This is a genomic window from Actinomadura sp. NPDC048021 (genome assembly GCF_040653135.1).
In the GTDB taxonomy this organism is placed as follows: domain Bacteria; phylum Actinomycetota; class Actinomycetes; order Streptosporangiales; family Streptosporangiaceae; genus Spirillospora; species Spirillospora verrucosospora.
In genome coordinates, this window is sequence record NZ_JBEZJQ010000044.1 from 1 (window position 1) to 52,959 (window position 52,959).

At 75.2% G+C, this 52,959-nt stretch carries 40 protein-coding genes; 27 read left to right on the plus strand and 13 right to left on the minus strand.

The window, feature by feature from the left end:
* From AB0C87_RS41090 to AB0C87_RS41135, 10 genes are all read left to right on the plus strand, one after another.
* Positions 1–376 (plus strand): alpha-glucosidase C-terminal domain-containing protein (locus AB0C87_RS41090; protein WP_353835594.1); only part of this gene is annotated, 376 nt, incomplete at its 5' end.
* Between the two features lie 2 nt (positions 377–378).
* A complete protein-coding gene (locus tag AB0C87_RS41095) occupies positions 379–1,815 on the plus strand; it encodes a phosphotransferase (RefSeq protein WP_345182541.1) in 1,437 nt (478 codons plus the stop codon).
* Between the two features lie 246 nt (positions 1,816–2,061).
* Positions 2,062–2,964, plus strand: a complete 903-nt coding sequence (locus tag AB0C87_RS41100) for a C40 family peptidase (protein ID WP_360581951.1) — start codon at positions 2,062–2,064, stop codon at positions 2,962–2,964.
* A 61-nt stretch (positions 2,965–3,025) separates the two neighbouring features.
* The gene (locus AB0C87_RS41105) at positions 3,026–3,271 is read left to right on the plus strand and encodes an aldo/keto reductase (protein ID WP_360581953.1); all 246 of its coding nucleotides are present in this window, start codon (positions 3,026–3,028) and stop codon (positions 3,269–3,271) included.
* 66 nt (positions 3,272–3,337) lie between these two features.
* Entirely contained in the window at positions 3,338–4,189 is an 852-nt protein-coding gene (locus tag AB0C87_RS41110; RefSeq protein ID WP_360581955.1) for an SAM-dependent methyltransferase, read from the plus strand.
* A 147-nt stretch (positions 4,190–4,336) separates the two neighbouring features.
* On the plus strand, positions 4,337–5,248 hold the full coding sequence (locus AB0C87_RS41115) for a zinc ABC transporter substrate-binding protein (protein ID WP_345182532.1): 912 nt from the start codon (positions 4,337–4,339) through the stop codon (positions 5,246–5,248).
* Positions 5,245–5,913 carry an ATP-binding cassette domain-containing protein gene (locus AB0C87_RS41120; RefSeq protein WP_360581957.1) on the plus strand — a complete coding sequence of 223 codons (669 nt, stop codon included), beginning with the start codon at positions 5,245–5,247 and terminating at the stop codon, positions 5,911–5,913. The genes AB0C87_RS41115 and AB0C87_RS41120 overlap by 4 nt, the downstream gene beginning before the upstream one ends.
* Positions 5,910–6,797: a metal ABC transporter permease gene (locus tag AB0C87_RS41125; protein WP_360581959.1), complete on the plus strand. Its 888-nt coding sequence runs from the start codon at positions 5,910–5,912 to the stop codon at positions 6,795–6,797. Before AB0C87_RS41120 ends, AB0C87_RS41125 begins: the two co-directional genes overlap by 4 nt.
* 188 nt (positions 6,798–6,985) lie before the next feature.
* Positions 6,986–8,044, plus strand: a complete 1,059-nt coding sequence (locus AB0C87_RS41130; RefSeq protein WP_345182525.1) for a rod shape-determining protein — start codon at positions 6,986–6,988, stop codon at positions 8,042–8,044.
* A gap of 51 nt (positions 8,045–8,095) precedes the next feature.
* Positions 8,096–9,034 carry an MBL fold metallo-hydrolase gene (locus AB0C87_RS41135; protein WP_360581961.1) on the plus strand — a complete coding sequence of 313 codons (939 nt, stop codon included), beginning with the start codon at positions 8,096–8,098 and terminating at the stop codon, positions 9,032–9,034.
* A gap of 7 nt (positions 9,035–9,041) precedes the next feature.
* Here the strand turns inward: AB0C87_RS41135 and AB0C87_RS41140 are convergent, their stop codons facing one another.
* The 4 genes from AB0C87_RS41140 to AB0C87_RS41155 are packed head-to-tail and all read right to left on the minus strand — an operon-like array spanning position 9,042 to position 15,623.
* Positions 9,042–10,991 (minus strand): hypothetical protein, encoded by a 1,950-nt coding sequence (locus tag AB0C87_RS41140; RefSeq protein ID WP_360581963.1) that lies wholly within the window; start codon positions 10,989–10,991, stop codon positions 9,042–9,044.
* Positions 10,988–12,151, minus strand: coding sequence for a VWA domain-containing protein (locus AB0C87_RS41145; RefSeq protein WP_360581965.1), 1,164 nt, complete (start codon positions 12,149–12,151; stop codon positions 10,988–10,990). The genes AB0C87_RS41140 and AB0C87_RS41145 overlap by 4 nt, the downstream gene beginning before the upstream one ends.
* Positions 12,148–14,457 (minus strand): DUF5682 family protein, encoded by a 2,310-nt coding sequence (locus AB0C87_RS41150; RefSeq protein ID WP_360581967.1) that lies wholly within the window; start codon positions 14,455–14,457, stop codon positions 12,148–12,150. Before AB0C87_RS41150 ends, AB0C87_RS41145 begins: the two co-directional genes overlap by 4 nt.
* Positions 14,457–15,623, minus strand: a complete 1,167-nt coding sequence (locus AB0C87_RS41155; protein WP_353835611.1) for an AAA family ATPase — start codon at positions 15,621–15,623, stop codon at positions 14,457–14,459. Before AB0C87_RS41155 ends, AB0C87_RS41150 begins: the two co-directional genes overlap by 1 nt.
* Positions 15,624–15,705: 82 nt before the next feature.
* Here AB0C87_RS41155 and AB0C87_RS41160 point away from each other — a divergent pair, with 82 nt between their 5' ends.
* From AB0C87_RS41160 to AB0C87_RS41170, 3 genes are all read left to right on the plus strand, one after another.
* A complete protein-coding gene (locus AB0C87_RS41160; RefSeq protein WP_360581970.1) occupies positions 15,706–16,560 on the plus strand; it encodes an SDR family oxidoreductase in 855 nt (284 codons plus the stop codon).
* A 91-nt stretch (positions 16,561–16,651) separates the two neighbouring features.
* Positions 16,652–17,227, plus strand: coding sequence for a TetR/AcrR family transcriptional regulator (locus tag AB0C87_RS41165; protein WP_345182511.1), 576 nt, complete (start codon positions 16,652–16,654; stop codon positions 17,225–17,227).
* Between the two features lie 85 nt (positions 17,228–17,312).
* Entirely contained in the window at positions 17,313–18,101 is a 789-nt protein-coding gene (locus tag AB0C87_RS41170) for an SDR family oxidoreductase (RefSeq protein WP_360581972.1), read from the plus strand.
* On the opposite strand, the gene AB0C87_RS41175 is transcribed toward AB0C87_RS41170, so the two are convergent.
* Positions 18,088–19,494, minus strand: a complete 1,407-nt coding sequence (locus AB0C87_RS41175) for a pyridoxal-dependent decarboxylase (RefSeq protein WP_360581974.1) — start codon at positions 19,492–19,494, stop codon at positions 18,088–18,090. The two genes, AB0C87_RS41170 and AB0C87_RS41175, sit on opposite strands and share 14 nt — an antisense overlap.
* A 61-nt stretch (positions 19,495–19,555) precedes the next feature.
* Here AB0C87_RS41175 and AB0C87_RS41180 point away from each other — a divergent pair, with 61 nt between their 5' ends.
* Positions 19,556–20,968: an aminotransferase class I/II-fold pyridoxal phosphate-dependent enzyme gene (locus tag AB0C87_RS41180; protein WP_353835616.1), complete on the plus strand. Its 1,413-nt coding sequence runs from the start codon at positions 19,556–19,558 to the stop codon at positions 20,966–20,968.
* A gap of 25 nt (positions 20,969–20,993) precedes the next feature.
* Here the strand turns inward: AB0C87_RS41180 and AB0C87_RS41185 are convergent, their stop codons facing one another.
* Positions 20,994–24,299 carry a DUF4132 domain-containing protein gene (locus AB0C87_RS41185; RefSeq protein WP_360581976.1) on the minus strand — a complete coding sequence of 1,102 codons (3,306 nt, stop codon included), beginning with the start codon at positions 24,297–24,299 and terminating at the stop codon, positions 20,994–20,996.
* Between the two features lie 196 nt (positions 24,300–24,495).
* On the opposite strand from AB0C87_RS41185, the gene AB0C87_RS41190 reads away from it, so the two are divergent.
* Together AB0C87_RS41190 and AB0C87_RS41195 are read left to right on the plus strand one after the other, a co-directional pair.
* On the plus strand, positions 24,496–25,605 hold the full coding sequence (locus AB0C87_RS41190) for a cystathionine gamma-lyase (RefSeq protein ID WP_345182500.1): 1,110 nt from the start codon (positions 24,496–24,498) through the stop codon (positions 25,603–25,605).
* Positions 25,606–25,655: 50 nt separating this feature from the next.
* Positions 25,656–26,903 carry a hypothetical protein gene (locus AB0C87_RS41195; RefSeq protein WP_360581979.1) on the plus strand — a complete coding sequence of 416 codons (1,248 nt, stop codon included), beginning with the start codon at positions 25,656–25,658 and terminating at the stop codon, positions 26,901–26,903.
* Here AB0C87_RS41195 and AB0C87_RS41200 read toward each other — a convergent pair.
* The 4 genes from AB0C87_RS41200 to AB0C87_RS41215 are packed head-to-tail and all read right to left on the minus strand — an operon-like array spanning position 26,900 to position 35,016.
* Positions 26,900–29,056, minus strand: a complete 2,157-nt coding sequence (locus AB0C87_RS41200; protein ID WP_360581980.1) for a DUF4132 domain-containing protein — start codon at positions 29,054–29,056, stop codon at positions 26,900–26,902. The genes AB0C87_RS41195 and AB0C87_RS41200 overlap by 4 nt on opposite strands.
* 14 nt (positions 29,057–29,070) lie before the next feature.
* Entirely contained in the window at positions 29,071–32,424 is a 3,354-nt protein-coding gene (locus AB0C87_RS41205) for a DUF4132 domain-containing protein (RefSeq protein WP_360581982.1), read from the minus strand.
* A gap of 37 nt (positions 32,425–32,461) precedes the next feature.
* Positions 32,462–33,850: an FAD-dependent oxidoreductase gene (locus AB0C87_RS41210; protein ID WP_345182491.1), complete on the minus strand. Its 1,389-nt coding sequence runs from the start codon at positions 33,848–33,850 to the stop codon at positions 32,462–32,464.
* Positions 33,851–33,891: 41 nt separating this feature from the next.
* A complete protein-coding gene (locus tag AB0C87_RS41215) occupies positions 33,892–35,016 on the minus strand; it encodes an amidohydrolase family protein (RefSeq protein WP_360581984.1) in 1,125 nt (374 codons plus the stop codon).
* 98 nt (positions 35,017–35,114) lie between these two features.
* Here AB0C87_RS41215 and AB0C87_RS41220 point away from each other — a divergent pair, with 98 nt between their 5' ends.
* The 3 genes from AB0C87_RS41220 to AB0C87_RS41230 all read left to right on the plus strand — a co-directional run bounded on the left by AB0C87_RS41220 (position 35,115) and on the right by AB0C87_RS41230 (position 38,629).
* The gene (locus tag AB0C87_RS41220) at positions 35,115–36,572 is read left to right on the plus strand and encodes a glutamine synthetase family protein (RefSeq protein ID WP_360581986.1); all 1,458 of its coding nucleotides are present in this window, start codon (positions 35,115–35,117) and stop codon (positions 36,570–36,572) included.
* Positions 36,573–36,652: 80 nt separating this feature from the next.
* Positions 36,653–37,186 (plus strand): CGNR zinc finger domain-containing protein, encoded by a 534-nt coding sequence (locus AB0C87_RS41225; protein ID WP_345182485.1) that lies wholly within the window; start codon positions 36,653–36,655, stop codon positions 37,184–37,186.
* Positions 37,187–37,273: 87 nt separating this feature from the next.
* Positions 37,274–38,629: an aromatic acid exporter family protein gene (locus AB0C87_RS41230; protein ID WP_360581988.1), complete on the plus strand. Its 1,356-nt coding sequence runs from the start codon at positions 37,274–37,276 to the stop codon at positions 38,627–38,629.
* 41 nt (positions 38,630–38,670) lie between these two features.
* On the opposite strand, the gene AB0C87_RS41235 is transcribed toward AB0C87_RS41230, so the two are convergent.
* Positions 38,671–40,113, minus strand: a complete 1,443-nt coding sequence (locus tag AB0C87_RS41235; RefSeq protein ID WP_345182480.1) for a hypothetical protein — start codon at positions 40,111–40,113, stop codon at positions 38,671–38,673.
* 165 nt (positions 40,114–40,278) lie between these two features.
* On the opposite strand from AB0C87_RS41235, the gene AB0C87_RS41240 reads away from it, so the two are divergent.
* From AB0C87_RS41240 to AB0C87_RS41255, 4 genes are read left to right on the plus strand one after another with little or no spacing between them, the layout of a single operon-like run.
* On the plus strand, positions 40,279–41,808 hold the full coding sequence (locus AB0C87_RS41240) for an ABC transporter substrate-binding protein (RefSeq protein ID WP_353834762.1): 1,530 nt from the start codon (positions 40,279–40,281) through the stop codon (positions 41,806–41,808).
* 17 nt (positions 41,809–41,825) lie between these two features.
* Complete coding sequence (locus tag AB0C87_RS41245; protein ID WP_360581991.1) at positions 41,826–42,368, plus strand: NAD(P)H-dependent oxidoreductase; 543 nt, start codon at positions 41,826–41,828, stop codon at positions 42,366–42,368.
* 31 nt (positions 42,369–42,399) lie between these two features.
* Positions 42,400–42,963, plus strand: a complete 564-nt coding sequence (locus AB0C87_RS41250; protein ID WP_353834764.1) for a TetR family transcriptional regulator — start codon at positions 42,400–42,402, stop codon at positions 42,961–42,963.
* Positions 42,964–42,974: 11 nt separating this feature from the next.
* Positions 42,975–43,760 (plus strand): MBL fold metallo-hydrolase, encoded by a 786-nt coding sequence (locus AB0C87_RS41255; protein ID WP_345182472.1) that lies wholly within the window; start codon positions 42,975–42,977, stop codon positions 43,758–43,760.
* Here AB0C87_RS41255 and AB0C87_RS41260 read toward each other — a convergent pair.
* Positions 43,751–45,991, minus strand: a complete 2,241-nt coding sequence (locus AB0C87_RS41260) for an ATP-dependent RecD-like DNA helicase (RefSeq protein ID WP_360581993.1) — start codon at positions 45,989–45,991, stop codon at positions 43,751–43,753. The genes AB0C87_RS41255 and AB0C87_RS41260 overlap by 10 nt on opposite strands.
* A gap of 128 nt (positions 45,992–46,119) precedes the next feature.
* Between AB0C87_RS41260 and AB0C87_RS41265 the strand changes: the two genes are divergently transcribed.
* Both AB0C87_RS41265 and AB0C87_RS41270 read left to right on the plus strand, forming a co-directional pair.
* Positions 46,120–48,249 (plus strand): M28 family peptidase, encoded by a 2,130-nt coding sequence (locus AB0C87_RS41265; protein ID WP_360581995.1) that lies wholly within the window; start codon positions 46,120–46,122, stop codon positions 48,247–48,249.
* 109 nt (positions 48,250–48,358) lie between these two features.
* On the plus strand, positions 48,359–49,657 hold the full coding sequence (locus AB0C87_RS41270) for a serine hydrolase domain-containing protein (RefSeq protein WP_345182466.1): 1,299 nt from the start codon (positions 48,359–48,361) through the stop codon (positions 49,655–49,657).
* 13 nt (positions 49,658–49,670) lie between these two features.
* Here AB0C87_RS41270 and mtnA read toward each other — a convergent pair whose 3' ends face one another.
* Positions 49,671–50,708 (minus strand): S-methyl-5-thioribose-1-phosphate isomerase, encoded by a 1,038-nt coding sequence (gene mtnA, locus AB0C87_RS41275; RefSeq protein WP_360581998.1) that lies wholly within the window; start codon positions 50,706–50,708, stop codon positions 49,671–49,673.
* A 145-nt stretch (positions 50,709–50,853) separates the two neighbouring features.
* Between mtnA and AB0C87_RS41280 the strand changes: the two genes are divergently transcribed.
* Positions 50,854–51,648 (plus strand): hypothetical protein, encoded by a 795-nt coding sequence (locus AB0C87_RS41280; protein ID WP_353835956.1) that lies wholly within the window; start codon positions 50,854–50,856, stop codon positions 51,646–51,648.
* On the plus strand, positions 51,645–52,959 hold a 1,315-nt coding region (locus AB0C87_RS41285), incomplete at its 3' end, for a DNA polymerase Y family protein (protein WP_360582000.1). The genes AB0C87_RS41280 and AB0C87_RS41285, both read left to right, overlap by 4 nt.

Here is a 52,959-nt window from a genome sequence, read left to right on the forward strand (position 1 = left end):
CGAGATCCGCCAGCGCCACCCCGTCTTCGGCGTCGGCTCCTACGTCGAACTGTCCGCCTCCAACCCCTCCGTCCTGGCCTTCACCCGCGAGATCACCGAGGACGAGAGCCCCTGGGGCGAGATGGACACCGTCCTGTGCGTCAGCAACCTGTCCCGGTTCCCCCAGCCGGTCGAGCTGGACCTGCGGCGCTTCGAGGGCTACGCGCCCGTCGAGTGCATGGGCGGCGTCCAGTTCCCCGCCATCGGCGAACTCCCGTACCTGCTCACCCTGCCCGGGCACGGCTTCTACTGGTTCCAGCTGGTCCCTCCTGAGGACGGCGATCCCGTGGCGGGCGCGGACGCGGGGCCGGGCACCCGCGCGGGAAGGACCGTCTGACCGTGCTTCCTCCAGAGCGGGACCTCGTCCGGGACCTCGCCGAGTGGCTGCCGCGGCAGCGGTGGTTCGGCGGCAAGGACGGCCCCATCCACGACCTCGCCATCGGCACCGCCACCGAACTTCGATCCGGCGACCCCTCCCTGCACCACCTCGTCCTCCACGTCCGCCGGGACGACACCACCGACCACTACCAGCTCCTCCTCGGCGCCCGCCGCGACCTTCCCGACCGGCTCCGGCACGTCGAGATCGGCGGGCCCTGCGGCGACCGGTCCGCGAAGGCCCGGCTGTACGACGCCGCGCACGACCCGGACCTGACCCGGGTGCTGCTGGAGGCCATGGCGAGCGGGGCGTCCGCGGGCCCGCTGCGGTTCCACCACGCGGGCGGCGCCCGCATCCGGACGGACCTGGCGAGCCTGCCGATGACCGCCGAGCAGAGCAACACCTCGTTACTGTTCGGCGACGAGTACATCTGCAAGCTGTTCCGCCGCCTGTCCCCCGGCGTCAACCTCGACCTGGAGGTCAACCTCGCGCTGAGCCGCCGCGGCTGCGCGCACGTCCCGGCCGTCCTCGGCTGGATCGAGCTGGAACCGGGGCACGGGGCGCGGGCGGGCGAGGGCGCGGAGCCGGTGACGCTCGCCCTCCTGTCGGACTACCTGCACACCGGCGTGGACGGGTGGAGCCTCGCGATCGCCAGCGTCCGGGACTGGTTCGCGCACACGCCGCCGCCCGGCGGCGACGAGTGGGCGGAGCTCGACGCGAGCGCCGCCGGCGGCGACTTCGCCGCCGAGGCCGAACGGCTCGGCGCGGCCACCGCCGAGGTGCACCGGGCGCTCGCCGACGCGTTCGGCGTCACGGTCGTCCCGGCCGGGGAGGTCCGCGCGACGGCCGCGCGGATGAACGCCGAGCTGACCGGCACCTGCCGCGCGGTACCCGCGCTCGCGCCGCACGCCAAGGCGCTCACCGAGGCGTTCCTTGACCTGGCCGCGCGGGCCGAGCCGCTGCCCGTCCAGCGCGTGCACGGCGACTACCACCTCGGCCAGGTCCTGCGCACCGAGTCCGGGTGGACGGTGCTGGACTTCGAGGGCGAGCCGGCGCGGACGCAGAGCGAGCGCCGGGCCCTCGCGCACCCGCTGCGCGACGTCGCCGGGATGCTCCGCTCGTTCGAGTACGCGGCGCGGTTCCTCATCACCAAGGCGGGCACGGTGCCGAGCGAGTCGGGGCCGCGGCTGGAGACCCGGGCGCACGCCTGGGCGGCGCGCAACCGCGCCGCGTTCTGCCGCGGCTACGCGGGGGCCGGCGGACCGGATCCGGCCGCGCATTCGGTCCTCATCCGCGCGTTCGAATTCGAGAAGGCCGTCTACGAGGTGCGTTACGAGGCGCAGAACAGACCGGCCTGGCTCCCCGTTCCGCTGAAATCGCTGGCGCATCTGACCGCCTGACAAAAGACACTGAAGGCCGCCTCCAATTCCGCGCCATGATCAAGTAAAATCGGCCGTCCTCGACAATTCCGTGCCGATCAACGGGTACCCGATCCCTCGGCGGGATGATGATCACCTGCCGATACCCGAACGGAAACGGAGACCAGAGGAATGTCCACCCCACGCCACTCGCAGGAGCCCGGAAGCGCAAGCGCAGCGATCGCGGGCCATCCCGGCCGCGGCCGGGCGGCCGGCCGAAAACGGGGCATGCTCCGCACGGCCGTCACGGCCACGGTGACCGGGCTCGCGCTGACGGTCCCGCTGGGTTCCACGGCCTTCGCCGCGCTCAACCCGACGGTGCTGAGAAGCCTGCACCTCGACGCGGCCACCCTGGAGAAGGTCCAGGCGTACGACAGGTACCGGACGCGGGAGACCCTCCAGCGCAAGCGCGCCAAGAAGGCGCTGCGGTTCGCCCGCAAACAGATCGGCAAGCCCTACCAGTGGGGCGGGACGGGCGCGGGCGGCTACGACTGCTCCGGGCTGATGATGGCCGCGTGGCGGCGGGCGGGCGTCAAGATCCCCCGTGTCACCTACGCCCAGTACCGCAGGGTGGACCGGAAGGTGGGGATCGGGAGCCTCAAGCCCGGTGACCTCATCTTCTTCCACGGCCGCAGCCACGTCGGCATGTACGTGGGGCACGGCCGTTTCCTGCACGCGCCCAATTCGGGGGCCAGGGTCCGCATCGACAGGTTCGGCGCGGCGCGCAAGCGACAGTTCGCGGGCGCGGTACGGCCCGGCGCGCCCGCCTACCGGGAGTGGTCGCCGTCCGTGCGGGAGCTCGTCGAGAAGATCGACCGGATGAGCGCCGAGAAGCGCGCCGACCAGCCCCCTGATAGCGAGCGGACCCCCCAGATTCCGCCATCACACCATACAAATAACAAGAAATCCGACAATCCCCCAATCACCGCCCCCGGACACATCCCGGCGGAAAAGGCCGCGCCACCCGGCGGCCACTCCACGAGGCCGGACGATTCCGCGGCACAGGCTCCGCGAAGCGACAGACCGTCGAACGAGTCAAAGCCTGAGCCCCGGCCGAGAGCCGTGGCGCATCCGAGATCGTTCTGGAACGGCCCCGGCACCGAGCCGTGGGCGGAGTACGCCACTCCCTAGCCCCTTTCCGCCCGCCCCGGCGCCGCCCGCGCGGCGCGCGGCGCCGGGGGGCGCGTCGCACTTGACCCGGAGGGGACTAGCCTACGAGGACCTGTGCGGCGAGCACGGTCTGGAGCCGGGCGACGTCGGCCTCGCCTGGCTCCTCACCCGCCCGGGCGTGACGGGCCCGATCGTCGGCCCGCGCGTCCGCGAGCAGCTCGACTCCGCCGTCCGCGCCGCCGCGCTGGAGCTTCCGGAGGAGTTCCTGTCCGCCCTGGACGAGATCTTCCCCGGCCCGGGCCCCGTGCCGGAGGCGTTCGCCTGGTGACCCGCGGCCGCGGTCCGGAACGCGGAGAACCCCCGCCCCGGGCCGCGGCGGGGTAGCGTTCCCCCTGTGAACGATCAAGACAGGCCGTCCCTGGCGGACATCCCCCACGACGTCCCGACGTCCGCCCGCGCCTACGGCTGGCTTCTCGGCGGCAAGGACAACTACGAGGTCGACCGGCAGTTCATCCGGGCGCAGCTGGAGCACCACCCCGCCGGGCTCGACATCACCCGGCAGAACCGCCTGTTCCTGTACCGCGCCGTCCGGTACCTGGCCGCCGAGGCGGGGATCCGCCAGTTCATCGACATGGGCTGCGGCCTGCCGACCGACGCGAACGTGCACCAGGTCGCCCGCGACTTCGCGCCGGACGCGCGCGTCGTCTACGTGGACATCGACCCGATCGTCCTCGCCCACGGCAGGGCGCTGCTGGCCGGCGACTCCTCGACCACGGTCATCCAGGGCGACATGCGCGACCAGGACACCATCCTGGAGGACCCCGAGGTCAAGCGGCTGATCGACTTCGACGAGCCGGTCGCGACCCTGTTCCTGTCGGTCGGCCACCACCTGCCCGACGCCGACGACCCCCGCCGCGTGCTGCACACGATCATGGACCGGGCCGCGCCGGGCAGCCACCTGACCTTCTCCCAGGTCGCCTGCGACGACCCGGTGCGCAGCGCCGAGATGACCGCGCAGGTCACCGGGGCGGGCATCCCGTGGCAGACGCGGACGCCCGCCGAGATCGACGCGCTGCTGTCGGACTTCGACCCCGTCGAGCCGGGCCTGTGCAACCTGGTCGACTGGCGCCCGCTGGACGTGCAGCCGCCGCTCGCCCCCGTGCCGCCCGAGCTGGAGCGGTACGAGGGCGCCTCCAAGCTGGACCGCGGCATCTACGAGTACGGCGGGGTACTGCGCAAGCGCTAGAACGACCGCCTCGAAGGCCGCCGTCCCGGAACCGGGACGGCGGCCTTCTGCGTGCGGGGACGTTGCCGAGGCGGCAAGGAAACGGGACCAAAGGGGCGAGTCATGTTAAGTTGCCACTGAAAATCGTTTTCATTTTCAGGAGCTTCCATGATGTCTGCTCAGCGCGCCCGCGTCCTCGGGGCCGGCGCCGCCCTCACCCTCGCGTCGCTCGGGGCCGCCGCCTGCGGGTCGTCCTCCGGCGCCGGGGCCGCGGAGGCGGTCTCGGTCGTGGCCTCGACCAACGTGTACGGGGACATCGCCCGCCAGATCGGCGGGGACCGGGTGAAGGTGACCTCGTTCATCAGCGACCCCGCGCAGGACCCGCACTCCTTCGAGGCGGGGACGCGCACCAGGCTCGCGCTGTCCAGGGCCGGTGTGGTCATCGAGAACGGCGGCGGCTACGACGACTTCATGGAGACGCTGCTGAAGGGGTCGGGTTCCAAGGCCCGGGTGCTCAACGCCGTCCAGATCTCCGGGAAGACCGCTCCGGCCGGCGAGGAGCTGAACGAGCACGTCTGGTACGACCTTCCCTCCGTCGCGCTGCTGGCCGACCGGATCTCCGCCGCGCTCGCCGAGGCCGACCCCGAGGACGCGCGGACGTTCGCGGCGAACGCCGCCGCCTTCAAGGCGAGGCTGAAGACGCTGGAGGGGAAGGCGGCGGCGGTCAGGGCCGCGCATTCCGGCGACGGCGTGGCGGTCACCGAGCCCGTCCCGGGCCACCTGCTGGACGCGGCCGGGCTGGTCGACCGGACGCCGGAGGAGTTCGCCGAGGCGGTCGAGGAGGGGGACGACGTCCCGCCGCGGGCGCTGCGCGACACGCTGGCGCTGCTCACCGGCCGGAAGGTGCGGGCGCTCGTCGTGAACGTGCAGACGAGCGGCCCGGAGACCGCCAAGGTGCGCGAGGCGGCCCGCGAGGCGGGCGTGCCGGTGGTGCCGGTCACCGAGACCCTGCCGGCCGGCCGGGACTACGTCGCCTGGATGGACGGCACCATCGCCGCGCTCGCGAAGGCGCTCTCGTGATCGCCCTGCGCGGCGCGACCCTGGCCTACGGCGAGCGGACCCTGTGGCGCGGGCTGGACCTCGACGTGCGGCCCGGCGAGTTCCTCGCCGTCGTCGGCTCCAACGGGTCGGGGAAGACCAGCCTGCTCAGGGTGCTGCTCGGACTCCAGCGGCTGTCGTCCGGAACGGTCGTGGTGGACGGGCGCCGCCCCCGGCGGGGCAGCGACGCCGTCGGCTACGTCCCGCAGCACCGGGCCGTCCCGCCGCACACTCCGCTGCGCGCCCGCGACCTCGTGCGGCTCGGCGTCGACGGCCACCGCTGGGGGCCCTGGCGACCGCGCCGGGACGCGCGCCGCCGGGTCGAGGCCGTCCTCGCCGACGTGGGCGCCGCCGCGTTCGCCGACGTCCCGGTCGAACTCCTGTCGGGCGGGGAGCTGCAGCGCGTGCGCATCGCGCAGGCCCTGGTCACCGGTCCGCGCGTCCTGCTGTGCGACGAGCCGCTGGCCTCGCTGGACGCCGAGCACCAGCGCGTCGTCGCCGGACTCGTGGACCGGCTCCGCCGCGACCACGGCACCGCCGTCGTGTTCGTCACGCACGAGATCGACCCGATCCTCCCCTTCGCCGACCGGTACCTCGACCTGGGCGCCGCCCGCGAAGCCCGAAGTTCCCGCCAGGAGACGGCATGAGCTGGCAAGAGGCCTGGCACGAGATCTTCAACTTCCGGGACTACGGGGCGCTGCTCGGGCTCGTGCGCAACTCGCTCGTCGCGGGGGCCGTGCTCGGACTGGTCGGCGGGCTCGCCGGGACGTTCGTCGTGATGCGCGACCTGGCGTTCGCCGTGCACGGCATCAGCGAGCTGTCGTTCGCCGGCGCGGCCGCCGCCCTGCTGGCCGGGGCGAGCGTGGCGGGCGGTTCGATCGCGGGGGCCCTGGTGGCCGCCGGCCTGATCGGGGTGCTCGGCGCGAAGGCGCGCGACCGCGGCTCGGCCATCGGCGTGCTGATGCCGTTCGGGCTGGGGCTCGGCGTGCTGTTCCTGTCGCTCTACCAGGGCCGGTCGGCCAACAAGTTCGGGCTTCTCACCGGGCAGATCGTCGCGATCGACACGCCGCGGCTGTCGTGGCTGCTCGCGACGTCGGCGGTGGTGCTGGCGTGCCTCGCGGTCATGTGGCGCCCGCTGGCCTTCGCGAGCCTGGACCCGGACATGGCGGCGGCGCGGGGCGTGCCGGTGCGGGCGCTGTCGCCGGCCTTCCTGCTGGTGCTCGGCCTCGCGGTGGCCGTGTCCGTGCAGGTCGTGGGCGCGCTGCTGGTGCTCGCGCTGCTCTGCACTCCGGCCGCGGCGGCGGTGCGGGTCACCGCGTCGCCGGTGCTGGCGCCGCTGCTGAGCGCGGCGCTGGCGACGGTGTCGGTGCTGGGCGGCATCCTGCTGTCGATCGGGTCCAGCATTCCGATCAGCCCGTACGTCACCACGATCTCGTTCCTGCTGTACGGGGCGTGCCGGGCGGCGGGCGCCGTCCGGGCCCGGCGCGGGTGGGGGGCGCGGGGCGCGCGCCCCGGCACCGTCCCTACATGATCTTTTGGCGCCCGCCCGGGATTGCGTCCCGGGCGGGCGCCGCACCGCGCATCGCGTTCCGGACATGTCGGATCCCAGATCACCAGGTCGTTGCGATTCGCTTACCCGGGCGTGGGCATCGCCGCAGGCCGCACGGGAATCGAATCATCTGGACTCTTGCGGCGAACAGGGCGATTGGGAGGGACGCGATGTGGGATTTCGCGGGCCGGGACACCGCTATCGACCTGGGCAGCGCGACCGTGCGGATGCATGTGAAGGGCCGCGGCGTCGTCTGCCGCGAACCGTCGCTGCTCGCACGCTCCCGCGATACCGGGCGCATCCTCGCCCTCGGCGTCCCGGCACGGGAGATGGCCGGGCGCAACCCCGACGTCACGCTCGTACGGCCCATCCGCGAAGGCGCGCCGACCGAGACCGACGAGGCCGAGTACCTCATGCGGCACCTGGTGCGCCGCCACCACCGGCGGCACTACACCGCGCGACCGCGCCTGGTCGTCACGGTCCCGAGCGGGCTGACCTCCGTCCACTACCGGGCGCTGCAGTTCTCCGCCTACCAGGCGGGCGCGCGCCGGCTCACGCTCGTGCCGACGCCCATCGCCGCCGCCATCGGCATGGGCATGACCTCCTGCGGGCGGCCCGACATCACGGTGATCGCCGACATCGGCGCGGAGGTCACCGACGTGGGCGTCATCGCTTTCGGCGGCCTGGTCACCTCGCACACCGCGCACATCGGCGGGTCGACGCTGGACCGCGCCATCGCCGCGCTCGTCCGCCAGGAGCACGGCATCGCGCTGTCGCAGGCGGCGGCGGAGGCGGCCAAGCTGGAGGTCGGCGCGGTGCCGCCGCTCGGCCGCCGCCCGGTGCGGCAGACCGTCGTGCACGGGCGCGACATCGCGACGGGCATGCCGCGCGGCGTCGTCCTCACCACCGCGGACGTCGCCCGCGCGATCACCGGCCCGGTGGCGCGGATCGTGGACGCGATCGGCGCCGGGCTCGCCGGCTGCTCGCCCGAGATCTCCGGCGACCTGCTCGGCGTCGGCATCACGCTCACCGGCGGCAGCGCCCGGCTGCCCGGCCTGGAGAGGCTGATCCGGGACCGGACGGGGCTCGGCGCGCGGGTCGGGGACGACACCGGCGACGCGGCCGTGCTCGGCGCCGGGGAGGTGCTGCGGTCCGCCGGGTCGCGGGAGCCGTCGGCCCGCGAGTCCTCACCGCGCCCGCACCTGCTGACGACCCTGGCGGAGTACTGACCGCGTCCCGCCGCGACCGGCGGCCGCGCCCGGCGCCGGTTACACTTCCCCATGAGCGACGCACCCGACCGCGAGGGACCGGGGAGCCCGCGGCTGCAGGAGGTCTCCGACGGGATCTTCGCCTACCTCCAGCCGGACGGCACCTGGTGGATCAACAACGCCGGCTTCCTCGCGGGCGCGCGGGGGGTGACGAGCGTCGACTCCTGCTCGACCGAGCGCCGCACCCGCGCCTACCTGGAGTCGATCCGGTCGGTCACGGACCGTCCCGTCCGGACGCTGGTCAACACCCACCACCACGGCGACCACACCTTCGGCAACTACCTGTTCTCCGGGGCGACCGTCGTCGGCCACGAGGGCACGCGGGAGGGCGCGCTCAGCTGGGGCCTGCCGTTCGACGAGCCGTTCTGGACGAAGGTCGACTGGGGCGCCGTCGAGATCGAGCCGCCGTTCCTCACCTACACCGACGGCCTGACCCTGTGGGTGGACGACCTGCGCTGCGAGGTCCGGCACGTCGGGACGCCCGCGCACACCACCAACGACTCCATCGTCTGGATCCCCGAGCGGCGGGTGCTGTTCTGCGGCGACCTGCTGTTCAACGGCGGCACCCCGTTCCTGATGCAGGGCTCGGTCGCGGGCGCGGTCGAGGTCCTGGAGGAGGTCGTCGCGCCGCTGGGCGCGGAGACGATCGTCCCCGGGCACGGGCCCGTCGCCGGTCCCGAGCTCATCGACCGGGTGCTCGGCTACGCGCGGTTCGTCCAGGCGACCGCCGCCGAGGCCCGGCAGGCCGGGCTGGCGCCGCTGGAGGCCGCCCGCGAGACCGACCTCGGCCCGTACGCGGAGCTGACCGACCCCGAGCGCCTCGTGGGCAACCTGCACCGCGCCTACGCCGAACTGGACGGGCAGCCGCCCGGGGCGCCGATCGACCTGGTCGCCGCCCTCGGCGACATGGTCGCCCTCAACGGGGGCCGCCCGCTCACCTGCCGCGCGTAGCGGCGCGTCAGCGCAGCTCGGCCGCGGTGACCAGGCGGATGTGGGCGGTGGCCCAGGCGCGGGTCATGCCCTCCGGGTCGTCGGCCGCGAGCGCCGCGGTGAGGGCGCCGAGCGTCCCGGCGCAGGTGCGCAGGCCGACGCGATCCAGCGCCGCGCCCGCGCGGACGAGGCGTTCCCGCACGCCGGACGGCAGGCGCAGGAGGCCGCGGTGGGCCGCCTGAGCGCAGGCGGCGAGCGCCTCCTCCAGGGCGTCGCCGAGCGGGTCCGGCACGGCCTGGGGCGGGGACCCGAGGGCGGCGGTGCCTTCGCCGGGAGCCAGGTCGGGGACGACGGGACCGCCGGCGGTCAGCACGGCCAACGGGTCGATGACGAGGCCCCCGCGGTCCCTGCGGACGGCGCCCGACACGAACCGGGGCTCGGTCGCGAGCGCGTCGGCCAGGGCGTCCAGGGCGGCGGGCCGGTGGGGGCTGTAGTCGGCGGAGACGACGGCCGGGACGCCCGCCGCGTCGGCGACCACGGCCTCCAGCCGCTGCGCCCCGGGGCGGTAGCCGATGTGGCGGACCTCGGCGATCTCGACGACGCGGACGAGCTCCGCCTCCACGCGGGGCCGCACGAGCCGGGGCGGGAGCGCGTCCAGGGCCCGCTCCTCGGCGGCCAGGTCGCGCACCAGCAGCCCGGCGGGCAGGCCCTCCCAGGCGTCGCCGAGCGGGGTGACCGTCGTCTTCGCGATCCGCCCGGAGGTGACCCGGACGACCCGTCCCGCGCTGCGCGAGGCGCTCTCGGACACGACGTTCGCGGCGGCGAGGGACCGCAGCGGCGCCCCGAGGACGCGGCGCCCGGCCAGGTCGGCGCCGGTGAGCCGGTCGCCGTCCGGGACGTCCCAGCGCCGCTTCAGCACCAGGACGACGCCGGTGGCGGTGTGCGCGAGGTAGACGTCGGCGGTGCGGGCCGCGGACGTGCCGCCGACGCGGCAGCCGAGGGCGGCGAGGCGGACGCGGCGCAGCGGCGTGTCCGCCGCCTCCTGCGTGCCGAGCACCTGGGAGCGGGCGGCGCCGCCGTGCGCGGCGCGGTGCCGGGCGTGGACCTCGGCGAGGAGCTCCGCGACGCGCGCCGGGTCGTGGTCGGCGCGGCGGTCGTGGTGGGCGGCGAGCTGCCCGGCCAGGTCGCCGAGCGCGGCGGCGGGCCAGTGCTGGCCGGACGCCGCCAGGTCGGCGGCGGTGCGTTCCAGCGCGGTCGCGAGGACGGGCCCGGTGTGCGCCGCGCCCTCCAGCAGGACCTGGTCGGCGAGGTCGAGCGCGGCGTCGAGGCCGTCGCCGCCGGCCCCGGCCGAGCCGCCGACCTCCAGCCGGATCTCCTCGCCCTCCAGGCCGCGCTCGTCGGCGGCGCGGAACGCCCAGACGGCCAGCACCGTGACCTCGCCGCGCACCGCCGCCACCGCGTCGGTGTGGACGTAGCCGAGCTCCCCCGGCACCAGGAACCGGACCGTGCAGGTCTGCAGCTCCACCTGCGCCACCGGCTCCCGCGCGGTGGGGCGGCAGATCTTCGCCGAGTACCCGGTGCGGAGGGCGCGGCGCGCGGCGGTGAGGGCGCGCCGCCCGAGGACGCGGGCGAGCGCGTCGTCGTCGAAGGCCCCCGGCGACCAGCCGGGCCCCGGCTCCTGAGCCTCGGGCGCCTCCGGTGCGGCGGCGGTCCGCTGGTAGGCCAGGACGAGGCAGATCCGGTGGCGGCACGTGCCGGTCGCCGCGCACGAGCACCGCGCGGCCTCCAGCCCCGCCCCGGCGGGCAGGGACGCCGTGGTGCCGTCGGGGAAGGCGCCGTCGACCCCGCCGTCCGGGGAGACGGTGATCTCGGGGCCGGCGCCGGCGTCCAGATCCTTGGCGGCGCGCTTGACCAGGCCGCGGTTGGCGAGGGCGGCGAGCGCGTCCGGGGTCAGCGCGAGCAGGTCGGCGCGGGTCACCGGCCGATCCGTTCCGCGACGAACTCGGCGAGCTGCCCCGGCGTCATCGCGCCGACGTGGGCGCCCTCGTCGGCGAGGCGCTGCGCCGTCCTCCGGTCGTAGGAGGGGTTGGCCGCCTCGTCGAGCGCCGCCAGCCCGAGCACGTGCGTGCCCTGCTGGACGAGCCGCCGCACCTCCTCGACGAGCCGGTGCTCGCTCCCGCCCTCGTAGAAGTCGGTGATGACCGCGACGATCGCGCGGCGGGGGTTCTCCACCAGGCCGGCCCCGTAGGCCACGGCCCGGCCGATGTCGGTCCCGCCGCCCAGCTGCACCTTCATCAGCAGCTCGGCCGGGTCCGTCACGTCGGAGCTGAGGTCGACGACGGAGGTGTCGAACGCGACGAGGTGCGTCTTGAGGCCGGGCAGCCCCCACAGGCACGCGGCGGTGACGGCGGCGTGCACCACGGACCCGACCATGGACCCCGACTGGTCGACGAGCAGGATCATCTGCCACTGCTCGACGTGCCGCCTGGTCCGGGACACGAACCTCGGGTTCTCGATGTAGAGGCGGCGCTCGTCCGGGCGGTAGTGGGCGAGGTTGGCGCGGACGGTGCCGTGGAAGTCGAAGTTGCGGGAGTTCTTCACGCGGCTGGGCCGCCGCGAACGGGTGCCGTGGAACGCCTGCCGGACCTCGGTGGCCAGCCGCTCCATCAGCTGCCGGACGACGGCCTCCACGATCCGGCGGGCCAGCGCGAGGACCTCGGGGTTCATCAGGTGCTTGGTCCGCAGGACGGCGCGCAGCAGCGCCTCGTCCGGCTCGATGCGCTCCAGGACGGCCGGGTCGGTGACGATCTCGTGGATCTCGTACCGCTCGACGGCGTCGCGTTCGAGCCGCTCGATCGTCTCCTTGGGGAACAGCCGGTGCACGGCGTCGAGCCAGTCGACGGTGGTGAGCTGGGACGGCCCGGTCCCGCCGGTGCGGTCGTCGGACCGGCCGGCCGCGGCGTCGCCGTCCCCGCCGGAGCCGCGCCGCACGCCGCGCCTGGCGAGCTCGGGGTCGCGCCCGTACAGCCAGCCGAGCGCCGCGGCCCGTTCGGCGGCCCCGCCCTCCAGCGCGCCCGTGCACGGCTCGGCGGGCGCGCCGAGGACGAGCCGCCAGCGTTCCAGGTCAGGCGGGATCACGATGTCCCCTCCCCGCTCTCGGTCGAAGGCCGGCTTCCCGCGTCCGCCGCGAGGCCCGCCGCCGCGAGGGCCTTGTCCACGCGGGCGTCCAGCGCGAGGGCCTCGGCGGTGAGCAGCGGCGCTTCCGGCGCGCGCAGCAGCGCGCGGGCGGAGCCGCGAAGGTCGCGCCGGTCCAGCAGCCCCTGGGCGATGGCGGCGCGCTCGCGGGGCGGGAAGAACTCGAACGCCTGCCGCAGCGCGGGCAGCGCGATGAGGAAGTCCTCCTCGCTCAGCCCGCCGACCAGCTCGTCCAGGACGCCGAGAAGGGCGGCGCCCGGGTCGAGCACCTCCTGCCTGGCCAGCGCGAACAGCCCGGCGAGCCAGTCGCCGAACGTCGCCGGGACCGCCGCTCCGCGCATCGCCCGGGCCGGGTCGGAGGCGTCGCCGAGGACGCGGGCGAGCCCGAAGGCGGCGCCGCGCAGGTCGGGCGGGGCGCCGGATCCGGCGGCGACGCGGCGGGCGACGCCGAGCGCCGCGGCCCGGTCGAGGCGCAGCGTGCCGGAGGCGTGCAGGAGCGCGTCGCGGACGGCGGCGAGGGCGCGCAGCCGGCGCAGGTCGGCGGGCGCGGGACCGCCGCGCACGCCCTCGGCCAGCCACAGGATCCGGTCGGCGCACTCCTCGACGACCGTGCCGAACAGCGGGCTGCCGGCCGTGCCGAGGACGCGGTCGTGCCGCCACAGCCCGAGGACGGATTCGAGCGCGGCCCCGAGCGCGGCGATGTCGGAGGCGCCCGCGATCCCGGCGGAGATCGACTCGGCGATCCGGCCGGACTGGTCGGCGCAGCCGCACAGCGCCGCGTCGAACAGCACGGCGGCGAGGCCCTCCATGTCGGCGCCCGCGGCGTCCATCCGCTCGTCCAGGGCGGCCGCCGCGGCGTCGGCCAGCGTGGGCCCGTAGGCGCCCGCCTCGATGAGCGCGGCGTGGCGGCGCCCGTCGCGGTCGGCGGCGTCCAGGGTCCAGCGCTCCTCCAGCTCCGGGTCGGCGCCCGTGGCGGGGCCGGACTCGCGCTCGGCGAAGGGGATCCGCAGGACGCGCAGGCGGTGCAGCGCCCGGCTCCGCTCCAGCCCGCGCGGGGTCGTCAGCTTCAGCACGACCGGGCCGCCGCGGTCGAGCCCGAGGCGCGCCAGCTCGGCCGTCGCGTTCCCCACGAGCGGCGGGGCGGGCGTGTCGGCGTGCAGGCGCCCGGTCCGGTCGCCGCTCAGCGCGTCCACCATCTCGGCGACGGCCGGGTGCGCCCCCGGCGCGAGCGCGCCGCGGGAGGTCCACGGGAGCCGCTGGTCGAGGTCGTCGTTGACCAGCGCGGACACCAGGCCGTCGAGCAGGTCGGTGCGGGCCGGCGCGGGGTGGCCGCGCAGGCGGGTGAGGCCGGCGGTGAGGGTCCGCGCGGCGATCAGGTCGGAGGTCGACACGACCTGCCCCCGCCCGCGCAGCCGGGCCACGACCGTCTCCACCAGCGCCCCGGCCGCCGCGTCGGGGCCGTCCTCCCAGAGCCGCTGGTAGTACTCGGGCGACGGCATGCCCGACTGGTAGCCGGTGAACGCGTCGAGGCGCCGGAACGAGTACGGGACGAGGAAGCTGCCGCCGGTGGAGTCGCCGGGCGGCTCGGGCACGTGAGGCCACGCCGTGCCGCCGGACGCGGCGAGCGCTTCGAGGGCCGGCTTGTGGAATCCGCCGGTCACCACGACGACGGGGCGGTCTCCGGCGTCGGCCTCGGCGGCCCGCACCCACTCCGCCATGTAGGACTCGCGGGCGGCGTCGTCCTCCCCGGCCTCCGCCTCGCCCCGCACGAGCCCGAAGTAGGCGTCGAGCCGCTCCGCCGTGTTCTCCGCGTCGATCTCGAACAGGTGGTCCCAGAGGATGTCGGTGTTGTCGACGGCGAACTCCCGGCACAGCCGCCCGGTCACCTCGGCGTAGCGGCGCTCGGCGTCGGCGTAGCGGTTGCTCCGCCCGGCGAACGCCGGGTGCCAGGCGGGCAGGTCGATGAACCGCAGCTCCGCACCGGCGGCCCGGCCCTCGTTCAGCGCGACCCACTCCGGGGAGTAGGCGCAGAACGGCGACCAGGACGCGTGCACGCGCTCGTCGTCGCGGTAGTAGCTGAAGACCGCGACGGGCGGCTCGTGGCCGAGGAGCAGCTCGCCGATCCGGTCGCCGAAGTCGGCGGGCCCCTCCACCAGCACGTACGCGGGCCGCAGCCGCCGGATCGTCTCCCGGACGAGGCGGGCGCAGGCGGGGCTGTGGTGCCGGACGCCGACGAACGTGGCGGCCATCAGCCGGGCAGCAGGTGCCGGGCGGCGTGCAGCGCCTTCCACTGCTCCCCGTCGCGGCGGGGAGCCTGCTGCTCCAGGTAGCGGCGCAGCCGGGCCAGGTCCTCGGGGTTGTCCTTGGCGGCGGTGCCGGCGAGGCACTCGACGATGTCGGCGGCCCCGCCCTCCTCGCCGCGCAGGAACCAGCCGCGCACCCCGACCTGGTGGGCGACCGAGACCGCCTCGGCGGTGCTCATCACCGCCGACAGCCGGTCCATCGACCGGCCCTCCTCGGTGGTGGCGTCGCGCAGTTCCCGGAACACGGTGACGAGCACTTCGAGGACGTCCCGGCGCGGCGCGACCTCCACCCCGCTGTGCTCCAGCAGCCGCCCCGCCTCCTGCTCGACCAGGTCCAGCTCGGTCGCGAAGTCGGCGATCGGGAACACGGTCTCGAAGTTGAACCGCCGCTTGAGCGCGGCGCTCATCTCGTTGACGCCGCGGTCGCGGGTGTTGGCGGTCGCGATGATGTTGAAGCCGTCGCGGGCGAACACCATCGCGTCCGCGCTCTGCCCCCCGTGGGACGAGGGCGCCCCGCTCCCGCCGGAGGCCGCGCGGGACAGCTCCGGGATCGCCAGGACGCGGTCGGACAGCGGCGACAGCAGCGAGTCCTGCACCTCCAGCGGGCAGCGGGTGATCTCCTCGAACCGGACGACCTTGCCCTCGGCCATCCCGGTGAGCAGCGGCGCCGGGACGAGGGAGCGCGTGGAGGGCCCCTCCGAGACCAGCAGCGCGTAGTTCCACGAGTACTTGATCTGGTCCTCGGTGGTGGCCGCGCCGCCCTGGATGGTCAGCGTGGAGGTGCCGCTGACCGCCGCCGCGATCAGCTCCGACAGCAGCGACTTCGCCGTCCCGGGCTCGCCGACGAGCATCAGCCCCCGGCTGGTGGCGAGGGTGACCAGGGCCCGGTCGATGAGGGCGGTGTCGCCGACGAACTTGCGGCGGACGCCGAGCGCCTCGTCCCCGACGATGAACCGCCGCGCGGCCGTCAGGCCGAGCGCCCAGCCGGGCGGCCTCGGCCCGGTGTCGCTCTCGCGGAGCCTCTCCAGCTCGCCGGCGAACCGCACCTCCGCCGGCGGCCGCTGGTACCCCGTGTCCACGTCCTCCGGCCCCTCCGAGGGGTGATCTTCCATGCCCCAACGCTAGGGGACCCCTCGGACACTCCGCCCAAAGATAGAGATCTTCCCCGCCGGCACGGCGGATAGCATGCGCGGCATGATCTTGGTGACGGGAGCGGGCGGGGCCGTGGGTTCGGCGCTCCTCGAGATACTGCACACCGCCGGGCAGCCGGTCCGCGCCGCGTACCACGCGCAGCGCGACGTCGACCAGGCGGCCGCCGCCGGCCTGGACGCCGTCCGGATCGACCTCGGCCGGCCCGCGACGCTTCCGCCGGCGCTGCGCGACGCCGACGCGGTGTTCCTGGTCGGCGCGATGGGGCCCGACCAGACCCGCCAGGAGCTCAACCTCGTCGAGGCGGCGACCGCGGCGGGCGTTTCCCGGGTCGTCAAGTTGTCGGTCTGGCGGGCCGACGAGGAGCTGACGCCCATCGCCCGCCTCCACCGGCCCGCGGAGGCGGCGCTCCAGGAGTCCGGCCTGCGGTGGACGTTCCTGCGGCCGAACTTCTACATGCAGAACTTCTCCCGCCAGTTCGCCGCGTCGATCAGGTCGGCCGGCCGGTTCGCCCAGCCCCGCGCCGACGCCCCCATCAGCTTCGTCGACGTCCGCGACATCGCCCGGGTCGCCGCCCACGTGCTCACCACCGACGGTCATGACGGCCGCGTCCACGCCATCACGGGCCCCGAGGCGCTGACCTACGACGACGCCGCCGGGGTGCTCTCCCAGGTCCTGGACACGCCGGTCCGCTTCGTCGGGCTCTCGGACGCCGACGCCCGAGCCGCCATGCTGGAACGCGGCCTGCCCGCGTTCCACGCCGACGCCCTGATCGAGGTGAGCCGCGCGTACCGGGACGGCGGCGCGGAGACCGTCACCACGACGGTCCGCGACCTCACCGGCCGCGAGCCGACGACCTTCGAACAGTTCGTCCGCGACCACCGCTCCGCCTTCGTCTGAGCGGCCGCGGCAAGCGGCGGGCCTGAGTGGCGCCCGGCTCGCGCCGCACGAGTATTTGACCTCTAGGTCAAATACTCGCTACGGTCGCGGCATGGGGAGACCGAAGGGCTTCGAACCGGACGTGGTCGTCGCGCGGGCGATGGAGACGTTCTGGACCAAGGGCTACGCCGACACGTCCCCCGCCGACCTGGCCGAGGCGACCGGAGTGGCCAAGGGCAGCCTGTACCACTCCTTCGGCTCCAAGCGCGAGCTGTTCGCCAAGGCGTTGGACCTCTACAGCCGGAGCGGCGTGGAGCTGACCGAGGAGTTCCTCTGGCGGCCGGGCACCACCAGGGAGCGCTTCCGCGCGTACTTCGCGATGCTCGTGGACATGGACCTGGACGGGCCGGTGCGCCGCGGCTGCCTGGCCCAGAACACGGTCGGCGAGCTCGGCGGGCGCGACGAGGAGGCCACCCGCGCGGTGCACCGGATGGAGGAGCGCATGATCGGGCTGTTCGCCGCCCGCATCGAGCAAGGGCAGCGGGACGGCGACGTCGACCGGGGCGTCGACGCCAAGGCGCAGGCGCTGCTCTTCCAGACCACCCTCGCCGGGCTGCGGGTCATGGCCAAGACGTTCGGCCGACCGGAGCTGTACCGGATCATCGACACCGCCCTGGCCGGCCTCTGAGGCGCGACACTTCGGACTTACGCCCTTTTTACGCTCTCATTTTTGACCTCTAGTTCAAGAATTCACTGGTTCAGAAAGGAAGATCATGGATCTCGGCATCAGCGGAAGGACCGCTCTGGTCACCGGCGCGAGTCGCGGCATCGGCCTCGCGATCGCACAGGCCCTGGCCGCGGAGGGCGTCCGGGTGGTGGGCGCCGCCCGCACCGTCACCCCCGACCTGGAGAAGGTCGCCGCCGCGGCCGTGCCCGTCGACCTGAGCACCCGCGACGGGGCGACGGCGGTCGTCGACGAGGCGCTCGCCGCGGTCGGCGGGATCGACTTCCTCGTCAACAACGTCGGCGCGGGCGACCCGGACGGGCTGACCGTCGGCGGGTTCCTCGACGTCGGCGACGAGCAGTGGCAGAGGATGTTCGATCTCAACCTGTTCAGCGCGGTGTGGACCACCAAGGCGGCGCTGCCGAGCATCCTGGAGCGCAAGGGCGCGATCGTGAACATCTCCTCGATCAACGCCCGGACGCCCACCGGCTCGCCGGTCGGCTACGCGGAGGCGAAGGCGGCGCTGGCCCTGTTCGGAAAGCGGCTCAGCGAGGAACTGGCGCCGCGCGGCGTCCGCGTGAACACCGTCTCCCCCGGCGTCGTCGCCAGCCCGCTGTGGACCGACCCGGACGGTTTCGGCGGCAAGGTGGCGGCCGCGTTCGGGATCGGCCACGACGACCTGCTCGCGGGCCTGCCCGGACAGGCCGGCATCGCCTCCGGGCGCATCACCGAACCCGAGGAGGTGGCGGACCTGGTCGCCTTCCTGCTGTCCGACCGTGCCGCCAACATCCACGGCGCCGACCACGTCATCGACGGCGGCACCCTCAAGACCGCCTGACAGAGCTCCGGGCCGCCCCTGGGGGCGTGTTCCTCAGGGCCTCGGTGAGGCGGTGGACGTCGGCCTCGGTGGTGCGCCAGTTGCTGAAGGCGGCGCGGAGCGCGGGCACCCCGGCATAGGTGGTCGGGGTGAGGAACGCCTCGTCCTTCAGGTCGGCGGCGAGGTCGGCGAGCCGCTCGGCGGTGGGGTCCCCGGCCAGCGTGAAGCACACGACGTTCAGGCGGACCGGTGCGAGCAGGCGCAGGCCGGGGATCGTCTCGACGGCCCGCCCGAGGGCGCGGGCGCAGGCGATGTTCCGCTGGACGATCTCGCGGTGCCCGTCCCGCCCGTAGGCCCGCAGCGTGAACCAGGCGGCGAGGGCGCGCAGGCGGCGGGAGTTCTCCGGGGTGAGGTGGACGGGGTCGGGCGTCTCGCCGAGCGGACCGAGGTAGGCGGCGGCGTTCTGGAACACCCGGGTCTGGAGGCGCCGGTGGCGGGTGAACTGCACGGCGCTGTCGTAGGGGACGTTCAGCCATTTGTGCAGGTCGACGCAGATGGAGTCGGCGGCGTCGAGTCCGGCGACCAGGTCCGCGTGGTCCGGCGACAGCGCCGCGAAGGCGCCGAAGGCGGCGTCGACGTGGAGCCAGAACTCGTGGCGTTCCCGCAGCGCGGCGATGGCGCGGAGGTCGTCGAAGTCGACGGTGTTGACCGTGCCGGCGTTGGCGACCACGATCGCCGGGCCGCCGGCCTGGGCCAACGCCCGCTCCAGCGCCTCGGGGTCGACGGCCTCCCGGCCGTGCAGAACCGGCACCTGAACCAGCGAGGCACGGCCGAGACCGAGGATGGACAGGCCCTTCCCGATGCTCGAATGCGGACTTCCGGACAGGACGCGCACCCGTCCCAGTGCCGCCGTGCCCTCCTCCGCCACGGTGACGCCCATGCGCTCGCCGAGCCATTCGCGGGCGACCGCCAGGCCCACCGTGTTGGACATGGTCGCACCGCTGACGAACGCCCCCTGGTGCGCGGCGCCGAGACCGAACAGCTCGCGCAGCCAGCCGACCGTCCGGCGTTCGAGCTCCGGGCCCGCGCCGTCGAGCGCCGACGTGGGGTTCTGGTCGGCGGCCGCGGTCAGCCAGTCGCCCGCCAGCGCGGCCGGCGTGGCGCCGCCCGTGACGAAGCCGAGGTAGCGGGGCCCGGCGCTGGCGGACAGCAGCGGAGCCCACTCGCGGGTGAACTCCGTGAGCGCCGCCGCCAGCCCGGCCCCCTCCTCGGGGAGCGGCACCGGGTCGGGCAGGCGCAAGGGCGGAACGACCGGCTGCTCGTCCAGGCGACCGAGGATGTCGTTCGCGCTCAGGCCGACCGTCCGCAGGAGATCCGGAAGCCGGGCGAGATCTGCGGCGAGGCGTGGATGCATGAGCGCGAGGGTATCCAGGGCGGCGTCACAGATCCTGGGCCAATCTTGGCAAACTGGACCAATGCGTACCACCGACCTCCAGTTGGCCGCAGCGCTGGGCGTGTGGCGAAGGCCGGGCGTCGCCCTGGCACGGGCGCTGGCCGACGCGGTCGGCGACGCCGCCCTGGACGGCCGGTTGCGGGTCGGTTCCCCGCTTCCCGCCGAACGCCGTGCCGCCGCCGCGCTCGGCGTGAGCCGGGGGACGGTGGCCGCGGCGCTGGACATCCTCCGCGACGAGGGATGGGTCGACACGCGCCGCGGCAGCGCGAGCACCCTGCGGCTTCCGCCGGAGGCGGCGATGCGCGTCGCCCCGGTCTCGGCCGTCGGCGAGGACGGTGCCATCGACCTGCGAAGGGCGGTTCCGGCAGCGCCCCACACGGCGTATCAGCGGGCACTGCTGAGAGCGGCCGAGCGTTCCGGCCCGGTCCTGGCCGAAAGCGGAGAGACCGGCGCGGGGCTGCCGGAGCTGCGCTCACTGATCGCGGACCGCTACACAGGCGAAGGACTCCTCACGCGGCCCGAGCAGATACTGATCACCTCGGGGGCGCGCGCGGCCCTCGCGCTGCTGACGGCGCACCTGCGCCCCCGGGCCGCGGCCGTGGAGATCCCCACCTATCCCGCCGTGCTGGCCGGCTTCCGTGCGGCCGGAACCCGCCTGGCCGGCTGCCGGGTCGCCACGGACGGCTGGGACCTGGACCAGCTCGACGACGCGTTCCGGGCCGCGGCGGGCGGGCTGGCCTACCTGGTCCCCGACTTCCAGAACCCGACCGGCGCGCTCATGCCGGGCGCCGCCCGGCGGACCGTGGCCCGGCTCGCCGAACGGCACCGGGTGACCGTGGTGGCGGACGAGACCATGCGCGACCTCGATCTGCGGGCGGCGCCGGCGCCGCTTGCCCGGATACCCCGCGCCGTCCTCGTCGGCTCCGCGGCCAAGACGGTCTGGGCCGGCCTGCGGGTCGGCTGGATCCGCGGGACGGCCGCGCTGGTCGGCGAACTGGCCCGCCATCCGCTGTGCGAGCCGCTGTCCGCGGCGCCGACGCAGCAGATGGTCGCCGCCGAGCTCCTCCGCGACCCGGCACCGGTCCTGGACCACCGGCGGACGGCCCTGCGGCGGCAGCGCGACCACCTGAGCGGGCTGCTGGCCGGAGACGACCGCTGGCGGTTCACCGTCCCGCCGGGTGGGCTCGCGCTCTGGTTGCGCCTGACCGCCGTGCGATCCGACCTCGTGACGGCCCGGGCCCGCGCGCACGGGCTCGAACTCTCACCCGGGCCGTCCTTCGCGGCCGACGCGACCTGCTCCCACCATCTGCGCCTCCCCTACACCTCGCCGATCACCACGCTGGACCGCGTCGCCGCCGTCCTGGACGGCGCGTGCGGCGGCCGGGGCCCGCGGGTCCCGAGCCCGGGCCGCCGGGGGACGCGTCCCGGCCGGTGAGCCGTCGCCCGGGCGGTCGCGCCGCTCACTTCTCGGCCCTGTCGGCGAGGGCGGTCAGGTCGGACAGGATCTCGGACGCCATGACGGGGTGCAGCTCGCCGAACGTCAGCGGCGTCCCCTTGCTGGGCCAGAAGTCGGCGGGTTCCACGGCGAGCCACACGTACTCGAGGACCTGGTGGTCGCCGGTGGCGTCGAGCGCGCCGACCGCGAAGCCGGGATCGAGGTCGATGACGACGTACCGCCGGTCGGCGACGCGCCGGGAGATCCACCGCTCGACCCCGGCGTCCAGCGGCGCGCCGCGCTCCCAGCCCAGCTTCACCAGGCCGAGGACGTCGCCGAAGGGCAGCTTGAGGCCCTCGAACCGCTCCAGCCGCCCGCTGCCGCGCTCCTGCTCGGTCAGCGTGTGGACGGGGCGGGTGAGCTGCGGGAACGGTTGCGATATCTCGTAGTCGGCGAAGACCTCCGACCACGCCTTCACCGTGTCGCCGAGGTCCAGCGGGTGCGCGACGCCGACGCGGGCCGACGCGGGGAGGGCGAACGCCTCGTCGTCGGCGTCGGCGAAGGTCCGGTCCTCGGCGATGCGGAACGCGGCGGTCGTGCCGCCGTCCTCCGCCAGCCAGACCAGGCGGCGGGCGATGTGCCAGACGAGCGGGTGCCGGACGATGTACTCGCCGAACTCGGCGGGCGTCCAGCGGCGCCGCGTCACCATCGCCTGCTCCAGCCTGCGGAGCTGGTCGGCGGCGACGGTGCGGACGTCCTTCTTGAGCGCGGCGAACGCCTGGTAGGCGGCGGGCGCGAGTTCGGGGTCGTCCTTGGCGGCGGGCTTGGGGAGCGTCTTGCGCCGCTTGCCGTCCTCGTCGGCGACGAACGGCTTGAGCTGCTCGTCGAACCGGACGAGGAAGCGGCGCGGGCCGTAGTCGAGGGTCATGCCCCCTTCGGCGTCGAGGCCGAAGTCCGGGACGAGCCGGTCCGCGAGCTGGTCGGTGCTCAGGTCGAGCCGCTTCGCGACCTGCCGGATCCGCTCCTGCGCCTCCGCCTGCAGCCCCTTGAACTTCACCTTCTGGGCGATGCCGTGCAGGTGCATCAGCGCCACGTCGGTGCCGATCTCGGCGAGCACGTCCAGGCCGTGGACGGCGTTCTTGTGCCCGCCCTCCCCCGGCCACGCCCGGATGACCGGCGTGAGGCGCCGGACGGTGTCGTCGTCGCCGGTGCGGCCGAGCTGCCGCAGGGCCCAGGCGTCCTTGGACGGCTTGCCGGCGTCGAGCCACTGCTGGAAGAGCGCCCACCCGAATTCGGACAGCGTGCCGGGTGCGCACGCCTCCGCCAGCTCGTCCATCGCGTACGGGGTCGGGAGCGCGAGCACCTCGACCAGACGGCCGACCGCCTCCCGGGGAAGGGCGCGTTCACCGCCCCGCAGCAGCACCTGCGGGAGCGGCGTCGGATCCAGCCATGCGCCGATGGCGGGGGGCCTGTCGAGGCCCGTCTCCACCGGCGGAGTGGACAGCAGCGTCCGGACCGCCTCGGCGGCCTCGTCGCCGTGCGCGTCGCGGGCCGCCGCGACCACGCCGTCGAGGCCGCGCAGGTCCCGCACGTACCGCAGGGCGGTCTCAGCGGGCCGCCGCTCCTTGGCCTTGTCGCCGAGCGCCGCCGGGACGAGCAGGGGCACCGCGTCGACCCCGTGGCGGCCGAACCACCGGCGGGCCGGGCCGAGGAGCGCCCCGCGCTTGACGAGCCCCTCCGCCATGAACCTCGCCACGCCGCCGTCCAGGTACGGCATCAGCGGCTCGCAGCAGGTGTCGGGGAACGCCTTGGCCGTCCGGACGGCCGGGGGCAGGGCGTCGAGTTCGTAGCGGGCCGCGAGAGGCCGCATCCACACGTGAGCCCACCGGACGCCGTAGCCCTTCCATCGGGGCATGAGGGGACGGATCAGCTCCTCCGGCCCGTAGACCATCAGCTGCACGTTGCCCGAGTCGTGGCCGGCGGACGTGTAGGCCCCGACCAGCGCCTCCCAGTCGGGGTCGTCGGGCTTCTCGGTCTTCGGGTCCCACTTGAGCCACTCCTCCCGCTCGCCCTCCCGCCACACGAGCCGCGCCTCCGGGACGGTGAGGCCCTTGAGGACGGGGCGCCGCGGGTTCAGCCACGGCGGGTCGGCGAGCACGGCGGGCAGCTCGCCGGGCGCCGCCTCCGGAACGCGGGCGGACGCGGCGGCGACGCGCCGGACGGCGGCGGCGACGTCCTCCGGCAGGCCGGGCAGCTCCGCGCCGGCCAGGTCGGGGTGGGCCTCGACGTGGGAGGCGAGCAGGTCGTCGGCGCCCGCGCGGGCCAGCAGCCGCAGCGCCCGCACCGGGAACCTGCGGGCGGCCTCCCCGACGGCGGCCCGGACGTGCTTGCGGTCGAGCCGGTCGAGCAGCGCCTGGAACGCCTCGCCCGTCGGCAGGATCGCGATCGTCTCGAAGATGCGCTTGCGGTCCTCGGACTCCAGGGAGAGGCCGTCCACCTCGGTGAGGAGGAAGGGCAGGACGCCCGGCCCGATGCCGTCGGCCATGCTGGCCAGCAGGGCGCGGCTCGCCTGGCCCCAGTACAGGCCGCGCGCCGGGAACGCCGCCGCGAGCTGCTCCGGCTTGCCCAGCGCCGGCATCACCATCCCCAGCAGGTCGTGGCGGCGCGTCTGCGGGGGCGGGGCCGCGCAGCACTCGTCGACCCAGTCCTCCCGCGTCGGGACGAGGTACGACACCAGCCAGCTCGCGCACCAGCCGGACCTGTGCGCCGCGAGCCGCTCGACCGCGTCGGCGTAGTCGGCGTCGGACGCGACGGCCAGCAGCCCGCGGACGCGCTTCGCCTCCTGCTCCGGGATCTGGAGCGCGTACTCGTCCGTGACGCGCTGCGCGCCGACGGAGGTGCCGAGCCAGGTGCCGCCGCCCTTGCGGACGGCCTTCGTCCGGCTCAGCTCGACCAGCGCGCACGCCGCGAACCCGAGCCCGTGCTCGCCGACCCACGCGTCGACGTAGGCCCGGCACACCTTGTCCCCCTGGTGGCCGCCCACGCCCATCGAGGTGACGGCCGCGACCACCGCGGCCCCGGCCGGATCGGGCCGCCCGTCCAGGTGCCGCCGCGCCGCCTCGGCCAGCTCGGGTTCGCCGGCGCCGCCCTTCAGCAGCGCCTCGACCACCCCGCGGCCCTGCTCCACGAAGCCCTGGACGGCGCGCGCCGCCGCCGCAGGACCGGGCACTTTGATCTTGGAACCGGGGGCGCCGCCGCGCCGCGCGTGCAGCGAACGCCGCCAGGCGTCCGGGATCACCAGGTCGTTCTCGCCGGGGAGCTGATCTTCCATGCCGCCCCACCGTAGAGGAGCATGCCGACAAATCCCGGGGATCCGGTGAATGACCGACCCCTGGAACGCCCGGCCGCGTCGCCGGGTCGGAGACGGTCCGCGCCATGGCCGGCTCCCTCCGCGGGCCCTGAGCCGTTCGGCCGCCCGGATTCCGCAGGTGGGACGATGGGTGGCCGGACCACGGGAAGGGGCGCGCATGGAGATCGGGGACGGGACGCTGGCCGTGGGCGCCGGGCGGCCGGAGGCGGAGAACTTCGCGCCGGGCCTGCCCGGGCCCGTGTTCGCGGCGCACTACCACCTGGCCGGGGAGGCGAGCGGGCCCTACACCTACGGGCGCGAGTCGAACCCGACGTGGACGCTGCTGGAGCGGGCCGTCGGCGAGCTGGAGGGCGGCGCGGAGGCCGTGTCGTTCTCCTCGGGGATGGCGGCGGTGGCCGGCGTGCTTCTGGCGCAGGTCCGGTCCGGCGACGTCGTGGTCCTTCCCGACGACTGCTACCACACGACCCGGGCGCTGAAGGAGCGCCTGGAGTCCTACGGCGCGGTCGTCCGCATGGGGCCGACCGCGGGCGACGCCCAGATCGGGCTGCTGGAGGGCGCGCGGCTGGTCTGGCTCGAAACCCCGTCCAACCCGAACCTGGACGTGTGCGACATCCGGCGGGTCTCCGAGGCGGCGCACCGGGCCGGCGCCCTCGTGGCGGTGGACAACACCCTCGCGACCCCGCTCGGGCAGCGGCCGCTCGACCTCGGGGCCGACTTCTCCGTCGCCAGCGACACCAAGGCGCTGACCGGGCACGGCGACCTGCTGCTCGGGCACGTCGCGACCCGCGACCCGGCCCTGGCGGAGGCGGTCCGGGTCTGGCGCAGGACCGTCGGCGCGATCCCCGGGCCGATGGAGGCGTGGCTGGCCCACCGGTCGCTCGCCACGCTCCAGCTGAGGCTGGACCGGCAGGCGGCCAACGCGCTGGCGGTGGCCGAGGCGCTGCGGGGACGTCCGGAGGTGTCCGGGCTCAGGTATCCGGGGCTGCCGGACGACCCGTCCCACGAGGTCGCGGCCCGGCAGATGCGCCGGTTCGGCTGCGTCGTGTCGTTCGCCCTGCACGACGAGGCGGCCGCCGAGAGGTTCCTCGGCTCGCTGCGGCTCGTCATGCAGGCCACCAGTTTCGGCAGCGTGCACAGCTCCGCCGAGCGGCGCGCCCGCTGGGGCGGCGACGCCGTGACGCCCGGCTTCGTGCGCTTCTCGGCCGGCGTCGAGGACACCGCCGACCTCGTCGCGGACGTCCTGCGGGCACTGGCGTCGGCCGGGTAGCGCGAAAAGCGGATGATCCACGCGGCCCGCCGGGGCTAGCGTGGCCGCCCATGAGCGACGCGCGGGCACTTCTGGAAAGCGGCGACATCGCCGGACTGATCCGGCATCTGCGGTTCAACGCCGAGACGATGGAGCTGGGCGAGGTCGCGCGGCTCATGGAGGGCGCGGCGGCGCTGTCGGGCTTCGACGACATGCGCGAGGCGGCCGCGGCGATGGCCGTCCGGCAGGAGCCGCAGCAGCTCTACGACTTCGGCTTCGCCTGCGTCGAGCGCGGCGTCGCCTTCCTCGCGGTCCCGGCGCTGAGGCGCGCGCTGGAGATGCTGCCCGACGAGCCCGTCCTGCTCATGGAGCTGGTGTCGGCGCTGGAACGCGAGAACCGGCACGCCGAGGCCGTCGCGGCCCTGGAGCCGCGGGTGGACGCGCTGGACCCGTGGCCCGCCCGGTACCTGCTGGCCTACAACGCGCTGTTCTCCGGGGACCCCGGCCGGGCCGCCCGCGAGGCGGCGCGGCTGCCCGCGCCGGGTGAGGACTGGGTCCCGGCTCGCGACAGGCTCGCGCGGATGCTCGCCCGGGCGGAGGCCGCCGGACCGCTCGACTCCCGGGACCTTCGGGGCTGGCACTTCACGCTGGGCGGCGGCGTCCTCGCCACGATCTCGCCGTACGGGTTCGCGGACGGCATGACGGGGCGCTACGCCTACACGTCCGACAGCTTCGCCCTGTGCAGGCGGACCCTCGACCGGCTGCGGCTGGTCCTGGACGCGGCGGGGCGGCGTCCCGCGTCGGTCGGCCTGCTGCCCGACCGGTCGAGCCGGATCCTGGGCCTGGCCGCGGCACGCCTGTTCGGGCTGCCCGCCGAGCCGTTCGCGCCCGGGCGCCCCGGCGCGCTCGTGGTCGCCTACGACCTGAACGAGACGGACGCCGGCGGACTGCGGGAGCGGGCCGAGGGGCAGGTGCTGTTCGAGCACGCGTCGTGCTGGACCGACCCGCCGGTGGTGAGCGCCGACGTCACCGGGTTCCTGCACCAGGTGGCGGTGTCTCCGTGGGGCGAGCGGCTGCGGGTCGGGGCCGGCGGCGAGCCGGAGACCATGCCGCCCGACGAGCGGCCCGAGGAGGTGCTGGCCGCCGAGATCGTCGCCGCCGACCCTCGGGCCGACGACGACGCGGGCGGCGACGGGGCGCCGCCGGACCCCGACGAGCGCCTGGCGGGCTTCGTCCGCGCGGTCGCCGGCCACTGGCTCACCGGGCCGAGGGACATGGTGCGCTCCCCCGGCCCCGTGCCGAGCAGCCGTTTCGCCTAGGAGGCGGTCAGGCCGGTCAGGTCGGCCAGCACCTCCGAGACGAGGACCGGGTCGACGCCGGCGAGACCGTCCGCGATCGCGCGGGACGGGTCGCCGGGCGCCGCGCCGATCCAGACCCGCTCGATCGTCTGGGCGGGGTTCAGGTCGACGTAGCCCACCGCGATGCCGGGGCTCAGTTCGACCACGACGGTGACCCCTGGCGCCAGCGTGCGGGAGACCCAGTGCTCAATGCCGTTGTCCTGCGGGGCGCCGCGGCTCCACGCCGTGCGGGTGAGGCCGAGGATCCGGCCGGTGGGGACGGTCGGCCCCTCGAAGCGTTCGAGCCTGCCGCTCTTCCCCTCGCCGTCGGCGAGGGCGTGGACGGGACGTCCGAGCTGCGGGAACGGCTGCAGGATCTCGTAGTCGGCGAACACCTGCGACCAGGCGGCCAGGGAGTCGCCCAGCAGCACCGGATGGGCGATCCGGACGTCCGCCCACTCGGCGGGATCGACGGTCTCGTCGTGGAGGTCGGCGAACGTCCGGTCCTCGGCGATCCGGAACGCCCGGTCGCCGCCCAGCCAGACCAGCCGGCGGGCGAGGTGCCCCATCAGCGGGTGCTCGACGAGGAACGCGCCGAACTCGGCGCGCGTCCACGCGCGGCCCGTGACCATGTCCGACTCCAGACGGGCCACCTCCGCGGAGGCGACCGCGCGGACGTCCTTCCTCAGCTCCGCGAACCGCCGGTAGGCGGCCGGGGCCAGCTCGGGGTCGTCCTTGGCCCCGGGCTTGGGCAGCGCCTTGCGGCGGGCCCCGCCCTCTTCCGCCACCTGCGGTCTGAGCTGCTCGTCGAAGCCGACGACGAAGCGGCGGGGGCCGTAGTCGAGGGTGAGGATCCCGTCGGCGTCCAGCCCGAAGTCGGGGACGAGCCGGTCGGCGAGCTGCGCGGCCGTCAGGCCGCGCAGCTCCGCGATCTGCGCCAGCTTGCGCTGCGCCTCGCCCCGCAGGCCCTTGTACCGGGACTTCCGCGCGATGCCGTTGAGCTGCGTCAGGGCGAGGTCGGTGCCGATCCCGACCAGCGCTTCGAGGCCCTGGACGGCGCTGCTGTACCCGCCGCTTCGTCCCGGCCACTCCTTGACCAGCGGGACGAGCCTGCGGACGACCACGTCGTCGCCGAAGCGTCCGAGGGCCGACAGCACGAAGCCGCTGCCCTTGGGCATGCCCGCCGCCTGCCACGCCTCGAACTGCGCCCAGACGAGCGCGGTCAGCGACTCCGGTTCGCAGACCTGGGCGGCGCCGTCCACGACACCGGTCGCGTCGAGCCGGGCGCCCGGACTCACCGTCAGGGCGAGCAGCAGGTTGCGCGCCGCGTCGCCCGGCAGTTCGCCGCCGTCCCGCAGGACCGGGCGGGGAAGGGCGCCGGCGTCGAGCCACTTCGGCAGGGACGGCGCCCGGACCGGCGGCTCGACGGGCGCGGTCTCGGGAGGCGCGGCGGCGAGGAGCCGCGCGACCGCCTCGGCCGCCTCGTCCCCGTGGACGCGGGCGGCCTCCACGACGTCGCCCTCGATCAGCCTCAGTGCCTTGACCGCGCCCCGGCGCGGGCCGACGCGCTTGCCCAGCGCGTCCGGCACCAGGTACGGGACGGTGGCCAGGCCGTGCCGCGCGAACCACGCGTGCGCGAGCTCCTGCGCCGACGTGAGCCGGTAGAGCCAGTCGGCGACCATCCGGGCCACGTCGGCGGACAGGAACGGCAGCACGACCGGGCCCGTCCCGTACGGGTTCTGCTTGGCGAGCCGGACCGCCACGTCCCAGGCGGCGGTCTCGAAGCGCGCCACGATCGGCTGGAGGGAATGGTGGAAGTCCCAGGTCACGTGCGGATCCCACCCGGCCAGCAGCGGCCGCGCGAGATGCTCGGGCGCCTGCGCGAGGAAGCCCGCCCGCGTGGGCTCGTAGCCCATCCGCCCGTCGCGGAACTCCTCGGCGGCCTCCTCCCACTCGCCGTCCTGCCAGGACCCGAACGGGCGGACCGCGGCCCAGCCCTCGCGCTCGCCGGGTTCCCAGACGATCGCGCGGCCGTCCGGCGCCGCCAGGCCGGGGACGATGATCGGCTCGTCACCGGTGGGCGGGGCCGGCCTGCGCGCCCACGGCGGGTCCAGCAGCGCCTTCGGCAGTTCCATGGAGGTTCTCTTTCTCAGGTGAGCGTCGCCAGGTCGGCGAGGATCTCGGACACGGTGACCGGGTCGAGGTCGGCGAAGGAGCCCGTGGTGCCGCCGCCGAGCCACCTCTGCTCGGGGCGGTCCGCCAGGCCGACCGCGTCGAGTCTCTGGTCGGGCAGGGCGTCCACGGCGCCGACGGCGATGCCGGGGTCGAGGTCGATGACGATGTGGCGGCCGCCGGGCAGCCGCCGGGAGATCCAGGGTTCGATGCCCGCGTCCTGAGGCGCGCCGCGGTCCCAGCCGCGCGAGGTCAGGCCGAGCACCTTGCCGACCGGGACGGTCAGGCCCTCGAACCGTTCGAGCCTGCCGTCGCTCCCCTCGCCGTCGGCGAGGACGTGGACGGGACGTCCGAGCTGCGGGAACGGCTGCAGGATCTCGTAGTCGGCGAACACCTCCGACCAGGCGGCGAGCGAGCCGCCGAGGTCGACGGGATGCGCGACCCGGACCCGCGCCGTGTCGGCGATCTCGACGGTCTCGTCGTCGACGTCGGCGTACGTGCCGTCCTCGGCGACGCGGAACGCGGTCGTTCTCGCGTCCCCCTCCTCGCCCTCGGACGCGAGCCACACCAGGCGCCGGACGAGGTGCCGGACGAGCGGGTGCCCGGCCAGCAGCTCCCGGAACTCCCGCGCGGGCCAGCGGCGCCGCGCGACCATGGCCGCCTCCAGGCGGCGGAGCTGGTCGGCGGCGACGGTCCGCACGTCCTTCTTCAGCGCCGAGAACGCCTTGGCGGCGGCCGGGGCGAGCTCGGGGTCGTCCTTGGCCCCGGGTTTGGGCAGCGCCTTGCGGCGGGCGCCGTCCTCGTCCGCCACGAAGGGCTTGAGCTGCTCGTCGAAGCCGACGACGAAGCGGCGGGGGCCGTAGTCGAGCGTGAGGGTGCCGTCGGCGTCCAGCCCGAAGTCGGGGACGAGCCGGTCGGCGAGCTGCTCCGCGGTCAGCTCCAGCCCGGCGGCGACCTCCTCGATCTTCTCCTGCGCCCGGGCCCTGAGGGCCTTGAACTTCACCCGCTGCGCGATGCCGTGCAGGTGCGTGAGCGCCACGTCGGTGCCGATGGCGGCGAGGACGTCCAGGCCGGTGACCGCCTTGGCGTGCCCGCCGTCGCCGGGCCACGCCCGGATCACCGGGGTCAGGCGGCGGACGGTCTCGTCGTCGCCGGTGAGGCCGAGCTGCGCCAGGGCCCAGCCTTCCTTGGACGGCGCGCCGTGCGCCTCCCACTGCCGGAACAGCCGCCAGCCGAACTCGGCGAGGGACTCCCGGTCGCACGCGTCGCGGACCGCCCGCACCCCCGGGTAGACCTCGGCGGGCCGCGACATCGCGAGCATCGTCAGGACGTGCCGCGCGGCGGCGTCCGGCAGGGCCCGCTCGCGGTCGCGCAGCAGGATCTGCGGGAGCAGCCGCACGTCGGCCCAGTCGCCGACCTGCGGGATCTTCGCGGGGAGGACGTCCAGCGGGTCGGCCGTGACCAGCGCCTCGACCGCGTCCGCCGCGCGGTCGCCGTGGACGCGGGCCGCCGCGACGACCGCCTCGGCGCCGTGCCGGTCCGCGACGAACCGCAGGGCGGCCTCGGCGGCGCGGCGCTGGGCGCCCGCCTTGCCGAGGGCGGGCGGCACCAGGGCCGGGACGGCGGCCGGGCCGTGCCGCCGGAACCAGGTCTGCGCGGTCCTGCCCGCCTGCTTGAGCCGCACGAGCCAGTCGGCCATGAGCCGCGCGACCTCGTCGCTCAGGAACGGCAGGAGGACGGCGCCCACGCCCGCGGGGTCGCGCCGCGCCGCGAAGACGGCCGGGTCCAGAGCGTCGAGCTCGAACCGGGCGACGACGACCCGCATCCATTCGCCCACGTACCAGGGGTCGGGCGGCTCCCAGCCCGCCAGGAGCGGGCGGACGAGGTCCTCGGGCGCCTCGACGAAGAGCACGGGCTGCTGGTGGGAGGGCAGCGCGCCGTTCCTGAACTTCTCCACCTGGGCGGGCCATTCCAGACGCTCCACCCATCGCCACATGTGGCGGAGGTCCACCGTCCAGGCGTCCCGCTCGCCGGGCTCCCAGGCGATGAGGCGCGTGCCGGGCGAGGCCAGGTCCTTGACGACGACGGGTTCGGCCTTCGTCCGGGGCCGGGTCCACGGCGGGTCCGCGAGCAGCGGCGGCAGGGCGTCGCCGGACGCCTCCGGGACCCGGACGGTGGTCTCGCGGAGCGCGCCGATCACCGCGCGCGACTCCTCCGGAAGCTCCGGCAGCGTCTCCTCCACCAGCTCGGGATGGGTGAGCAGGTGGGCCCGCAGCAGGTCCTCCGCCTCCGGCGTCCGCGCGGCCGGGGCGAGCAGGCGCAGCGCCCGCCGCGGATACGCCCGCGCGGCGGCGATCAGCGCGGGCTGGACGTACCTGTGGCTGATGCGGTCCACGAGGGCCTGGAAGGCCTCGTCCACGGGGAGCCGGGCGAGCACGTCCAGCAGGCTCCGGTAGGTGTCGGTGTCGGTGTACTGGCCTTCCAGGGCTCCGGCCACCAGCGGCACCGCACCGGACGGGCCGACGCCGTCCACGAGGGTCGCGACGACGCTCGTCCCCCGGTCGTAGTAGCCGAGCGGCAGGACGGCCGGGTCGGCCTGCTCCTGCTCGCCGAGCGAGCAGAACAGCATCCACCGGTGCACCGAGAAGGGCGGCAGGCCGACGATCGCCGGGTCGGCGCGGACCTCGTCCACCCAATCTCCCCTGGTCGGCACCAGGTAGGACACGACCATCCGCTGCATCGGCGTCCGGCGCCGGGTCGCCAGCGCCTCGACGGACGCGGCGTACACGTCGTCGTCGGCGGCGGCCAGCAGGGCGCGCAGGTGCCGTGCGGCGCTCTCCTCGGACCACCACTCGCGGTAGTTGCCGGGCGTCCCGGTCCAGCGCACACCGGTCCAGGTCGCCTGGCTCCCCGCCTGCCGGTAGTCGCTCGTGACCTCGGGCAGCTCGGCGTAGGCGGCCGCCGCGAACGGCAGGCCGTGCTCGGCGGCCCAGGCGTCCCGGAACGGGTCCTTCCCGCCGAGTTCGAGCAGGCCGCGCTTGGACACCGCGACGGTCGCTACCACCGCCGCGCCCAGCGCGTCGGCCTCGCCCTTCAGGTAGGCGCGGCCGTGCTCGGCCAGCTCGGGCGGCGTGCCGGGCAGCGCGAGGACGTCCTCGACGCCGGCTCTGGCGGCCTCCACCAGGGCCCGCGCCTTCTCCACCGCCGCGGCGTCGATCCGCGCCCGCGGCCACGGCCCCGGCCGGTCCCGGCGGGGATGGGCGACCCGCCGCCACGCGTCCGGCATCTCCCAGGTGTTCTCGTCGGCCGCCCCCGGCCCCGCAGTCGCCATGAGGCCACACCGTAGGGGAGATCACCGACAAAGGGGATCAAGAGCCGGAGCGCATGTCCCGCTCGACGGCGTCGGCGGCCTTGCGGGCGGCGACCAGGACGGGGTCCCAGACGGGCGCGAACGGCGGCGCGTAGCCGAGGTCGAGGCCCGTCATCTCCTCGACCGTCATCCCGTTCCACAGCGCGATCGCCAGGCCGTCGACGCGCTTGGCGGCGTTCTCCTCGCCGACGATCTGCGCGCCGAGCAGCCGGCCCGAGCGGCGCTCGGCGATCAGCTTGGTCGTCATCGCGGCGGCGCCCGGGATGTAGCCGGCCCGGGTGGTGGACTCGACGGCGACGCTCAGCGTCTCGAACCCGGCCGCGGCCGCCTCGGCCTCGTTCAGCCCGGTCCGCGCGACCTCCACCCGGCAGATCTTGGAGACGGCCGTGCCGACCACGCCGGGGAAGGTGGCGTAGCCGCCGCCGATGTTGATGCCGGCGACGCGGCCCTGCTTGTTGGCGTGCGTGCCGAGCGCGATCGCGACCGGCGCGCCCGAGACCAGGTGGCGGGTCTCGACGCAGTCGCCCGCCGCCCACACCCCTTCGGTGCGGGTGCGCATCCGCCGGTCGGTGACGATCCCGCCGGTCGGGCCGGTCTCGATCCCGGCCCGCTCGGCCAGTCCGGAGGCCGGCCGCACGCCGAGCCCGAGGACGACCAGGTCCGCGGGCAGCGTGCGGTCCCGCGTGCGGACCGCGGTGACGCGCCCCTCCGGGGAGGTGTCGAAGCCCTCGACCGGCTCCCCCAGGTACAGCCGCACGCCGATGCCGCGCATCGCGTCCGCGACGATCGCGCCCATGTCCGGGTCGAGGGTGCGCATCGGCTGGTCGGCGAAGTCCACGAGCGAGACCTCCAGGCCGCGCATCACCATCGCCTCGGCCATCTCCAGGCCGATGTAGCCGCCGCCCACCACGACGGCGCGGCGCGGGTCCCGCTCCTCGACGGCGCGGCGGATCGCCACGCCGTCGTCGAGGATCTGGACGCCGTGGACGCCCTCGGCGTCCACGCCGGGCAGGTCCGGGCGGGTGGGGACGGCGCCGGTCGCGACCACGAGCCGGTCGTAGGGCTCCCAGCGCTCGCCGCCGCCGTCGAGGGAGCGGATCCGCACCCGGCCGCCGCCCGTGTCGATCTCCACGGCCTCGGTGCGCAGCCGCAGGTCGATGCCGCGCTCGCGGAACTCGGCGGGCGTGCGGGCGACGAGCGCGTCCAGCCCGTCCACCACGCCGCCGACGAAGTACGGGATGCCGCACGCCGAGTAGGACGCGTGGCGCCCGCGCTCCACGGCGACGATCTCCAGGTCCTCGGGGCCGCGCAGCCTGCGGGCCTGGGACGCGGCGCTCATCCCCGCGGCGTCGCCCCCGATGACGAGCAGGCGTTCACGTGCGGCCATGCCGGTTCCTCCCGATTGCCGGTGCTGCCCGAAAGATCGGCTCACTCCAGACCGTAGACCCGGCGGGCGTTGCCGGAGGCCACCAGCCCCGCGACCCGCTCGGCGTCGCGGGCCGTCCAGGCTCCGTCCTCCACTCCCCCGGCCAGGAACCCGGCGAGCCCGCGCCGGAACAGCAGCGCCCCGAGGTGGTAGAGCTCGGCCAGCCCGAACGCGTCCGAGGAGTACAGCACCTTCCCGAACGGCGCCAGCTCCAGCAGCTCGGCGATGAGCGCGGGCGACCGGTGCCCGAGGTTGTGGGTCGCCAGGCCCGCGTCGACGTGCACGTTCGGCAGCACCTGCGCCAGGTACCCGGCGTGCCGGTGGAACGGGTAGTTGTGCAGCAGCATCGCGGGGACGGGGGCCATGGCGCGCAGCAGCTCGATGAGCAGCAGCGGGTCGCCGCGGCGCAGGTCGGCGTCCACGTCCCCGTAGCCGACGTGGAACTGGACGGGCACCCCGGCGTCCACCGCGCACCAGACGAGGAACCGGTGCAGGGTCTCGTCGCACACGCGCGGCGGGGCGCCGACGCTCTCCGCCGCGCGCATCAGCCGCCCGGCCGCGCCGGCGACCTCCGCCTCCGGCGGCCGCACCCCCGACAGCTCCAGCCCGGCCCGGTACGCGGCGATCGACTTGGCCCCCACGGCGCCCGCGGCGAACGCGGCGTGGAGCCGGGAGCGCACCTCCCCGGCGAACCGGCCCGCCTCGACGCCGTCCGCCGCCGCCCGCTCCGCGACGGTCTCCAGCCGCACGATCTCGTGCGCCCTCGCCCCGGCCAGCCGGCCGAGGGCGGGCGGGTCGAGGATCGCCTCCGGCGTGTAGCCGGTGTCCACGCAGAGCACGTCCAGCCCGGCGGCCGCCAGGAACCGCCGGTTCACCTCGGCAGCGCCCAGCTCGGCCCGGCGCGCCAGGTACTCCTCGGGCTCGGCGTGGGCGCCGAGCCCGAGGACGGGCGGGCACCAGCGCCGCAGCGCGAACCCGACCTGGGTGTCGAACATGCTCACGCCGGGCGGTCCCGCGGTCTCCGCCTCGGTGAGCGCCTCCTCGAACGCCGTCCTGCCGAGGTCCTCGCCGAGGACACCGTGGCAGTGGTGGTCGACCAGCCGCAGCGACTCCAGATACTCCAGCACGGCTCCCGCATCCTCCCTGAAACGCGACTGCGTTCTCCCTACGATGCCCTTACGGAGCGTGTTCACCTCCGCCGCCACCCGACCAGGAGCCAGCAGCCGTGGAACCCACCTCGCATACCTCCCTGCAAGGCGGCGACGCCGGAGAGCAGGCCCTCGACGGGCACGACCGGGCCCGGATGGGCGCCCGCGCGGCCGAGGCGGCGCGCAGGATGGCCGGCGAGGGCATCGTCGCCGTCGCGCTGACGTGGGTGGACGTCAGCGGGATCACCCGCACCAAGACCGTCCCGGTGGAGCGGCTGGAGCACGCCGCGGCGTGGGGCGTCGGGATGTCCCCGATATTCGACGTGTTCCTGCTGGACGACTCGATCGTGTCCGGGCGCCACATCGGCGGCCCGACCGGCGACCTGCGGCTGCACCCCGACCTGGACCGGCTCGTCCCGCTGGCCGCGCTGCCGGGCTGGGCGCACGCGCCCGCGGACCGCTACGCCCAGGACGGATCCGTCCACCCGCTGGACGCGCGGGCCCTGCTGCGCCGCGAGGCCGACCGGCTCGCCGGGCTCGGCTACGCGGTGAAGGCCGCGTTCGAGATCGAGTGGGCGGTGTCGGACGGCGACGGCGAGGACTTCTCCCCGGCCTGCAAGGGCCCCGCGTACGGGATGACGCGGGTCACCGAGCTGGCCGACTACCTGCGTGACCTTCTGAAGGCCCTCAAGGCGACGGGCGTGAGGGTCGTCCAGCTGCACCCGGAGTACGCGCCGGGGCAGTACGAGGTCTCGGTGGCCGCCGAGGACCCGGTCGGCGCGGCCGACACCGCCGTGCTCGTCCGGGAGACGATCCGGGCGGTGACGATCCGGCACGGGATGGCCGCCTCGTTCTCCCCCAAGGTGGAGGCCGACTCGGTCGGCAACGGCGCCCACGCCCACCTGAGCCTGTGGCGGGACGGCACGGCGGGTGGCACGGCGGGCGGTGCGGTGAACGCGATGGCGGGCGGCCCCGGACCGTACGGGATGACGGCGGCCGGGGAGGCGTTCGCCGCGGGCATCCTGCGCCGGCTGCCCGCGCTGCTGGCGGTCGGCGCGCCGTCGGTGGCGAGCTACCTGCGGCTGGTCCCGTCGCACTGGTCGGGCGCGTACGCGTGCTGGGGGCTGGAGAACCGGGAGGCCGCGCTGCGGTTCGTGACGGGGGCCGAGGGCGAGCGGGCCACCGCCGCGAACCTGGAGGTCAAGTGCCTGGACGCCGCCGCCAACCCGTACCTGCTGCTGGCGGCGCTGCTCGCGGCGGGGCGGGACGGCCTCGGCGCCGGCCTGAGGCTGCCGGAGCCGGTCGACGTGGACCCGGCGGGCCTGGCGGAGGAGGAGCGCGCCGCGCGGGGCATCGCCCCGCTGCCGGCGTCGCTGGCCGAGTCGGTCGCGGCGTTCGAGGCCGACACCGTCCTGCGCGAGGCGCTCGGCGAGGCCGTCACCGACACGGTGGCGGCGGTGCGGCGCGGGGAGATCGCGCTGCTGGACGGGGCGACGCCGCAGCAGGTGGCCGCCGCCACCCGCTGGCGGCACTAGCGGGCGCTCCGGTCCTCCGCCGCGCCCGCCCGCCGCGACCTACCATTTACTGATCGACCGCGGGACCGGAGGCTCGGGCAATGCGCATCACCGGATACAAGAGCCATGGGGTGGCGGCCGCCGCCGCGCTGGTCAACGCCGCGACGGCGGCCGACGGGGACGACTCCCCCGACGCGCTGCGCCGCCTCCTGCGGGACAACCAGTTCTTCTGGCAGGAGTTCGAGGACGCCGACGCCGCCGACTTCCGGCGCTGGGGGCGGGTCCTGCGCCCCTTCTTCGAGGCGGCCCGGCTGGAGGAGGCGACGGCGATGCTGAACCGGCTGATGCTGGAGATGCCGATGCACCCGCACCTGGCCGACCACGAGCCGCACGGCCTGCACATGCACTACGCGCCGCCGTCGTCCCGCCTGGTGGAGCGGTTCCGGGCGACCACGCTGATGAACCTCGCCGAACTGATCGTCGAGCACGGGCTCGGCCGGACGGGCGTCTGCGCCGCCGACGGCTGCGACCGCGTGTACGCCGACACCTCGCGGGCGGGGCGGCGCCGGTTCTGCTCGGAGTCCTGCGCGAACCGGACGAACGTCGCCGCGTTCCGCGCCCGCCGGCGGGAGTGACCCGCGCCCTCCGCTCCCGAACCCAGCCGTTTTGTGATCTTTGTCCATCCCTGTGACCTTTACCCGCCTGCGGGAATGACAGAGCGCATGTCGCTCGTGTTCTTCCGCCGCCGCTCCGGCGAAGGTGATCGCGGCGGCCGCTCGCCGCTGCGGGTGGCCACGGAGGTGCGGTCCACCGCGTACCGCATCGCCCGCCTGACGATCACCGCCACGCTGGCGTTCGTGCTGGCCCTCGCGGTGCTGCCGGTCGGCGGGCCGCAGCCGCTGCTGGCGCCGCTGACCGCGCTGCTCGTCGTGCAGTTCTCCGTCTACCAGACGATCAAGGCGAGCGTCCTGCGGGTCGCCGCCGTCACCTCGGGGGTGCTGATCGCGGTGCTGGCCGCGAGCACCATCGGGTTCTCCTGGTGGACGCTCGGCCTGACGATCCTCGCCGCCCTGGTCATCGGGCACGCGCTGCGCCTCGGCGAGCACGTGCTGGAGGCGCCGATCTCCGCGATGCTGATCTTCGCGCTGGGGTCGGCCAGCGAGGCGGGCGCCGCCGACCGCGTCCTGGAGACGCTGATCGGCGCCGCCACCGGGCTGGCGGCCACGCTGCTGGTGCCGACGGTGCGGGTGCGGCCCGCCGAGGAGGCGGTCCAGGACGTCACCGAGAAGCTGCGGGAGCTGATCTCCGACATCGCCGACGGGCTGCGCGGCGAGCGCACCCAGGGTGAGGCCGCCCGCTGGCAGGCGGAGGCCGAGCGGCTCGCCCGCGAGCTCGGCCGCACCGACCGGGAGCTCGGCGCCGCCGAGGAGAGCGTCCGGCTCAACCCGCGGACGCGGGCGCGGCGGCTCATCGACGCCGGCGTCGCCCTGCGCAACGCCATGGAGACGCTGGAGCACTTCACGCTGTCGCTGCGGGGGCTCACCCGGTCCCTGGCCGACGACGAGCGGCTCGGCGACCGGGGCCGGCTGCTGACCGATCCCGAGCTGCGCCGCGAGCTCGGCGACGCGCTGGCCGGGATCGCGGCCAGCGTCGCCTCCTACGGCCGGCTGGCCCGCTCCGACCTGACCCGCGACGCCCGGCCGTTCCTCGCCGAGCACGAGCTGGAGGTCCGGGTGGACGTGGCCCGCGAGCGCCGCGCCCGGCTCACCCGGCGGCTGCACGAGCGGGCCGCGGCCGGGGACCTGTGGCCGCTGTACGGGGAGGTGTCCATGGACATCGACCGGCTCATCGAGAACCTGCGCGTCGAGCACCGGGCCCGCGCCCGCGAGCACTGGCGGCGGCACCGGGGCGCCTCCCGGCACCTGCCCGCGCGGCCCGTCCAGGTCGTCCAGCAGGCCGGGCAGCAGCTGCGCCGGGCGGCCGGGTCCGCGGTCGCGGCCGCCGAGCGCGGCGCCGGCGAGATCGAGACGCGCCACACCCGGCCCGAGCAGGACGAAGACCCGCCCCCGGGGGGATAGGGACGGGTCTTCGCGCGGGGCGTGGGGCCCCGGTGGGACGGTCAGCGGAAGGTGGGCTCCAGGACGTCGACGCCGCGGGTGTTGTCGGCGACGTAGACGTACTTGCCGTGCCAGTACGGCTGCCAGGAAGCGGCGTCCGCCGGGCGGTAGTAGGCGACCTGGCGCGGGTTCGTCGGGTCCGTGACGTCGAGGAACCGGGTGCCCTGCGAGTAGAACGACTGGGCGATCACGCCGTCGCGCACGTCGAAGTAGTGCGCCGAGCAGTCCGTGCTCTCGGGGTCGCTGCCCTCCTTGCCGGCCACGCCCCACGTCGCGACGGTGTTCAGGCGGAACTTGTGCTCCGGCGTGGACCGCCAGCCCTCACCGCCGTAGGAGCCCTTCAGCGACGCGATCACGAGCAGGCCGTCGTTGGCGCAGCCGTCGTTGAACGTCTCCTCGGTGACGTACAGCAGCTTTCCGTCGCCCCACCGGCGCGGGTCGGCGGCCTGGTCCCGGGTCCGCCCCACGGCCCGGTAGCTGTTGTGCATGAAGGTGGAGTTGGTGGTGGCCTCGTCCAGCCCGCCGCCCGCGTAGGGGACGGGGTCGACCGCGGTGGCCTTGCGCCACTTCCTCTTCACCGGGTCGTAGTGGCGGCCGGTGGTGTAGTAGCCGCGCACGCCGCCGCGCCCCGAGGCCCAGGCGACCCCTTCGGAGTCGACCTGGATGTCGTGGGTGTAGTCGGTCTTGCCGTCGTTGCGGCCCGTGTCGATCGGGTCCTTGTGGACCTTCGGCTTGGCGGGATCGCGGACGTCGGTGACCCAGACGGGGCGCCCGCCCCAGTCCGCGGGCATCCAGCTGGCCTTGGCGGGGCCGCCCGTCCACAGGTACTTGCAGTCGTCCACGCAGGTCGTCGTGTGCCCCGCGGGCACCGTCACGTAGGTGATCTGGCGCAGGCTCTCCGGCTTGGAGGCGTCCACGACGTAGATGCCCGACTCGCCGGTGGCGGTGGTGCCGCCGAACGCGCGCGGGTCGCGGGACAGGTAGATGATCTTGCGCTTGGGGTCGAAGTCGGTGTCCTCGGTCTCCCACATGCCCGGCATGTTCAGCTGCCCGACCAGCTTGGGGACGCGGGGGTCGGCGCTGATGTCGTAGGCCTTCAGCCCGAACTGGCCGGTCGCGTACATGATCGTCCGCTTGTGCGGACCCCGGCCGTAGTCCATGAACATCAGGGAGATGGCGCCCTTGGCGTCCGAGACCCCGCCGACGCGCCGCACCCCCTTGACCGCCTCGGACTTCGTGCTCGCGGGCGCGGCCCGGCGGTAGTGCCCGGCGTGGCCGCCGGCGCCCTCGCCGGCGGTGGCGGCGGCCTGCCCGGTCTGCGTCTTGGTGTTCTCCGGCTCGGGCGGGCACGCCCAGGCGCTGCCGGCCATCAGCGCAACGGACGCCGCGACCGCGACGCCGCCCTGCAGCAGGCGTCCGGAGGGAAAGGATGTGCGGGGGAGCATCGCGCCTCCACGGAATGGATCTTCGCAAGCGCCAGTGTGACCGCCGCCGCGCTCTTGATCAACAGGTCGGCGGGTCACGAAATGGCCTCAGCACCGTGAGGACTGGTGGGACCTGACACCGTGGTCTACCCTCCCCTGGGACCGCCCAGCTCCCGGGAGAGGCCAGTGAAGAGCTCAGCCCGCACCGCCGCCCTCGTCGCCGGCGCCGTGGCGGTGCTGGTGGCGCCGGTCGCGGCCCTGAAGGCGTGGAGCGAGCCCGCCGACCCGCGGATCTCGGTCGGCGCCCCGGCCCCCGCGACGCTGCTGCCCGGCGATGTCCGCGACGCCTCCGGCCGGATGATCGCCAACGCGGTGTGGACGGGCCTGGTCTCCTACGACGCGAAGACCGGCGCGCCCGCGAACGCCGCCGCCGAGTCGGTCACCAGCCCGGACCGGCGCGTCTGGACCGTCCGGCTCCGCCCCGGCGCGACCTTCCAGGACGGCTCGACCGTCACGTCCCGCTCGTTCACCGGCGCCTGGACGGCCGTGCTGCGCGAGCGCTGGGCCGGGTCGCGCCTGTTCACCGACGTCGCCCGGGTCGAGGGCGCCCGCGCGGGCGAGGACGAAGTCCCGGGCCTGAAGGTGAAGGACGACCGGACCTTCGAGGTGACGCTGGACCGCCCGCTCAGCGGGTTCCCCGCCCTCCTCGGCGACCCGGCGTTCTTCCCGATGCCCGAGAGCGTCCTGGCGTCGCGCGACTGGGCGTCCTACGGCCGCGCCCCGGTCGGCAACGGGCCCTTCCGGGTGACGTCCCGGAGCGCGCGGGAGATCGTCCTGCGCCGCCGGTCGGGCGAGGGCCGGTCCGTGGTCGTCAGGGCGATGCCGGACGCGAAGCGCCAGTACACCGCCGCCGGCGCCGGCGACCTCGACGTCGCCACGCTCGTGCCGCCGGACCGGCACGAGTCGATGGAGGCCGACTTCGGCGACCGGCACCTCGCGGTCCCCGGCCGCGACGTCACCTTCCTGGCGTTCCCGGCCCGGCTGGAGCGGCTGTCGTCCCCGACCGTCCGGACGGCGCTGTCGATGGCGATCGACCGGTCCGCCGTCACCGAGGGGCCCCTCGGCCACCAGTACTCCCCCGCCGACTCGCTCGTCGCGCCGGGCATCCGCCCCGGCCACCGCGAGGGGCAGTGCCGGTTGTGCGTCCACGACTCCAAGGCGGCGGCCGCCGCGCTCGCCGACGCGGGCGGGCTGAAGGGCCCGCTGAACCTCTGGTATGAGGCGGGCCGGGGCGACGACGCGTGGGTGAAGGCCGTCGCCGGCCAGCTCGGCAGGGAACTGAAGCTCGACGCCCGCCCCCGTCCCGTCGCCGACCTGCGCGAGGCCGTGGAGTCCCGCGAGGTGGACGGCCCCTTCGTCGTCCACACCATCGCCGCCTACCCCGCGCCCGTCGCGGCGCTGGCGCCGCTGCTGGACGCCGGAACCGGTCTCGACGACGAGTACGCGACCGGCCTCCTCACCGAGGCCGAGCGCGCGGCCACCCCGGAGGAGGGCGTGGTCCCCGCGCGCCTCGCCGAGAGCGCCCTGCTGCGCGACATGCCCGCGATGCCGCTGTGGTCCCGCCACGACCACCTGGTCTGGTCCGAGCGCGCCCGGGGCGTCACCGCCGACGCCTTCACGGGCCTGCGCCTCGACCGGCTGACCGTCGGAGACTGACGCGTAGCCTGACGATCATGACGAACGTGCTGATGCTCTGCGGGAGCCTGCGCAAGGGGTCCACGAACGAGGCGGCGCTGCGCACCGCGCGGGCGGTGGCGCCGGACGGGCTCGACGCGACGCTCTACGCCGGCATGGGCGACCTGCCGCACTTCAACCCCGACGACGACCGCGAGCCGCCGCACCCGGCCGTCGCGGGGCTGCGCGCGGCGATCGGCGCCGCGGACGCCCTGCTGATCTGCACCCCTGAGTACGCGGGCGCGCTGCCCGGCTCGTTCAAGAACCTGCTCGACTGGACGATCGGCGGCGGCGAGATCTACGAGAAGCCCGTCGCCTGGCTGAACGTGGCCTCCCCCTCGGCGCCCACGGGCGGCGGCGACGCGCACGCCTCGCTGCGCAAGGTGCTCGGCTACGCGGGCACCGAGATCGTCGAGGCCGCGTGCGCGCGCATCCCGGTGACCCGGCCGGACGTGGGCGAGGACGGCCTGGTCCGCACCGCGGAGCCGCGCGCGCGGATCGCCGGGGCGATGGAGGCGCTGCACGCCGCGCTCCGGCGTTGACGTACTAGACCAGTCTACCTAGTATCGCCCCATGACACCTCGGGGCGAGACGCGCGAGCGCGTGCTGCGGACGGCGGCGGAGCTGTTCCAGCGGCAGGGCTACCACGGCACCGGACTCAACCAGGTCCTCGCGGAGAGCGGGGCGCCGAAGGGCTCGCTGTACTTCCACTTCCCGGACGGCAAGGAGCAGCTCGCGTCGGAGTCGGTCGCGCTCTCCGGCCGCGCGGTAGGCGAGGCGCTCGCGGGCGCCCTGATCGCCGCGCCGGACGGCCGGGCCGGCCTCGCGGCCCTCGGCGACCACTTCGCGAACGCGCTGCTGGAGTCCGGCTTCGGCAAGGGGTGCCCGGTCGCAACGGTGGCGCTGGAGACGGCCGCCGAGAGCGAGACCATCCGCGCCGCCTGCGACGGCACCTACACCGAGTGGCAGGACGGCATCGCGGCCGCCCTGCGCGGCTGGGGCGTGCCAGACGAGCGCGCCGATCCGCTGGCCGCGCTCGTCCTGTCGTCGGTCCAGGGCGCGGTCATGCTGGCCCGCGTCCGGCGCGACGTGTCCGTCATCCACGAGGTCACCCGCCAGCTCGGCGACCTGCTCTGAAGGAGAACCCCATGCGCGTCCGCCATCTCGACTGCGCTCCCATGCGGGAGATCGAACCGGCCGACGGGCCGGAGAGCCCGCTGCGGCCCGCGCGGGCCGTGGGCCACGTGCTGCTGGTGGAGACCGACTCGGCCGGCCTCGTGCTCGTGGACGCCGGCATCGGGCTCGGCGACATCGAGCGCCCGTCCGAGCGGCTGCTGGACGACTGGGTGGAGATGGCGGGGCCGACCCTCGACCCGTCCGCGACGGCCGTCCGGCAGATCGAGGCGCTCGGGTACGCGGCGGCCGACGTCCGGCACGTCGTCCCCACGCACCTGCACCGCGACCACGCGGGCGGGCTGAGCGACTTCCCGGACGCGGCGGTCCACCTGTTCGAGGCGGAGCTCGCCGACGGAGGCAAGACCCCGGCCCAGCTCGCCCACGGCCCGGAGTGGGTCGCCTACGCGGGCGCCGAAGGCGAGACCTGGCACGGCTTCGAGGGCGTCCGGTCGCTGGAGGGCGTGCCCGAGGACGTCCTGCTGGTCCCCCTCGGCGGCCACACGCCGGGCCACGCGGGCGTGGCGGTCCGCGACGGCGACCGCTGGCTGCTGCACGCGGGCGACGCGTACATGTACCACGGGGAGGTCGACCGCCCCGACCCGGTCGTGCACCCGCTGATGGAGCTCGTCCAGGCGGGCGGCGAGGTCGACCGGGAGCTGCGCCTCGCGAACGTGGCCCGGCTGCGGGACCTGGCGCGCGGCGGCGACATCGAGATCTTCTGCGCCCACGACCCCTGGGAACTGGCCCGTTACCTCTGAGACAGGCGGTGGGTGAGGGCGGTGTGGCGGCGGCCGGCGCCGGCGGTGCGGACGGCGGCGGCCAGGGCCCGGCGCGACCCGACGAGGACCACCAGCTTCTTGGCCCGGGTGATGCCGGTGTAGAGCAGGTTGCGGCGCAGCATCATCCACGCGCCGGTGGTGAGCGGGATGACGACGGCCGGGTACTCGCTGCCCTGCGAGCGGTGGATCGTGATCGCGTACGCGTGGGCGAGCTCGTCCAGCTCGTCGAAGGCGTAGTCGACGCTCTCGTCCTCGTCGGTCACGACGGTCAGTGACTGCTCTTCCTGGGACACGGACGTGACGACGCCGACGGTGCCGTTGAAGACGCCGGCCTCGCCCTTGTCGTAGTTGTTGCGGAGCTGGGTGACCTTGTCGCCGACGCGGAACACGCGGCCGCCGTAGCGGCGCTCGGGACGGGCGTCGTCGTGCGGGGTCAGCGCCTCCTGCAGCAGCGAGTTCAGCGTGCCCGCCCCGGCGGCGCCCCGGTGCATGGGGGCGAGGACCTGGACGTCGCGGCGCGGGTCGAGGCCGAACCTGCGCGGGATGCGGTGGGCGACCACGTCGACCGTCAGCTCGGCGGCCTCGTCCTGCTCGTCGCAGGGGAACAGGAAGAAGTCGGGGTAGCCGCGGGTGTGGGGGTGCTCGCCGGAGTTGACGCGGTGCGCGTTGACGACGATGCCCGACTGCTGGGCCTGCCGGAAGATCTTCGTCAGCCGGACGCGCGGGACGGCCTCGGCGCCGAGCAGGTCGGCCAGCACCTCGCCCGCGCCGACGGAGGGGAGCTGGTCGACGTCCCCGACGAGCAGCAGGTGCGCGCCGCGCGGGATCGCCTTCACCAGCTTGTTGGCCAGGATGAGGTCGACCATGGAGCACTCGTCGACGACGACCAGGTCGGCGTCCAGGGGGTTGTCCTGGTCGAACCTGGGGTCGCCGCCCGGCTGGAGCTGGAGCAGGCGGTGCACGGTCGCGGCCTCGTGGCCGGTCAGCTCGGCGAGGCGCTTGGCCGCCCGGCCGGTCGGCGCCACCAGCACGATCTTGGCGTTCTTGGCGGCGGCCAGCTCCACCACCGAGCGGACGGTGAAGCTCTTGCCGCAGCCGGGGCCGCCGGTCAGCACGGCCACCTTGGACGTCAGCGCGAGCTTGACCGCGTCCTCCTGCTCGGGGGCGAGGGCCTGGCCGGTGCGCCGCTTCAGCCACGGCAGCGCCTTGCCCCAGTCGACGTCGGCGAACGCCTTGAGCCGGTCGGCGGGCGCGTCGAGCAGCTCCAGCAGCCCGCGGGCCAGGGAGCGTTCGGCCCGGTGGAACGGGACGAGGTACACGGCGGGGATCGTCGCGGCGTCGTCGCCGTCCCCCGGGATCGGCTCCCGGACGACGCCCTCCTCGCCCGCCAGCTCGTCGAGCGCCGGGACGATCAGCTCCCGCCCGACGCCGAGGATCTTCTCCGCCGCGGTGACGAGGTTGGGCTCGGGCAGGAAGCAGTGCCCGTCGTCGGCGGCCTCCGACAGCGTGTACTGCAGGCCCGCCTTGATGCGCTCGGGGCTGTCGTGCGGGATGCCGACGGCCTGCGCGATGGTGTCGGCGGTCTTGAACCCGATGCCCCACACGTCCGAGGCGAGCTGGTAGGGCCGCTTGCGGACGGTGTCGATCGAGGCGTCCCCGTACTGCTTGTAGACGCGGACGGCCAGGGACGTGGAGACGCCGACGCCCTGCAGGAAGACCATGACCTCCTTGATGGCCTTCTGCTCCTGCCAGGCGTCCCCGATGCGCTTGGTGCGCTTGGGGCCGAGGCCCTGGACCTCGACGAGCCGCTCCGGCTCCTCCTCGATGACGCGCAGGATGTCGGTGCCGAAGTGCCCGACCATCCGGTCGGCCATCACCGGGCCGATGCCCTTGATCATGCCGGAGCCGAGGTAGCGGCGGATGCCCTGGATCGTCGCCGGCAGGACGGTCGTGTAGGAGTCGACCTCGAACTGCTTGCCGTACTTCGGATGCGAGCGCCACCGCCCCACCAGGCGCAGGCTCTCCCCCACCTGCGCGCCGAGCAGCGCGCCCACGACGGTGAGCAGGTCGGGCCCGCTCTTGGCGGTCGTGACGCGCGCGACGGTGTAGCCGGTGTCCTCGTTGGCGTAGGTGATCCGTTCCAGCACCGCCTCCAGCTCCGCCGGACGCGGCGTGGCGGGTGGGTTCGGGGAGGCCGGCACGCCCACCATGGTGCCCGATCGGCCCGGTGGGATGGCCGGATCCGGCAGACGTTCTGGATCTTCCCGTGATCACGACATACGTTCCGGGCGCACCCGTACACCAGCACCCATACAACGCGTACTGGGAGGTATCACCGGTGTTCCGCTCCCGAACCCGGGCACTGGCCGCGGCCGGCGGCCCCGTCCTGTCCGTCGTCCTCGCGCTCGCGGCCGCTCCGGCCGCGGCCTCGCCCCCCGCCCCGGCGAAGGACGGTCCGATCGCGGGCTTCACCGCGAAGAGCGCGCAGTGGCAGCGCCGGTACGAGCGGCTGCTGTCGGCCGTCCCGTCCGCGCGGACGGCCCGCGACCTGGACGCCGAGCTGGCGCGCGAGCCCGCGCTGGCCACCACGACCGGTGACCGGCACCGCGTCGGGCGGATCGTCGCCCGCCTCCGGTCCTACGGCCTGAAGCCCGAGGTCAGGACGTACTACGCCTACCTGTCCATGCCGGAGCGGGTGCGGGTCGAGATGACGGCGCCGCGGCACCGGACCCTGCCGGTCAAGGAGAGGCCGCGGCCCTGGCAGCGGTTCTACGACCAGGTCGTCCCCTCCCACAACGGCATGTCGCCGTCCGGGAACGTGCGGGGCGAGGTCGTCTACGCCAACTACGGCCGCCCCGAGGACTTCGCGCTGCTCGCGAGGAACGGCGTCTCGGTCAAGGGCAAGATCGTCCTCGTCCGGTACGGGGCGGTGTTCCGCGGCATCAAACCGCGCGAGGCGGCCCGGCGCGGCGCCAAGGCGGTGCTCATCTACTCCGACCCGGCCGACGACGGGTCCGCGCGCGGCCCGGTGTACCCGGCCGGGCCGTGGCGCGCCTCCGACGGCATCCAGCGCGGCAGCATCGCGCAGATCCAGCTCGCGGCCGGGGACCCCCAGACGCCCGGCTGGCCGTCGGTGAAGGGCGCGCGGCGCGTCCCGCCGTCGGAGGCGCCGATGCTGAAGGGGCTGGTCCCGACCACGCCCATCTCCTACGGCGCGGCCGAACCGCTGCTGCGCGCGTTGAAGGGCAAGGAGGTGCCGAAGGAATGGCAGGGCGGCCTTCCGTTCACGTACCGCTTCGGGCCGGGCGGGACGCAGGCGCACCTGGATGTGAAGAACACCTTCCAGGTGCGCCCGCTGTGGGACGTCATCGTGCGGATCCCCGGCAGCGAGCACCCCGAGCAGGAGGTCATGCTCGGCGCGCACCACGACTCCTGGGTGTACGGCAGCAGCGACAACCTGTCGGGCACCGAGAACGTTCTCCAGGTGGGGCGCGCCCTGGGGACGCTGCTCAAGGAGGGGTGGCGTCCTAAGCGCACGGTCGTCCTGGCCACGTGGGACGGCGAGGAGTACGGGCTGTTCGGCTCCACCGAGTACGCCGAGCAGCGCGCGGACCTGCTCCGCAACACCGTCGCCTACGTGAACATGGACGGCGCCGGAGGGTCGCATTTCGGCGCGTCGGCGACGCCCGCGCTGGACCGCTCGGTCATCGACGCCTCCAGGGAGGTGCTCTGGCCCGGTACGGACGGGACGCTGTACGAGGCGTGGAAGGCGCAGAACGCCGGCGAGACCCCGATCGACCGCATCGGCGGCGGCTCGGACTTCCAGGCGTTCTTCCAGCGGTACGGGGTGCCCGCCATGGACGTCGGCGCCGCGTCGCCGGGATCGTCCGGGAACTACCACTGCTCCTGCGACGACTTCTACTGGATGGAGCACTTCGGCGACCCGTCCTGGGAGTACCACGCGGCGATGGCGCGGCTGGCCGGCATCGCGACGCTGCGGCTCGCCAACGCCGACGTGATCGCGATGGGCTACCGCCCGTACGCGCAGGAGACGGCCCGGTACCTCGCCGACTTCACCGCCGAGCAGCGCAGGCGGCTCGGGTCCGTGGTCGTGGACGTCTCGCGCGACATCGCGCAGGCCGGGGCCTGGCAGCGGGCGGCGGAGGCGCTCCAGGCGCGCGCTGGGGAGGCACTGCGCGAGGGCGACACGGCCGCGTTCCGCCGCCTCAACGACAAGATCATGCAGACGGAGCGGGATCTGCTGGCGCGGGCCGGGCTGCCGGGCCGCCCCTGGTACCGGCACCAGATCTACGCGCCCGGGATCGACACCGGCTACGCCACGCAGCGGCTGCCCGGGCTGAACGACGCGCTGTTCACGGACCGCGACGTCCGCGCCGCCAGGGAGCAGGAGGCCCGCCTGTTCGAGGGACTGCGCGCCGCCACCCGCACCCTCACCCCGGAGGAGTGACCCGGAAGGCGTTCCCGCCGGAAACCGGCCACCTCGCCTCAAGATCATGTTAGTTTCCCCGCGCACCCCATTTGGATCTTGTGGGGGCGGGTGATCTGGAGGGGACGCGATGGCGCAGGGGCTCAGTCGGCGGGACTTCGGCAGGCTCGTGGGATCCGCGGGGCTCGGCCTCGCGGCGCCCGCGCTCGCCGGCGGATGCGGCACGGCGACCCAGCGGGCGGCGACGCGGGCGGGCACGCGGACGTGGCGGGTCTCCGGGACGGCGGGCGCCGGGCTCGGCGGCTTCGACAGCGCCGTCAAGTCGCTGATGCAGGCCCGGAACATCCCGTGCGGGTCGCTCGCCGTCATGCGCAAGGGCAAGCTCGTGCTCGCGCGCGGCTACACCTGGAGCGACGACGCGGCGCTGAGCGTCCAGCCGACGTCGCTGTTCCGGCTCGCCAGCCTCAGCAAGGCCGTCACGGCGACGGCGGTCGCCCGGCTCGTCCAGGACGGCAGGCTCAGCCTGTCGGCGCCCGTGACCGACCTGCTGACGCTGACGCCGCCGCCCGGCCAGTCCGCCGACCCGCGCCTCGCGCAGGTGACGGTGCGGCGGCTGCTGCAGCACCTCGGCGGCTGGGACCGCGACGTCTCCGGCGACCCGACCTACCGCGACCGGGCCACGGCGCAGCTGCTGGGCGTTCCGCTGCCGATCACCCGGGAGCACATGGTCCAGTACGGGACGGGCCTGAAGCTCGACCACGACCCCGGCACCACGTTCGCCTACAGCAACTACGGCTACCTGCTCCTCGGCCAGATCATCGCCAAGGCCGCGGGCATGGGCTACGAGCAGTACGTCCAGCAGAGCGTGCTGGGCCCCATGGGGATCACCCGGATGCGGCCCGGCCGGTCGCTGAAGGCCGACCGCGCGCCCGGGGAGGTGCCCTACTTCTCGCAGCGGACCGGCCCGTCGGTGTTCGACGCGGCCGGGACGACCCTCCCCGCCCCCTACGGCACGTTCAACGTGGAGAACCGCACCGCGATGGGCGGCTGGCTCGCGTCCGCCGTCGACTACGTGCGCTTCACCCGGATCCACGACGGCGGGACGAGCGTGCTGAACTCCTCCTCGATCGCCTCGATCTTCGCCAAGCCGGAGACGGGCCTGAACTCGGGCGGGTCCTACTACGGCTTCGGCTGGTACGTGCGCGACGTGACGGGCGGCCGGAACACCTGGCACTCCGGCGCGCTCGACGGAACCAGCACGATCGTGACGCGCCGCTACGACGGCGTGACCTGGGCGCTGCTGTTCGACCAGCGCGACGACCCCTCCGGGCTCACCTACGAGTACGACGACTTCAGCGCCCCGCTGCACAAGGTCGCGAACGCGGTGACGACCTGGCCGTCCACGGACCTGTTCGGCACGTACTTCTGACCCGTCCGCGGAGCTAGACCCGGGACGCGGCGGCGGCAGCGGGCGTGGCGCCCGCCGAGACCTCCAGCACGCCCGTCTCGGTGACCAGCGCGGTCACGAGGCGGGCGGGCGTCACGTCGAACGCGGGGTTGTACGCGCCCACCCCCTCCGGGGCGGTCCGCGCGCCGCCCCAGGCCAGGACCTCCCCGGCGTCGCGCTCCTCGATCGGCACGCCCGCGCCGTCGGGGAGCGCGAGGTCGACCGTGCTCCACGGCGCGGCGACCACCAGCGGGATCCCGGCCTCCCGGCAGGCCAGCGCCACGCCGACCGAGCCGATCTTGTTGGCGGTGTCGCCGTTGGCGGCGATCCGGTCGGCGCCGATGACCGCGACGTCCACCAGCCCGCGCAGGACGGTGCTCGGCGCGGCCCCGTCCGCCTGCACCACGCAGGGGATCCCGGCTTGGTCGAGCTCCCACGCGGTGAGCCGCGCGCCCTGCAGCAGGGGGCGGGTCTCGTCCGCGTAGACGATCTCGACGCGTCCCCGGCCGTGCAGTTCCCGGACGACGCCGAGGGCCGTCCCCCAGCCGGCGGTGGCGAGCGAGCCGGCGTTGCAGTGCGTCAGCACGCGCAGGGGCCGGTCCCCCGCCCGGGCCAGGATCCAGTCGGCGCCGAAGGCCCCGATGGCCCGGTTGCCGCGCACGTCCTCGTCGAGCAGGGCCTGGGCCTCGGCCGCCACCGCGTCGGCGCCCTGCGCGACGAACGGCAGGACCCGGTCCACCCCGGCGGCCAGGTTCACCGCCGTGGGGCGGGCCTCCCGGACCCGGGCGATCGCGGCGTCGCGCCCGGCGGCGTCCCAGCCCTCGCGCTCGGCCTGGCGCACCGCGACGGCGACGCCGAACGCGCCCGCCACGCCCAGCGCGGGGGCGCCCCGCACCACCAGCCGCCGGATCGCCTCGACGAGCGCGTCGACGTCGCGGACCGCGAGGAACTCCACCCGGTGGGGCAGGACGGTCTGGTCCAGCAGGCGCAGGGCGTCGCCCGTCCATTCGATGGTCGGCACATCGGTCGTCATATCTCCATCATGCCCAAAATGCCGTGAAGCCCGGCCCTATCGGGCTTTCGGACGTGCCCGGCCCCCCGGCGTGACCTGCGACAACTTGACACAGGTCGAACTCATGTTCGAGATTTGTGCGGGAGGATGCGAGAGGAGGGCGAGCGTGCCGGAGGCGGCCCTGCGGGATCTTGCGGCGGCGCTGGAGGACACCGGCCCGGCGGCGCTCACGGGCGCCGGACCGGGGACCGTGCCGGTGCTGCCCGCCCTGCGGACCGTGGTCCCCGGCGGCGGGCTGCGCCCCGGCTCGGTCGTCGGCCTGGACGGTCCCGGCGCCGCCTCCCTCGGCCTCGCCCTCGCCGCGGGCGTGTCCCGGCACGGCGGCGAGGACGGCGCCGGCGGCTGGTGCGCGGTCGTCGGCCTGCCGGGGTTCGGCGTGGCCGCCGCGGCGGGCATGGGCGCCGCGCCCGAGCGGCTGCTGCTCGTCGACGAGCCCGGCGACCGCTGGCCGGACGTGGTCGCCGCCCTGGCCGAAGCCGTCGAGCTGGTCCTGCTGTGCCCGCCGGAGCGTCCCGGCGCCGCCGCGGTCCGCCGGCTGTCGGCGCTGGCCCGCAAGCACGGCTGCGTCCTCACGCTGACCGGCGCTTTCGCCCGCGACTGGCCCGGCACCCGGCTCCGCCTCCGTGTGGAGGACCCGGTCTGGGAGGGGCTCGCCGGCGGGCACGGCAGGCTCACCGGCCGCCGCGTCCAGGTCGTCGCCGAGGGGCGCGACGCCCCCGGCGCCGGCCGCCGCGCGAGCCTGTGGCTCCCCGCGCCCGACGGCACCGTCCGGCCGGTGGAGACCGCGCGGCCGCCGCTGGAGCTCGTGCCCGGCGCCGTGGCGGCGGGCGCGCCCGTCCATCCGCGGCCGTCGGGCCCGCCGCCGCTCGTGCGGGTGCCGGCCGAGGAGGGGATCGCGTGACCAGGGTCCTGGCGGCGTGGTGCCCCGACTGGCCGGTCACCGCGGTCGGCATCGATGCGGCGGCCCCGGGCGCGGTGGTCGTGCGGGGACAGGTGGCGGCCTGCTCGGCGGCGGCCCGGGCCGAGGGGGTGCGGCGCGGGCAGCGGATCCGCGATGCCCAGCGGCGGTGCCCGGAACTGGTGGTGCGCGAGCGCGACACCGACGCGGAGGGACGCCGCTTCGAGGCGGTGGCGCAGGCGGTCGCGGAGCTGACGCCGCGCGTGGAGGTGGTGCGGCCGGGCCTGTGCGCCATCCCGGCGCGCGGCCCGGCCCGGTTCTACGGGGGCGAGGAGGCGCTGCGCGTCCTGGTGCAGGACACGGTCGTCGAGGCCGGCCACGACTGCGGGTCGGGGGTCGCGGACGGGCTGTTCGCGGCCGAGCTCGCGGCGCGCGCCGGGCAGGGCGGCGTCGTGGTGCCGGAGGGCGGCGCGGCGGCGTTCCTCGCGCCGTACCCGCTGTCGGTGCTCGACCGGCCGGAGCTGGCCGACCTGCTCCGGCGGCTCGGCGTCACGACCCTCGGCGACTTCGCGGCGCTGCCGTCCGGGCACGTCGCGGGCCGCTTCGGGACCGACGGGGCGCTCGCGCACCGGCTGGCGCGGGGCGAGGAGCCGCGCCCGCTCGCGCCGGCCCGCGCCGCCGCCGACCTGTCGGTGCGCGGCGGCTTCGACCCGCCCGCCGAGCAGGCGGAGCGGGTCGTGTTCGCGGCGAAGCGGCTGGCGGGCGAGCTGCACGAGGGCCTCGCCGCGGGCGGGCTGGCGTGCGTGCGGCTGGAGGTCGCGGTCGGGTTCGCCGACGGGCACGTCCTGCGGCGGCTGTGGCGGCACGACGGCCTGTCGGCGCTGGCCGTCGCCGAGCGGGTGCGGTGGCAGCTGTCGGCCCACCGGCCGGCCGGGGGGCCGGGGGGGGGGGACCCACAGGGCGGCGGGACGTGCGGGGGGGTGGCGCCCCCCCACCACCTCCCCAACCACCGCAGGCAGGAGCGGGACTGGGGGCGCACCACCGTCACCGACCGCATCGCGCGGGCCGCCGACCGGATCCAGGCGCTCCTCGGCCACCGCGGGATCGCGCGGCCGGTGCTGGTGGGCGGGCGCGGGCCGGGCGAGCGGGTCGTCCGCGTCCCGGTCGGCGACCTCGCCCCGGCCGAGCCGCGGGAGGGGCCGTGGCCCGGGAGCGTGCCCGGGCCCGCGCCCTCGGTCGTCCCGGCGGCGCCGGTGCCCGCCGAGCTCGCCGACGCGTCCGGCGCGGCGGTCGTGGTGTCGGCGCGCTGCGAGG

Excerpts from the sequence above, each read along its gene's own strand:
- AB0C87_RS41100 (WP_360581951.1), top strand. The coding sequence starts at position 2,062 with ATGCTCCGCACGGCCGTCACGGCCACGGTGACCGGGCTCGCGCTGACG.
- AB0C87_RS41115 (WP_345182532.1), top strand. The coding sequence starts at position 4,337 with ATGATGTCTGCTCAGCGCGCCCGCGTCCTCGGGGCCGGCGCCGCCCTC.
- AB0C87_RS41125 (WP_360581959.1), top strand. The coding sequence starts at position 5,910 with ATGAGCTGGCAAGAGGCCTGGCACGAGATCTTCAACTTCCGGGACTAC.
- AB0C87_RS41130 (WP_345182525.1), top strand. The coding sequence starts at position 6,986 with ATGTGGGATTTCGCGGGCCGGGACACCGCTATCGACCTGGGCAGCGCG.
- AB0C87_RS41135 (WP_360581961.1), top strand. The coding sequence starts at position 8,096 with ATGAGCGACGCACCCGACCGCGAGGGACCGGGGAGCCCGCGGCTGCAG.
- AB0C87_RS41150 (WP_360581967.1), bottom strand. The coding sequence starts at position 14,457 with ATGGCCGCCACGTTCGTCGGCGTCCGGCACCACAGCCCCGCCTGCGCC.
- AB0C87_RS41155 (WP_353835611.1), bottom strand. The coding sequence starts at position 15,623 with ATGGAAGATCACCCCTCGGAGGGGCCGGAGGACGTGGACACGGGGTAC.
- AB0C87_RS41160 (WP_360581970.1), top strand. The coding sequence starts at position 15,706 with ATGATCTTGGTGACGGGAGCGGGCGGGGCCGTGGGTTCGGCGCTCCTC.
- AB0C87_RS41165 (WP_345182511.1), top strand. The coding sequence starts at position 16,652 with ATGGGGAGACCGAAGGGCTTCGAACCGGACGTGGTCGTCGCGCGGGCG.
- AB0C87_RS41170 (WP_360581972.1), top strand. The coding sequence starts at position 17,313 with ATGGATCTCGGCATCAGCGGAAGGACCGCTCTGGTCACCGGCGCGAGT.
- AB0C87_RS41175 (WP_360581974.1), bottom strand. The coding sequence starts at position 19,494 with ATGCATCCACGCCTCGCCGCAGATCTCGCCCGGCTTCCGGATCTCCTG.
- AB0C87_RS41180 (WP_353835616.1), top strand. The coding sequence starts at position 19,556 with ATGCGTACCACCGACCTCCAGTTGGCCGCAGCGCTGGGCGTGTGGCGA.
- AB0C87_RS41185 (WP_360581976.1), bottom strand. The coding sequence starts at position 24,299 with ATGGAAGATCAGCTCCCCGGCGAGAACGACCTGGTGATCCCGGACGCC.
- AB0C87_RS41190 (WP_345182500.1), top strand. The coding sequence starts at position 24,496 with ATGGAGATCGGGGACGGGACGCTGGCCGTGGGCGCCGGGCGGCCGGAG.
- AB0C87_RS41195 (WP_360581979.1), top strand. The coding sequence starts at position 25,656 with ATGAGCGACGCGCGGGCACTTCTGGAAAGCGGCGACATCGCCGGACTG.
- AB0C87_RS41200 (WP_360581980.1), bottom strand. The coding sequence starts at position 29,056 with ATGGAACTGCCGAAGGCGCTGCTGGACCCGCCGTGGGCGCGCAGGCCG.
- AB0C87_RS41205 (WP_360581982.1), bottom strand. The coding sequence starts at position 32,424 with ATGGCGACTGCGGGGCCGGGGGCGGCCGACGAGAACACCTGGGAGATG.
- AB0C87_RS41210 (WP_345182491.1), bottom strand. The coding sequence starts at position 33,850 with ATGGCCGCACGTGAACGCCTGCTCGTCATCGGGGGCGACGCCGCGGGG.
- AB0C87_RS41225 (WP_345182485.1), top strand. The coding sequence starts at position 36,653 with ATGCGCATCACCGGATACAAGAGCCATGGGGTGGCGGCCGCCGCCGCG.
- AB0C87_RS41230 (WP_360581988.1), top strand. The coding sequence starts at position 37,274 with ATGTCGCTCGTGTTCTTCCGCCGCCGCTCCGGCGAAGGTGATCGCGGC.
- AB0C87_RS41235 (WP_345182480.1), bottom strand. The coding sequence starts at position 40,113 with ATGCTCCCCCGCACATCCTTTCCCTCCGGACGCCTGCTGCAGGGCGGC.
- AB0C87_RS41245 (WP_360581991.1), top strand. The coding sequence starts at position 41,826 with ATGACGAACGTGCTGATGCTCTGCGGGAGCCTGCGCAAGGGGTCCACG.
- AB0C87_RS41250 (WP_353834764.1), top strand. The coding sequence starts at position 42,400 with ATGACACCTCGGGGCGAGACGCGCGAGCGCGTGCTGCGGACGGCGGCG.
- AB0C87_RS41255 (WP_345182472.1), top strand. The coding sequence starts at position 42,975 with ATGCGCGTCCGCCATCTCGACTGCGCTCCCATGCGGGAGATCGAACCG.
- AB0C87_RS41260 (WP_360581993.1), bottom strand. The coding sequence starts at position 45,991 with ATGGTGGGCGTGCCGGCCTCCCCGAACCCACCCGCCACGCCGCGTCCG.
- AB0C87_RS41270 (WP_345182466.1), top strand. The coding sequence starts at position 48,359 with ATGGCGCAGGGGCTCAGTCGGCGGGACTTCGGCAGGCTCGTGGGATCC.
- mtnA (WP_360581998.1), bottom strand. The coding sequence starts at position 50,708 with ATGACGACCGATGTGCCGACCATCGAATGGACGGGCGACGCCCTGCGC.